This is a genomic window from Paenibacillus pasadenensis, from assembly GCF_002864175.1.
GTDB classification, from domain to species: domain Bacteria; phylum Bacillota; class Bacilli; order Paenibacillales; family Paenibacillaceae; genus Paenibacillus_O; species Paenibacillus_O pasadenensis.
Genome location: NZ_NFEZ01000003.1, coordinates 1,190,172 through 1,247,842, shown reverse-complemented (window position 1 = coordinate 1,247,842; position 57,671 = coordinate 1,190,172). Strand labels below are relative to the sequence as shown.

Below are 57,671 nucleotides of genomic sequence, written 5' to 3'. Positions count from 1 at the left end.
TTCCACGCCAGTGTCCATTGTAACGGCCATCGGTAACGCTGCGAGAAATGGCGTACTCATTAAAGGCGGGATTCACTTAGAGGAAACCGGCCATCTATCGGTCATTGCTTTTGATAAAACCGGGACGTTAACAAAGGGTGTTCCGGTGGTCACCGATATGGTTACTTTCGAAGGCGAGGACGAAAAATCATCACTTGGTATCGCGGCGGCGATTGAAAAATGGTCCCAACATCCATTAGCTTCGGCTATCGTGCGGAAAGCTGATGATGAAGGCTTAGACTTAACCGAGTGGGAGACTCAAGACTTTACTTCCATCACAGGAAAGGGTGCTAAAGCTGTCATTCAGGGCACGACCTACTATATTGGAAGTCCGCGGCTGTTTGATGAGTTGTCTAAAATGAACGAGCGGATGGTTAAGGAAACCCAGCGCTTACAAAAACAAGGGAAAACGGTTATGGTGCTTGGCACAGAAACCAAACCCCTAGCTTTAATCGCCGTTGCCGATGAAGTTCGCGACAGCAGTCGTGATGTGATCCAAAAGCTCCATGCGTTAGGCATTCGAAAAACGATCATGCTCACCGGCGATAACCGGGCGACGGCCGAAGCGATTGGCAAGCAAGTGGGCATAGGTGAAGTCAAGGCCGAACTGCTTCCGCAGCAGAAACTTGAAGCGATCAAGCAATTAAAAGAAACCGGTAAAGTTGCGATGATTGGCGATGGTGTTAATGACGCCCCGGCTTTGGCCAGTGCAACGGTAGGGATTGCCATGGGGGGAGCCGGTACCGATACGGCATTAGAGACGGCAGATATTGCGCTTATGGCTGATGATTTAACGAAGCTGCCCTTTACGATACGATTAAGCCGTGACACGCTGAAAATCATTAAGCAAAACATTGCTTTTGCGCTGATCATTAAGCTGATCGCTTTGGTGCTCATTGTGCCGGGATGGCTCACGTTATGGCTTGCTATCTTTGCGGATATGGGAGCAACACTGATCGTCACGCTAAATAGCTTACGTTTGTTACGAACCAAGAAAGAGTGATGGCTCTTCCTCCACCGTATGTCTACGCAATACGACTTAACATAAAGACAAATAATCATTGACCCTGTACTATGGTACAGGGTTTATATTTAATTACGGGGTGAGAAAAGATGAAATACCGTTCTGGAGACATTGCCAAACTATGTAACGTTAACAAAGAAACACTGCGATATTATGAACGAAAAGGTTTGATTAGCGAACCTGTAAGGTCGGAGGCAGGTTACAGGCTTTATCCGGAAGATACGATAAACCGAATCACGTTCATTAAACGCATACAGGAGCTTGGTTTCACACTCTCCGAAGTTGATAAATTGCTTGGCGTCGTGGACAAAGACGATGTGCGATGTGCGGATATGAATGATTTCGTTGTTCAAAAGCTTGAAGATGTCCGGTTAAAAATAAGAGATCTTCAACGAATCGAAACGATGCTAAAAGATCTAAAAGGCCGCTGTCCCGATGAAAAAGCGATACATGAATGCCCAATCATCGAAGCGTTGATTGACGATGATCCAAAGGAAAAGGAGGAAATCAAATGAAAGAACATACAAAAAAATGGGGATGGGGCTTTTTAGCTCTGCTTTCGTGTCCTTGTCATCTCGTTTTGATTCTTCCTCTGCTTGCCGGTACTACGTTTGGTGCTTATTTTGCTGTCCATCAGACCGCCGCTAGTGTTATTTTTGCCGTTATATTTGTGATTTCTCTTTGGATGATGTTCAAACGAGCTGACAAAAAAGAAAAAGCTAATGCAACACACGACTGCTGCGCGGTTCCAGAGCGAAAATGAGGTGAATGATATTGAGAGAAAAACTAACAAGCTGGGGAGCGATATTATCGGCTTTTCTGATGTCCAGCTGTTGTCTCGGACCCATAATCCTCATTCCCCTTGGATTATCAGGTTTGGCGGGAACGCTTGCGATTTTTTCAATCCAGTACCAATTGTTTTTAATGATCATGACGTTAGTATTTCTTGGTGTTTCGTTTTATTTGGTTTATGGACGCAAACGCAAAAATAAAAGTACGGTCATCACCTTATGGATGACGACCATTTTAGTTTTAGGTGCATTTCTTTATTTAGGGTTGGCTGAAACAGGAATGCTATAAGAAAGAGGTGTTTTGTGTGAGAGCAACAATGGGAATTATGGTGTTATTATCACTGTTAGTATTGGGTACGGCATGTGGGAACAATGAAAAATCAGCGATAGCTGCGCAAAGTACAGCTGTTGCTAATCAATCGGTGGTGTTCACGGTGACGGGACTGGAATGTTGCCCGCCTTCTGTCATTCAAGATTTAATTCAAAAGGTAGACGGGGTCAGCAAAGTAGACATTGAACCCATGGGAAGCAAAGGGAAAGTAACGGTTGCCTTTGATGATAAGAAAACCGATTTGAAGCAGATTCAAGCATCGGTTACTCAATATGGATTTGGTGTAACGGGAGGATAAAAAATGAAAAAATACCGGATCAAAGTTCAAGGTATGACATGCAACGGCTGTGAAGAACACGTTGCAACAGCACTTGAACACATTGGAGCTGCGAATATTGAAGCGAGTTTTCGCCGCGAAGAAGCGACGTTTGAATTACCGGATGAAGTGGAGATTGATACAGCAAAAAAAGCCATCAACGAGGCAAAATATCAATCCGGTGATGCGGAAGTTCTCGAATCTCATAATGTTCCCAATCTTGGCGATGAGGGGGACTATGATTTTCTGATCATTGGTTCGGGTGGGGCCGCTTTTTCTGCTGCAATTCAAGCGGTCGAACATGGTGCAAAAGTGGCGATTATCGAGCGCGGAACAGTAGGCGGAACCTGCGTAAACATTGGCTGCGTGCCATCGAAAACCTTGCTTCGTGCTGGTGAAATCAATCACTTAGCGAAAAATAACCCTTTCTTGGGGCTACATACTTCCGCTAGTGCCGTTGATTTGGCTCAATTGGTTGAACAAAAAAATGAACTTGTAGCCGAAATGCGTGAACAAAAGTATGAACATTTAATTGGTGAATACGGATTTGAACTCATTCGCGGAGAAGCAAAATTCGTTGATGAAAAAACTATCGAGGTGAGTGGGCGAAAGCTTACCGCCAAACGGTTTTTAATCGCGACAGGAGCTTCACCGTCGATTCCTGATATTCCAGGACTAACAGACATTGATTATCTGACAAGCACGTCACTACTTGACCTTAAACAATTACCTAAAACGCTTGCTGTTATTGGTTCGGGGTATATCGCCATGGAATTAGGTCAACTGTTTCACAATTTAGGTACCGAAGTTACATTAATCCAAAGAAGTCCGCGAGTCTTTAAAGAGTACGATCCTGAAATCTCCGAGGCGGTGACTAAAGCAGTCATTGAGCAAGGGATTCAGGTTATTACCGGTGTAACCTATGAACGCGTTGAAGCGACTGGCAACTTTAAACAAGTCCATCTTTCAGTAAACGGTGAAACGAAAGTCATCGAAGCCGAGCAACTGCTTATTGCGACCGGCAGAAAACCAAATACGGAAGCCCTCAACCTTCGCGCTGCGAACGTCATTATAGGTTCAAAAGGCGAGATTGTTGTCGATGATTTTTTGAAAACCTCAAACCCAGGGATTTATGCCGCAGGTGATGTCACGATGGGGCCGCAGTTTGTGTACGTGGCCGCTTATGAAGGACGCATCGCGGCAGATAATGCAATTGGCGGGTTAGAGCGGAAAGTGAACCTTGAAGCTGTTCCTGGCGTTACGTTCACTTCTCCTTCCGTTGCTACGGTAGGACTTACGGAAGAACAAGCTAAGGCAAAGGGATATGAAGTTAAAACTTCCGTTCTCCCTTTGGATGCAGTGCCTAGAGCACTTGTAAATCGCGAAACGACAGGCGTTTTTAAGTTAGTTGCTGATTCCAAGTCGTTAAAACTATTAGGCGCCCATATTGTCGCTGAAAATGCTGGGGAAGTCATTTACGCCGCGACATTAGCGGTGAAATTCGGTTTAACAATTGAGGATTTACGTGATAGCCTTGCGCCGTATTTAACCATGGCGGAAGGATTAAAACTGGCAGCATTGACGTTCGATAAAGACGTTTCCAAATTGTCTTGTTGTGCTGGATAAATATTCGCATTGTCCTTTTCATTGACCGCAGCCCTTGTCTAAACCAAAGAAGCCTTCGCATCTGCAAGGGCTTTTTTTGGCATACGTAGCCTTTTTTCTAGCGGTTTACAAACTGTTCACAAATAATCGATTGATTATATAAGTAAATCCGTATATATTTATTGATGGGTTAAAATAGGCTGATGAGCCGTTATGTATTGTTTTCGGGACTACTCAAAGCGGCTTAAGGAGATCGTATAACAATTGAGGGGAGGTAAGGAATGGAACAAATCAATGAAATGGCAGAAAATCTTAAACTGCTTGGGGATAAAACCCGTCTTACGATGATGGCCTTATTAAAGGATCGCGCCCTTTGTGTTTGTGACATTGTGGAACTGCTGGAAACATCACAACCTAACGCCAGCCAGCATTTGCGTAAATTAAAGGCGGCGGGGCTAGTGAATGAAACACGTAAAGGACAATGGATTTATTATTCGTTAAATGTTGAAGATAAGCCCTATATTCAGGCGATCATGGGCTACCTTCCATCATTAAAAGAAAAAATCGATCAAATCAAAAATGATTGCGATTGAGTAGCGGAGGATTACATGGCTATTACTGCATTTCTTATTTTTTTATTTACCTTAACCTTTGTGATTTGGCAGCCAAAGGGACTAAATATCGGCTGGTCCGCAAGTGCTGGTGCGATCCTTGCTTTACTTTTCGGGGTGGTTAGCTTCGGAGACGTTGGTACCGTTACCGGCATCGTGTGGAACGCCACCTTGGCGTTCGTGGCCATTATTTTAATCTCATTGGTGCTTGATGAAATTGGATTTTTTGAGTGGGCGGCGTTACACATGGCGCGGCTGGCACGTGGAAATGGCATTCTCATGTTTGTGTTTATCATCCTGCTTGGATCGGCGGTCGCAGCCCTGTTTGCGAACGATGGCGCGGCCTTGATCATTACGCCCATTGTACTGGCTATGGTTCGGGCGCTTAAGTTTGATGACAAGATGATCCTGCCGTTTATTATAGCGAGTGGATTCATTGCCGATACGGCTTCCTTGCCACTTGTCGTCAGCAACTTGGTGAATATTGTATCTGCGGATTATTTTAACATCGGTTTTGCCGAATACGCGAGCCGCATGATTGTTCCAAATTTCTTTTCCGTCATTGCGAGCCTCATAGTGCTATATCTGTGTTTCCGGAAAAGCATCCCGAATCGATACAATCTCACGCAACTGAAAAGGCCGAAGGAAGCCATTAAGGATATGTGGCTGTTTAAGTTATCTTGGGTCATTTTAGCCGCGCTGCTCGTTGCGTATTTTATCAGCGAATTTTTCTCGATCCCTGTATCCATTATTGCTGGGGTTGCAGCGATTGCCTTTTTGTTCGCGGCAAGAAAAAGTCCTGCGATTCATACTTGGAAACTGGTAAAAGGCGCTCCCTGGGCTGTCGTGATCTTCTCTATCGGCATGTATGTGGTCGTTTATGGCTTGCGCAATGCCGGACTTACGGATGCACTAGGCAACGTCATTCAAGCGGTCGCAGACCAAGGTTTATTTGTGGCTACCGTAGGTATGGGCTTTATTGCAGCCATCCTGTCGTCCATTATGAACAACATGCCCACGGTCATGATCGATGCACTGGCCATCCAAGGCACGCAAACCGATGGGTTCATTCGTGAGGCGTTGATCTATGCGAATGTGATCGGTTCGGACTTAGGACCGAAAATTACGCCAATCGGCTCCCTGGCCACGCTGCTTTGGCTGCATGTCCTATCCACGAAAAATGTGAAAATCAGATGGGGCTATTATTTTAAAGTCGGTATCCTGCTAACCATTCCCACGTTGTTCATTACGCTCACCGGTCTTTATGTATGGCTTTATGTTCTCCAGACGCTACAGGTGAATGTATGGCTATGTATTGCGGTGACTGTGGTCGTCTTGGCGGTAGTTGTAATGATCATGAAGTTTTTTATGGGAAGTAGAGCGAAAAGAGTTCATCAAGGCGATTAACGAATTGAAATCAAAAGGAGATTGTTCACCATGGAGAAAAAACCGTTAGTTTATTTTTTGTGCACCGGAAATTCTTGCAGAAGCCAAATCGCGGACGGGTTTTTAAACGCGCTAGGCAGCGATAAATATGAAGTTAAAAGCGCAGGTCTTGAAGCACACGGACTGAATCCGCATGCGGTGCAGGTCATGCAAGAAGCTGGCGTAGATATTAGCAAAAACACCTCCGATGTGATCGATCCGGATATTTTGAATCGCGCCGATTATGTTATTACCCTGTGCGGCCACGCCGACGAGCATTGCCCTGTGATCTCCAACAAGAACGTAACGAAATGGCATTGGGGTTTTGATGATCCGGCAAAAGCAACCGGAACGGAAGACGAAATCATGAACCAGTTCCGCACCGTTCGCGATTCGATTAAGAGCCGGATTGAACAATTCGTCAAAGAAGGGAAATGAGGTGGCGACGATGATCAAACGAATGCATGTTGCTTTAAACTGTACGGAGCTGAACAAGTCTCTGGAGTTCTATCGCGCTTTTTTTGGGGCCGAACCGAGTAAGATTAAAGATAATTACGCCAAATTCGAGTTAGAAGAACCGGCGCTGCATTTTTCGCTCAATGTGCGCCCCTTCGAACAAAAGGGTGTACTGAACCACTTGGGATTCCAAGTCAATAATACGGAAGAAGTGCTGGCCATAGGGGAGAGGCTTCGTCAAAGCGGACTGCTGCTGATTGACGAGATGAATACCACATGCTGCTATGCGGTGCAGGATAAAGTTTGGGTGTATGATCCGGACGGCAACGCTTGGGAGATTTTCTACACAAAAGAAGATTCCGAATTCGAATCGGCCGGAGAAGCCAGGGATTTGTCCCTTTGCTGCGCGCCGCCAGCGGCCCCGGTTCCGATTGAGTTTGGATCGTTTAAAAAAGGAGTATAGTCTATGGCGTCTGAAAAAACCTACCATGCTTTGATTCCGGATAAAATTTTCATGGGCGCGGCAACTGATGTGGAATCGATGGTAAAAAATGAAGGTATCGACGTGATCGTGGATCTACGCGGCGAAGCGACGGAATGCGCCTATCCAGCGGCGAGTGCGAAATGGATTCAAATTCCGTTAGCAGATCATGCCGCTATGCCACAAGAAAAAGCCTTCGGTCAAGCGATCCAGGCCGTCACCGAAGCTTATCACCAAAACAAGAAAGTTGCTTTTCATTGTGGCGGAGGAAAGGGACGGACCGGTACGGTAGCCGCTGGCACCTTGCTTGCCTTGGGATTAAGCGATACGCTTGACGAAGCCGAGGCCAAGGCAAAGAGCATTCGCAATATCATTGATATTAAGCCATCACAGAGAGAATGTTTGCACCAACTATATCCCGGTAAATAAGCAAGCAAGAGACCACTCAGCCGAGTGGTTTTCTTTTTGGTGCGCCACGCATGGCGATTAACTAGGCGGTGAAAGTCCGCTGTGGGGGCTTGTAGTTGCCAACCACTAGCCAAGAGCAAGGGTGTCCATCGTGAGGTGGAATCTGAAGGAAGCTGGAGGCAAAATTCCGACCCGAGGAACACGAACATCATCAGGCATACGGTATGGGATGAGCTTGCTAAACAAAGCGAAGTCCAATTAACTACACGGACGTACCAATGTAAATGATGCGGGTGCATGGAAGGAAAGTGAATCGTCTTACCGTGGGAGGTCTCATGGACGTGAGGAGATGCACTTCAAATCACGGTTGAAACAAGAATTGCCATGAGAAGTCAGCAGACGCCATAGTACCGCATGCCATCGACAACATGCGGGAAGGGCTGAACCTAAGGAGGTGCAGGTCAATGAAAGTTACCAAGTCAGGGGTAAAGGGCAGCCAACTTCATAGAGAAGGCTCCACGCAAAAAGATAGTACGGAATACGAAGGATATGCGGGAGTGCACATCCCTGCAAGGATAACTGAAACGGACAACACCAATGCAGACTTGCCGAAGGAAGGACTGCTTGAGCGAATTGTGCGCAGAGACAATCTAAACGAAGCTTTCAAGAGGGTCAAAGCGAATAAAGGCTCTCACGGAATCGATGGGATGGAGGTAGATGAACTTCTACCCTATCTCAAAGAGAACGGAGAGGCACTCAGACAATCCATCCTGGACGGGAAGTACCGTCCGAAATCCGTTCGGAGGGTAGAAATCCCGAAAGAGAACGGAAAGAAAAGAAATCTAGGGATACCGACGGTAGTCGATCGAGTGATTCAGCAAGCCATCGCCCAGACGCTTACACCGATCTACGAGAAACAATTCTCGGAGAACAGTTTCGGTTTTCGCCCCAAACGAAGTGCACATCACGCTATTAGAAGAAGTCAAAGGAACATTCAAGAAGGATACAAGTACGTGGTGGACATGGACTTGGAGAAATACTTCGACACCGTGAACCAAAGTAAGCTCATCGAGGTATTGTCGAGAACGATCAAGGATGGACGGGTCATCTCACTCATACACAAATACCTAAAAGCCGGCGTCATTGTGAATCACAAGTTTGAGGAAACGGAAGTTGGGGTCCCTCAAGGGGGAAACTTAAGTCCAATACTCAGCAACATCATGCTGAATGAGTTGGACAAGGAGTTGGAAAGCAGAGGACACCGATTTGTCCGCTATGCGGACGACCTGCTTATCTTCTGTAAGAGCAGAAAGAGTGCCGAACGCACACTGACGAACTCCGGCTGACGACCGCTTACGACGGCTTGGGGGCTCATGCCGCCGACCTGCAGGAGCAGATCGACCGCTATTCGGAGCTTATTTTGGAGCCGGGCAGCGAACCGCTCTGGGAGGCGCTCGAGCAGCGCTCGCCGGTAGAAGCCGAGCGGCTTGCCGACGAGCTGCGGAGCCGCTCGGCTCTGGCTGTCGCGCAGATGGAGAAGCATCGCGCGCTGCGGCTGCTGGAGGGCGCGGAGAGTCCAGCCGCCTATTTCCGCAACATCGAGTCCTGCATCGAGGAGGAGTTCGGGCATTTCGCGGTGACGCCCGAGTCCAAGGTGCTGATGGTCGGCTCCGGCTCGTTCCCGATGACTCCGCTGCTGATCGCGCGCCGCACCGGCGCCGAGGTGCTGGGCGTGGACATCGACGCCGAGGCGGTCGAGCTGGGCCGCCAGGTGGCGCGCAAGCTCGGCCCGGAGCTGCCGATCCGGATCGAGCATGGGCATGCGCATGAGCAGCGCGGCCTGGAGGAGGTGACGCATCTGATCTTCAGCTCGACGATTCCGGTGAAGTACGAGCTGTTGGAGCGGCTGCATCCGCTCACCTCTCCGCGCGCGACAGCGGCGATGCGGTACGGCGACGGCTTCAAGTCGCTGTTCAACTACCCGATGCGCCAGGCCTTGGACAGCCGCTGGCTGCTGGCGGGCCGCACGCTGCGGCCCGACCGGATCTTCGACATCGCCCTCTATGTCAAGGATAGCGGCATGCCGGGAGGCGAACGATGAGCGCGCTCGGCCGGGTGCTCGTGCTCGGAACGGGGCCGGCCGCCGTGCAGCTGGCCGTGCTGTTCCGCCAGCGGCTGCAGGCGCCGGTCGGAATGGCCGGCAGGCGCTCGCTGCGGTCGGAGCCGTTTTTCGCCGCGGCGCAGCGGCAGGACCGACGGCTGCGCGCCGAGGTCCAGAACCGGCTGCATGAGCGGCTGGCTGGCGAATGCGCGCTGGAGTCGCTTCATGCCGGCATCGGCTCGGTCGAAGGGAGCTGGGACACGGCCGTGCTGGCCGTGACGGCCGATGCGTACGCCTCCGTGCTGGAGCAGCTGCCGGCAGAGGTGCGGAGCGGGCTGCGCCGGGTCGTGCTCGTCTCCCCGACGTTCGGCTCGGCGGGGCTCGTGCGCCAGCTGCTGAAGCGGCTGCGTGCGGCGCAGACGCGCGATGGCGGCTCGGCAGCGGCCGATCCGGAGATCATCAGCTTCTCGACCTACTTGGGAGATACGCGATGGTCGGCGGGCGGGCCGTCGGCCGCCGTGCTTACGACCGGCGTGAAGCGAAAGGTGTATGCCGGCTCCACGCAGGGGCGGACGGAGGCGCTGGACGCGCTCTGCGCCGCCTGGGCCGAGGCGGGAGTGAGGATCGAGACGCTCTCTTCGCCGCTCGAGGCGGAGACGCGCAACATCTCGCTGTACGTCCATCCGCCGCTGTTTTTCAACGCCTTTTCGCTGGATGCCGTGTTCGGCCGCGCGCAGTCGCCCGTCTACGTCTACAAGCTGTTTCCGGAAGGTCCGATTACGCCCGCGCTGATCCGCGACCTGCATGCGGCCTGGCTGGAGATCGGCGCGATTTGCGAGGCGTTGTCCGTGCCCCGCGTCAATCTGTTGAAATTCATGACCGACGACTGCTATCCGGTGCGGCCGGAAAGCTTGTCGCGGCTCGAGCTGGACCGCTTCCCGGAGCTGGACGCGGTGCATCAGCAGTATCTGCTCTACGTGCGCTACGCGTCGCTGCTCATTGATCCCTATTCGTCGCCCGACGACCAGGGACGCTATTTCGACTTCTCGGCCGTTCCGATCCGGCGCCTCTTCGTCGACGCCGACGGTCGCTGGGAGCTGCCGCGGATGCCCAAGGAGGACGTCTACCGCACGCGCATCCTGCAGGGCATCGCCCGCCGGCTCGGCGTCCGGACGCCGACGGTCGACCGCTTCCTTTCCCTGTTCGACGAGCGGCTGGCCGAGGCCCGGCAGGAGCTGGAGGGGCAGCCGCTGTCCGAGGCGCTCCTCGGCTGCGACGGCCGCGATCAGCTCGAGCTGATCGTCCAGGATCTGCCCGCGGCAGCCGCCTCGGGAACGGGCGCGCCATCCGCTCCACAAGCCTGATTTCATTCACCCATCCAGGAGGAACCATGAATCTTATCACGAGCAAGAGAACAACCAGCACGTCGAATTCCGGATTCCGCATCGCCCGTTGGCTGGCCGTCCCGGCCGCCGCGTTGATGCTGCTCGCAGCGGGCTGCGGAGTCTCAGAGGACAAAGCCGATCCGGGCGCGCGGGATCGTGTACGCGACGGCCAAGGACATCAACGACATGAACCCGCATCTCTACCCGGGCTCCATGGCGGCGCAAGGCATGATCTACGAATCTCTGATCGAAAAGACGGAGAGCGGCTTCGCGCCGCTGCTCGCGGAATCGTGGGAGGTGTCGGACGACGGCCTCGCCTACACGTTCCATCTGCGTCAAGGCGTGACATTCCATGACGGCGCTCCTTTCAACGCGGAGGCGGTGAAGAAGAACATCGACGCGGTGCAGGCGAACGCCGAGCGCCACGCCTGGATCAAGCTGTCGGCCAAGCTCAAGCAGGTCACGGTCCTGGACGAGCATACGGTGCGGCTGGAGCTGTCCGAGCCGTACGCGCCGACGCTGCTGGAGCTGTCGATGACGCGGCCGTACGTGTTCCTTTCCCCGAACGACTTCAAGGATGGCGGGACGAAGGACGGCGTGCAGGGACATGACGGCACGGGGCCGTACCGCCTGGCCGAGCAGAAGCAGGACCAGTACGCGGTGTTCGAGGCCAACGAGGACTATTGGGCCGGGGCGCCTGCGGTGAAGCGGATTACGGCCAAGGTGCTGCCGACCGGCGAGACGACGCTGCTCGCGCTGCAGAAGGGGGAAGTGAACTTCCTCTTCACCGACGACCGCGGCGCGGACAGCCTGGACGTCGAGGCGATGCAGAGCCTCGTGGACACCGGCAAGTACCAGCTGCTGCGCAGCAAGCCGATGAACACGAAGCTGATCGCGGCCAACAGCAGCCGCGCCGACAGCCCGGTCGGCGAGCGGGCGGTGCGCGAGGCGCTCTGGCATGCCGTCGACCGCGACACGATCGCCGGGACGCTGCTGCACGGCACGGAGACGCCCGCAGAGGCGCTGTTCTCTCCGAATACCCCTTATGCGGACCTTGATCTACCCAAGCGGGCGTATGACCTGAAGCGCGCCGCCGAGCTGCTTGAGGAGGCCGGCTGGAAGCAGGGCGACGGCGGCATCCGGACCAAGGCGGGCAAGCCGCTCGCGCTCCAGCTCGTGTACGATGCGGCGTCGCTGTCGCAAAAGACGGAGGCCGAGCTGATCCAAAGCGCCGGCGCCTCCATCGGGATGAAGCTGGAGCTGGTCGGAGAGCCTTCGCCGTCGCTGGCGGCCCGCCGCGCGTCAGGCGATTACGACCTGCTGTTCAACCAGACCTGGGGACTGGCCTACGATCCTCAGAGCACGATCGCCTCGTTCACGGCAGAGTCCTCCTATCGCCATACGACGAGCGGCATCGAGCGCGCCGAGGAGCTGTATGCCGAGATCGAGGAGGCGGCGCGCACGACGGACGAAGCGGCGCGCAAGCAGCTGTACCGGGACATCCTGAAGACGGTCCATGACGAGGCGGTCTTCATCCCGATCAGTCACGGCGGCGTGACCGTCGTCGCGCCGAGCGACCTCGACGGCGTGGCCTTCAAGCAGACGCAGTTCGAGCTGCCGTTCGAGCAGATGAAATTCCGCTAGGAGGAGGCGACGATGCTTCGATATGCGGCACGCCGGGCGCTGGCCGCGGTTCCGCTGCTGGCGGCGATCTCGTTTCTTGCTTTCCTGTTGAACCAGCTTGCCCCGATCGAGCCGGCCGTGGCGGTGCTGCACGCGCAGGGCGTGCCCCAGGCGACGGAGGAGCTGATCGCGGCCAAGCGGACCGAGCTGGGGCTCGACCGTCCGCTGCCGATCCGCTACGCGGAGTGGCTGCTGTCCGCGCTGAAGCTCGATTTCGGCCAATCCTACGTCACGGGCCAGCCGGTGCTGGCGCTGCTCGGTCCCGCCCTTCTCCACACGCTTCAGCTGGCGGCCGTTTCCTTCGCCGTGATCGTGCTGCTGTCGATCGGCCTCGGCGTCTTTTGCGCCTTGCGCGAGGGCACGCGGCTCGACCAAGGAACGCGGGCGGCCGCCTTTTTCCTGACGGCGCTGCCGCCCTACCTGCTGGCGGCGGGGCTTGTCTGGCTGCTGTCGGTCAAGCTGGACCTGCTGCCGACGAGCGGCCTCGGCGGGCCGGCCAGCTTCGTGCTGCCGGCCGCCGTGCTGGCGGCCGGTTATGCCGGCGTTTATTTCCGCGTCATCCGCAGCTCCATGATCGCCGGCCGCCATGACGACTCGATCCTTTACGGCCGGGCATGCGGACTGCCGGAGCGGACGCTGACGCTGCGGATGCTCGTCCAGTCGCTGCGGCTGACCGTCCCGATCTTCGCGATGGCGGTGCCGATCCTGCTCGGCAGCACGGTCGTCGTGGAGAACGTATTCGCCTGGCCGGGCCTCGGCACGATGAGCGTCAAGGCGATCCTCAGCCGCGACTACCCGGTCATCCAGGCGTTCGTGCTGCTGCTGGCGTCTGCGTTTGTCCTCTTCAACGCCGCCGCGGACATCGTCGGCGCGATGCTCGATCCCCGGCTCAGAAAGGAGCTGTGACATGAAGCGACTGCAACGCCTTTTATCGGACCGTCTGGCTGCCGCTTCGCTGGCCGTGCTGGCGGCGATCCTGGCCGCAGGCGCGCTGGCGCCGTGGATCGCGCCGCATCCGCCGGACGAGGTGGACATGGCGCTGCGCTATGCGCCCTGGTCGCTGGACTATCCGCTCGGCAACGATCAGCTCGGACGCTGCGTGCTGTCGCGGGTGCTGCACGGCATCCGGCCGAGCGTGCTGTACGTGCTCGCGGCGGTGCTCGCCTCCGCCGGCTTCGGCACGGCGGTCGGCATGGCCGCGGGCCTGCTGCGGGGCCGGACGGACGCGCTGCTTATGCGGCTTTGCGACGTCATGCTGTCCTTTCCCGGCTATGTCATGACGCTGGCGGTGATCGGCGTGCTCGGCACGGGTCTGGCGAACATCCTGCTGGCGTTCATCCTGATGAAATGGGCGTGGTTCGCCCGCGTCGCCCGGACCGCCGTCCAGCGGCATGCGGACGCCGGCTACGTGCTGTTCGCCCGCACGCTCGGTGCCGGACGGCTGACGCTGCTGCGCCGGCATCTGCTGCCGGCCTGCCTGCCGGAGCTGGCCGTGCTCGCGAGCGGATCGTTCGGCACGACGCTGCTGCAGGTGTCCGGGCTCTCGTTCCTCGGCCTGGGCATCCAGGCGCCGCATGCGGAGTGGGGCATGATGCTCAGCGAGGCGAGGCAGGCGATGTTCTCCCGTCCGGAGCAGCTGCTCGCCCCCGGCTTCATGATCGTGCTGACCGTCTCGGCCGTGAATTTCCTGTCCGACGCGCTCCAGACGGCGCTTGATCCGCAGGCCGGCGGACCACGGCAGGCGGCAGCCGTGCCCGGCGAGCCGGAGGCGGCTGCGGCGGCCATGCTGCGCAAGGAGGCGGTCTGATGAACGTGCTGGAAGTAGACGGACTGGCGATCGCAAGCCGCTCGAGCGGGCGTTTGCTCGTGCCGGGCCTTTCCTTTCGGGTGCGGGAGGGCAGCTGTCTGGCCATCGTCGGGGAGAGCGGCAGCGGCAAGTCGATCTCCTGCAAGGCGATCGCCAGGCTCAATCCGCCCGACCTGAGGCAGACCGGCAGCATCCGCTTTCGCGGGACGGAGCTGTCGGCTCTGCCGGAGCGGGAGCTGCGGCGGCTGCGCGGACGGCGGATCGGCCTGATCCTGCAGCACGGCATGCGGGCGTTCGACCCCGCGCGGCGGGTCGGCCGGCAGACGGAGGCGGTGCTGCGCACGCATCACGGCTGGAGCGCCGAGGAGGCAGGCGAAAGGATGGCCGCCGCGATGGAGACGATGCTGCTGAAGGAGCCGCGGTCGCTGCTGGAGCGGTTCCCGCATGAGCTGTCGGGAGGCATGCTGCAGCGGCTCATGATCGCGCTGTCGATCGTGCTGCAGCCGGATCTCGTCATCGCCGACGAGCCGACGACGGCGCTTGACGCCGCCTCCCGGTACGAGGCGGTGCGGCAGCTGATGCTGCTGCGGGAGCAGGCGGGCTGCTCGCTCATCCTGATCTCGCACGATCTGGCGGCGGTCGAGCGCATCGCCGACGACGTGCTCGTGCTGCGGCAGGGCATCGCGGTGGAGAGCGGGCGGGCGCAGGATGTGCTGTCCGCGCCGCAGCATGCGTACACGCGCATGCTGACGGAGGCGAGGCGCTCGCTGACCGCTCGCTTCGAGCAGGCTTGGGGAGGCGATGTCCATGCTGGCTGCTGAAGGCATCGCCAAATCGTATTCGTCCCGTCCGGGCAGGCGGGCCCAGCGGCAGGCCGTGCTGGAGGAGGTGACGCTCCGCTGCGCCGAGGGCGAATGCCTCGGCATCATCGGCGCGAGCGGCAGCGGCAAATCGACGCTCGGACGGATTCTCCTCGGGCTGGAGCGCCCCGATCAGGGAAAGGTGACGATCGACGGACGGGAGCGGGCGCATCGCGACGCGGTGAGCGCCGTCTTTCAAGACTACCGCTCCTCGATCCATCCGTTCTTCACGGTGCGGCAGGCGCTGCTCGAGCCGCTGCGGGGAAAAAGGCTCGGCCGCGCAGAGACGGACCGCAGGCTGGAGGAGATGCTGGAGCAGGTCGGGCTGGACGGCTCGTACCTCGAGCGCTATCCGCATGAGCTGTCCGGCGGGCAAGCCCAGCGGGTCTGCATCGCCCGGGCGCTGCTGACGGGCGCGCGCTGGATCGTGCTCGACGAGGCGGTCAGCTCGCTGGACGCCTCGGTGCAGGCGCAGGTGCTGGAGCTGCTGGAGCGGATCCGCGGCATGCACGGCATCGGCTATCTGTTCATTACGCATGATCTGGAAGCGGCGGCCTTTTTATGCGACCGCATCGCGATCCTGCACGAGGGGCGGATCGTCGAGACGCTCGCCCGCGGACGGCTCGGCGAGGCTCGGCATCCGTACGCGCGGGAGCTTCTGGCTCTGTTCCGGAGCGGCCTTGGGACAGGGACGGGCGCCTTGAACGCGGATAAGGAGGGAAAAGGATGAAAAAGCCTCTGGCGGCCGCGCTGTCGGGGCCGTTCCTGCGGCTGTACAGCCTGACGCTGCTGTACTTCAGCGCCAATGCGATTTTGAACGTGCTCATCCCGCTGAAGGGCGAGTCGCTCGGCGCGAGCAACGCGGCGATCGGCGTCGTGATGGGGGCCTATCTGTTCACGACGATGCTGCTGCGCCCATGGGCGGGCCATCTGATCGGACGCCACGGCCCGATCCGGGTGCTGCGCGCGATCCTCGTCCTGAACGCGGCCGCGCTCGCGCTGTATGCGTTCACGGGACTGGAAGGCTACTTTGCCGCGCGCGTCCTGCAGGGCGTCTGCACGGCCTTCTTCTCGATGGCGCTGCAGCTGGGCCTGATCGATGCGCTTCCGGAGAAAGAACGCTCGCAGGGCATCTCGATGTACTCGCTTTGCGCGACGATGCCGGGCATCATCGGGCCGCTGCTCGCGATCGGCCTGTGGCAGGCGCAAAATCCGGCGCTGCTGGCCGCCGTGCTGCTCGGTCTCGGCGCCGCGACGGGCTTGGTCGGCTGCACGGCGAGGCTCGGCAAGCCGGCCGCGCAAGGGGGCGGCCCGGACGGCGCGGTTCCGGGCCCGCAGGCGGGCCGCGCGTCGGCCTCGCCGCAGCTCGGCGCAGGGGGCGGCGCGCTGCGGCGCTCGTTCCGCGAGCTGGCCGCGCAGCCGCAGCTGCGGCGATGCAGCGTGCTCATGCTGGCCGGCTCGGTCGTGTTCGGCGCCGCGACGACGTTCATCCCGCTGTATGCCGCGCAGGTGAGCGGCGGCAGCGCGGCCGCCTACCTCATGCTGCAGGCGGGCGTCGTGGTGGCGGCGCGGTTTTGGCTGCGCAAGCGGATTCCGTCCGACGGACGCTGGCATCCTTCGTTCATGGCGGCGGTGCTGGTCAGCCTGGCGGCTGCGGCGCTATGCGTCGGCCTCGCCGCCTACGGCGGCGCTGCGGCGTTTTATCTGGGCGCGCTGCTGATGGGGCTCGCCCAGGCGATGCTTTATCCGGCGCTGACGACGTATCTGTCGTTCACGCTCCGTCCCGAGAGCCGCAACGTGCAGATGGGGCTGTTCATCGCGATGGCCGATCTCGGCGTCTCGCTGGGCAGCATCGTCATGGGGCCGGTCGCCGATCTGTTCTCCTATTCGGCCATGTACCTGCTGTGCGCGGCTCTGGCGGCCTCGCTGCTGCTCGTCTCCGCTCGCGAGACGCGCAGCAGCGCCCGCGAGGCGGAGCTCCCGCAAGGCTTGGCCTAGGCCTAGACGAATCAGGACGCTTCGAAAAGCCGGAAGCCGCCTTCGCTCACATGCGAAGGCGGCTTCCGGCTTTTATGGCTTAGGCCCGGTCGATTACGGCCCGACCTTGCCCTGCGGATCGAGTACGGCGAAATTGTAGTTGACCGAGCGCACGACCCGCTCGCCGCGAGCGTTCACGCCCTCCGCGTCGAACGACAGATTGTAGATGCCGGGCTCGTAAGGGGCGGTCAGCGAGACAGAGGCGGCCGAGCCGGCGATGGCGGCGTCGGGAAGCGTGCGCAGCGAGGCGGAGGAGCGCCCCGGGATCGACTTCGTCAGCGACGGCTTTTTGAACAGCCCTTGCACCGGCTTGCCGAGATCGACGGAGAGGGCGACAGGCTCGCCCGGGCGGTAGAGCTTTTTCGGCGCGGCAATCCGCATCGTGCTGGGGCTGTCCAGGCGGGCGAGGGCGAAGTAGGCGTCGCCGCTGCCGCCCAGCTGCAGCTTCCACTCGCCCGGATCCGGCTGGTTGATGTGGAAGACGCGCCGGACGGCGCCGGCGAACACGTCGGCGGACGCCGAGTCCGGCGGAGCGGCCTCTGCGGCGTGCGCTTGGCCCGACGGCGACAGCAGGATGGCCGTGCTGCCCGCCTGCGCGGTCATCACCTCGAGCGACAGCGACGTCAGCCCGCTTTCGAGCGGGAACGAAGCGGATGCGGAGCCGTCCAGCGCTCCGCCGCGCAGGATGAGTCCGGCCGGCTCGTCTGCGCCAGCTTGGCGGGACCCGGATGCCGCCTCCGGCAGCGCTTCGCCGGCGGCCGGTCCGCCGCCGGACGCCTGCAGCCCTCCGGCCAGCGAGGCGGCCGGGAGAGCGAGCTTCGGCCGCACGAGGCTCCACGTCTGCGAAGCTCGCGCCATCGCGCTGTGGGAAATATTTTTCGTGAAGCTTTGGATGCCGTACGGCAGGCCGAGCGCCGAGTAGAGCGAGACGGCGCCGTCATCCTCTCCGGGCAGCACCGCGTGGGCGAACCAGTAGCTCGTGAAGATGCCGTCGTCGCCCATGCCGCCCGACATGTAGGTGCGGGTCGCCTGGACCTCCGGCCGCGCGTCGGTCTGCGAGCGGAAGCCCGCCATGTACGACGTCTGCAGCGAGTAGACGGCGTCGTCCTGCTGGCCGATGATGGAGCCGAGCCAGGACGTCCAGCTGCCGTAGGCCATGTCGGCGAGCTCGGAGCCGAGATTGGGCGTGGACAGCTGATGGACGACGTTCACATACGGGGAGGCGCCGTAGTGGACGAGCGCCGCCTGCGTGTCGATGCCGCCTTTGGAGTGGGCGATGACGTTCAGCTTGGGCACGTTGTAGTAGGCCGCGACCTTGCGGATGACGGAGGCGAGCAGCGCGCCGTTGGTCCACATGCTGCCGCCGTCGCCGTCCGCGTCCTTCAGCTGCACGAAGGCGGTGCGGTAGCCGGCGTTGTAGGCGGCTTCATAGTAGCTGTCCTCGAGCGTCCAGCGGTCCATCGTGGAGTGCAGCCCTTGGACGAACAGCAGCACCGGCTTGGACGAGGATTGCGGCGGCACCGCTCCGGTGTACCAGTTGCCGGCTTGGCCGGCGGCGTTCTCTTGATGGAGCCGGGGAGCGGAAGGGGCGGCGTGGACCGGAACGGCTGCCAGCAGGCTGAGCGTCAGCAGGGCGGCGGCGAGCGGCGCTTTGGAGCGGGCGGAGGCGGCGAGGCGGCGGATGGACATCAATCGGATTCCCCTTTCGAAGGAAGGATGCTTGCCTTTCCATATTCAAGGATATTCGTCAACGGGAGATATGCAGCACATAAAAAGGAAGTAAATGAATCGTTTTCCTGTCAGACTCGCTGCTGATTCCAGGCGTGCGCTCCGAACCGAAGGGCAATCGGCTTGAAATTAAATCGGCTTTCGGCAGGAATTTACAGGAGCATGTCGAACTTTATTGCGACAAGGTCATGGCTGGCATCCATCCTGCCAAGCAGGAGGCTGCTGGCGGTGCCGACAACGCCGGGCATGCCTCGGCGGACCGTCTGCTTCGGCAGTCCGCGGAACATGGCGTACAATTTCATCGGCAAGAGTACGGGAAGCACCCGTTCGCACAGGCAATACGCGAACAGGGGCTTTTTTGCTGTTTTTCAACACTCTGGATGACGGACCTCCATACTGGGATGGAAGGAAAATGCCGATAAAATAGGCTGGACCTGGCATGCCGCTGAGGCTGGCCGGATAATCGGGCACGTATCGCAATACCGCCATTAACGTCGAACCCAACGATATAACCCATCTATTAAGGAGATGTTTCTAATGAAAACAATCAAATTCGTTCTGAGCTGCGCGATCGCAGCCTCGATCCTTCCCTTCTCGCCCGCAGCGGGTAAGGCCGCCGCAACCGGGACAACTAGCGCCCCCGGCTTCAAAGATGTCAAATCGACCGACTGGTTCTATAGCTCGATTCAAAAGTTGACGGCCAACGGCCTTGTGAATGGATTCGAGGACGGAACTTTCCGGCCTCAAAAAGAAGTGAGCCGTGCTGAATTCATCAAGCTGGTAAGCGCAGCATTGAAGATCGAAACCGCTGCTCCAAGCGCCGGCGACGCCTGGTACAAACCTTACGTCACCGCCGCGGTCGAAGCCGGCATCCACAAGACGAACGATTTCAACGGAAACTGGACGCAGCCCATTACGCGTCAGGAAATGGCCCGGATAACGGTTCGTGCAGTCGAGGACCAGCTGCGCACCGGAACAACGACCGATCCTCAGCTGGTGTATGAGGCAACAAAGCGGGGCATCATTTCCGGCCTTTCCGGAGGTGAGCTGGGACTGAAAGAGAAATCGACCCGCGCTCAAGCGACCGTCATTATCGACCGCATCCTGACTCTGCTTGCCGGCGGCACGCTGCCGATGGACAAACGAGCCGCGTCTTATGCGGAAGTGGCGTACACGGGAACGAACGTCGAGACGATGTGGGGCGGGAAGTTCCGGCAGCTGCCGTTCAAGGCGAAAATTCGGAACTACATCAACGGGGAGTTCAAGCAAATCCTCATTCTGGATATGGATGACAAGAACAGTCCGTATCGGAGCTGGCTGCCGGACGGGACGTTAGGCAAGCTAGATCCTATGAAGTTGACCGGCATTGTAAAGTCTAATACTCAGGAATGGAAAAATGAGTATATGATGGCGTTCAGAATAGAACTCAGCAATACCAAGGTTGTGAAAAACTATTTCGATCAGTTTCGAGGCATGATCGGCGCACCTTACTTAATGTCTGCGGTGAATATCTCGACCCAAAAGACTCCATTTTCTACAGAACTGTATTTTAGACTAGACACCATCAACTCCAAGGAAGTTTGGGTGTTCTATGCGATTAAGAAAGAGAGAGTAGAACGAGCCCAAAAGTTTGATGCACCATTCTTTTATTTTGAAACCTACGGTAACGATCATTACCTGCTTTACTTAGGAAGTGAAGATGGAAGGATTTTTGGGGGGAAGAATGAATGAAAAGCAAACTAAGCGTTCTATTACTGCTTTCGTTTCTGGTATCCCTGACTGATCCCGGCGTGTGGCTCCTTCCATCCGCCGCTGCTGCAGATCCTAACACGGCAACGTTCACCGGAAATGGCGGCGGGTACCACAAGACTCCGATTGTTGAAGGCTTGCAGACCCAAGTCGTCAAGGCGTCCGGGAAGAAGGTCAAGTCCTGGTCCTTCACCATCAACGGAAATCCCAAAGGGCAGCTGGGCTCATACAACGAGAGCACTGGGAAGATCGAGCTTCCGCCCGTAAACGGGAAAGAAGTCCTGCTGTATGGAACAAGAGATTCCAGAATGTACTATGACATTTGGCGGAACTCCAGCGGAAAGCAATGGACGATGGCCGCAGAGGAGACGGGGCCGTATACATTTACAGCAGACCCATCCACCTATATGAATGGCGTCTCTCAATATCCGGGCGAAATTCCGGTTCGGGACAGCTCCGGCGCGACGATCGACGCCAGACTCCGCTACTCGGACGGTTCGGCAGCGGCTTGGTCCGATGCTCTAGGCGCACCCGAAGTGTTCATTCGGAAAGACACCGAAGATCCTGTCTCCTACGCCTTCATCGAGCCGAGCTCAGTCACAATTACCGGAGCTGTACCCCTCAACGGCCAGACGATAACCGCAACCGGTAAAGGAAAACCTGGCTACGGGTACGTCAAAGTCAGTCTTTTATTAGGCAGCAGTAACAATATGCAAGGAACTCACTGGGACCTCCTCCCCGGAGGCTCCGGCAACATCCAAGGCCGCCGCTACCCGCTCAACTCGACAACGACATGGGAGGCCAAGACATACAGCGTCGAGTATACGCTGACCGTCACCTACGAGCCGATCGACACATCCAAGCCCGACCTGGTCGCGGACAGCATCAGCGCGGCCGGAAAAATCGAGGTCGGAAAGGCTGCGACGTTCACGGCCAACTTCCACAACGAAGGCGTGGACATCGCGAAATCGTTCACCGTGAACGTGAAAGACGTCGGGACGGGAACCATCTTGAAGTCCGAAGCCGTTCCGTCGCTCAAAGCAGGAGCGAGCCGGTCGCTGACATTCACCAGCACCTTCACCTCCAACGCTGCCAAAACGTTCCGGCTGACGGTCGATTCGGCCAACACGATCGACGAAGCCAGCGAAACCAACAACACGGTTGACGAGACCTTCTCCCCGGGCGAAGCACCAACACCGACGCCAACGCCCAGCAAGGATTTCGGAGGAAACTTTGAAGTATCGCCCCCGTCCATCGACTATGGCGACAGCTTCACGCTTCACCCGAAAGATCCGGAATTCGGGCCATGCAAGTATCTGCGCCACATGTACACGTTCAAGCGCGGCTCCAGGGAAGGCGCGACGGGATGGTTCCACAGCTGGTCCGACACGACGATCGAGCGCAAAGACTACCCAAGCGCCATCAGCACCGGCTCGCATCAGGTCTACATGACCCTCATCACCGACTGCGGACAGAAGGAAATTGGACCGCGCCCGCTCGAGGTGAAAAATCCGCCGAATAATCGCCCTCCTTCTGGCAAGGCGGCTTTTGTTCGGCCCAGCAACCCCACGGTTCCCTTGACCTCCGTTATTGAAGGCGAGACCATGTATCTAGTCGTTCTGCATGATCCGTCCATCCCCTCTCCGTTTGATCCGGACGGCGATGAAGTGACGTTTGATGGATTTGATTTTGCAAACGGAAACAGCGCATGGATAAAGAGCCTGAAAGGAAGATATCCGGAAGGCAGCTGGGGCATGTACGAAATTCGCATGGATACGCCCGGTGTCCATACCGTGAAAGGCTTGCTCCGCGATCCGTTCGGAGCGACCGGCGAGGTTTCGGCTTTCATCAACGTCCAGTCTAAAGGCCCTATCCCCATCATCAAGTGCCCGGACGAAGTCATCGAGAACCACTACATACCAGACGCCTTGTTCGACTCCAGCAAAAGCTACAGCCCTGTCTTCGCTGCGATCGATCACAGCCGAGATGAATGGATGGGGAGGCAGTCTTCTTATGTAAACGGGACGCAGCAAAACATCACGGTCGAGGTCCAGCTGAACGTCTACGACGTCGAGGGGAGAAAATCAGAAAAGCCGGCCAGCTGCACGATCATCGTCAAGCCCGACCTGCCTCCGATCGCCAAGCTCGACGTGCCGAAGCTAGGGATACGGAACGAACCGAACGTCATTCTGAACAAGTCTTTCAGTCCGGACGGCGATCAGATCATGTCCGCAAACTACCGCTTCAAGTACGACGCGTTGAACAACGGCTTTCAGGACGATGCCTGGCAGACGATTGTCGGATCGAAGGAAAAGGTATCCTTCACGGCTCCTAGAGTCGGCAAGTACCTGTTCTGGACCGAGGTCACCGACGACTTCAACTTGAAGGACAATACGGATGACGAGCCGATCGAAAGCTACACGCTCAACATCGTCAACAACGCGCCGGAAGTCTCCTTCGACTTGAAGGGCAAGAATCCGCAGCCGGATCTCGATGCGAGCACGACGATCCGTCCGGAGAAAATGATTAATTGGCCCGTCTATGTAACGAACACGACCGAAACGGTATTTGATCGGTCGCGGCTTTGGAGCGTTGACGGAGGAAGCCTCATTGGCGGAGACGCCAAAAACTTCGGAGATGCCCAAAACAACACCTATTCCTTCATGCGCTTTGGCGGCGAAGTGGACCTGATTACCGGCACGAAGCCAAACAACGGCTTTGGCGCCAACGCCCTTTCCCCTTGGCGAGCGTTGACGAATACGGCCTATTTCAACGATTACTTAGCGGATGAGAACGGGCGGCAAATCGAGGCTTACAGCATCTCGTACACCCAATACAATGAAATTCCGAAAGTTCGGTCCAACAAGAAACATGTCATCTTCAGCATTGCTGATTATACAAACTACCAAGGTACGATGAAAATCTACGGATTGAATTCCAAGAAGCTCTCCCCTCTTGTCCAAGGCGATAATCCTTATGACTGGAAAGCCAAGAAATGGAGCAAAGGAAGTCCGTATGATTATGTCATCAACCTGGGTCCATTTTCACGGAAAATGACATGGGAGCTCTCCGGTCCATACTTGTACGTCGTTCTTTCCTCTACGGACGACGTCATCATCCGGCGTTACGATGCCGCGAACGGAACCCTCCTTCAAGAAACGACCGTGCCATCCCATATGAACCGGTTCACGGACAAAGTGAACTGGAACTTCAAGGATTGGGTCATTCACGCCACGACTTCTGGAAACGGCGTTGTCTTGAAAATGGAGAGAGATTTCAGCTCTGGCGGCAAAGACAACTACCAGGTCGGGAGCGCGTACGCGCACTTTGTTTCGGTCAGCCCCAACATGACCCTTACAACACTGGGCTCCATTCAAAGGCAGATGAACCGACCGACCCCTTGGGATCTTGCCGATTATCCATACCGGGCCGCGCCGGAGATGTACCTGGATCCCGAAGGAAACACCTACACCCTAGAAGGCTATGGGTATAAGCAAAACGAGTACCGGGACATGACCCTATTCTTCGATCTGACGATCAACAAATACGACAAGAACATGAATCTCATCTGGAGCCGATACTTATCCGAGCCAGACCAGCAGATGGCGCTGAACTCCAACTCAATCGGCATGTTCGCAGGGATGGGCGGCCATTACGGCTACAACCCGATGTGGATGAACACATTCGCAAACGAGCTTTATGTCGATGTTTATTTCATGGGAAGCGAGCCTTACCTCCCGACTCGAATGACAAAGGTCATCAACATGAAGTCAGGCGCTACGCTCCAGAATTTATCCAACTGGAATAACGCTACCTTCAACTGGGATGGATCTTCTCAGGGGACGGATTTCTCTACTCGGACAGCGGATGGATACATCACGAACTCCACGCCGTACGATCAAGGAAACTGCGCAGCAGACGGACAGGTCTACAATGCGAGCGGTTCCTTGGTGACCAGCTATCGCGGCTGCACTTTCTTCCGGGAATACGTTGGAGACGGATCGCTCTTCGCTCTGCAGCGCATCCCAAACGGCAACTCGAATCCGACCGCTATGATCTGGTTCAGCGCTGGCGCCCCATCGACAACGCCGCTCGTCAAGCAAGCCTTTACGAACGGCCAGTTCGTCTCGGACGTCTCGCTGAGCGACGCGGAAATGAAGTACAGCCAGCGCATGCTCGACGTTGATGTAGACCAAGAAGCGATGGGCTTCAGCTTCCACATGCAAGACCCAAGGAACCGCTACGCTGTCGAAACAAACGGACACTCCTTGGATCTAGTAAAATACGTGAACGGCAATCGGACCGTGCTGCAGGCCGGCAGCTATCCGTTCGAATCGGACGTGAGCTATGGCTTCAAAGTGAAGACCGTCGGCAGCAAAATCGAGGTTTTCCTGAACAACATCCCAATCCTGTCGGCGACGGATGGCCAATTCCTCGAAGGCAAGTTCGGCTACTTCGCGAACAAGGCGTACGTCAGGTTCAGCGCCTTGACGTACAAGGCCGTCGACAGCAAGGTCGAATGGTCGGCTGACTACGCCATTTGGGACGAAGGAACGGCCAAGGCGGAAGTCCAATATGACAGCATCCAGTTCCTCGATCCGGAGAACGACCCGAAGGCCGGCTCGTACCGCTGGAGCTTCCAGCACACGCCGCGATTCCTCAACAACCAGGGCCTTTCGGTGCTGCACGGAAAAACGTTCGAGAGCGAGCAGCTCGCCTTCGACAAAGTCGGAGACTACCTCGTGCAGCTGCGGGCCCAGGACGATCCGCATCCGGACTACCGGTATCCGGACAATCGATTTGGCGAATACCGCAAGGAGAGCAATCCGTTCGTGAAAAAGGTGACGGTCCACCGCCGCCCGGTATCGCAGTATACGGTGACGCTATCCGGAGACGGAAAAGTCATCTGGACCGACAGCAGCTACGATCCGGACCGTTACGAAAGCCCGAGCAACTATTCGACCGAAGCGACCGGCATTGACTATCGGTTGACGCGAGGCATTCTGGAGAAGAAGTTCTACTACACGACGCCTTCGGGGGATACCTTCTACGAAAAGCTCGTGACGCCGCAAGAAAAAGGCATGTACGAAATCGGCATGGCCGTAAAGGATGAGTATGGCGCATGGTCGGCCTACACCGTCAAGACGCTCCATGTCACGGTGACGGGCGCGAACAATACGCCGCCCGTGCCTGGCTTCAACCAAAGCCATGTGAACACGTATCGGGGCGTGACGATCACGTTCGATTCCACCGCATGGGACAAGGAGGACGGCGGCCGCGAGAACCTGCCGCATACCTGGTACTTGCGGAATCGGACGACGAACGGAGCCGAGACGATCGCAAGCGGCAGCCGGACGAGCTGGCAGAAGAGCTTCAGCACGATCGGCACGTTTGAAATCCGCCAGCGCGTCGAAGACTCGCTTGGCGCCGAAGCGCAAATCACGAAGACCGTGACGATTCACAACCAGATCCCGTCCGCTCAAATCACTGTGCCGGCGAGCTCCGATCCGAATCAGCCGACCAAGCTGATCGAGTTCCGGCCGCTTTTCCTGTGGAGCTACTGGGACGCAGACAGCGACGAGCAGACTCGATACCAGCTTAGGATTTATCGCTACGGCGGCGAGCTGCTGCGGGATACGGACATTCGACCGGGCAAGGATCGCAGCTGGCGACCTACGACCGACCTTCCGGAAAAGGTCAACATGTATATTCAGGTCCGCGCCTACGACGGCTTCGATTGGAGCGCTTGGAGCGCGCCGAAGTATTTCTACCTCGAGACGAACCGCCCGCCGGTAGCGGACTTCGACTGGACGCCGAAGCCGGTCTACGAAGGCGACCCGATCCAGCTGCTCGACCGCTCGTCCGATCCGGACGGAGACGCGCTTACGGCGAAATGGACCGTGCTCGATCCGTCGGGCCGGACGAGCGTGCATGCGGATCCGCCGCTCCTTGAACGGTCCTTGCCCGGCACCTATCAGGTGACGCTGACGGTCAGCGACGGCAAGGCGGAAGCGACGGCGGCGAAGCCGATCCCGGTCGTGCCGCTTGGACTGAGCGCCGATGTCGGCCATACGGCGGACTGGAAGGAAATCCATGACCGGCTCGGCCACGAGACGGCGCAGCATCCGAAGGAGTTTTACGCCGGGGAGAAGTTGATCGTGCAAGGCTATCCGGTCCCGGCTCCGGTGCTGCAGGTGACGGCAAGCTTGACGGCCGGAGGCGGGCTGGACGCACGCTCCATCCTGAAGCCGGTGACGGCCGATCGCCATTATGCGGGCGAGCTGCATCACGCGCGGTGGGCGGACCTGTCGGATGGACTGGCCAAGGGCGACTATACGATCCGCTTCGAGGTCGTGTACCGCAACGGCACCCGCAAGACGGCGGACGTGCCGATCCGCATCATCGGCTCGGCGCTCGGCGCCGCGGGCGTGCACCGCAAGCAATAGCGGCAGCAAAAAAATAAAACGAAGCAAGCCTGCTCATCGCCGAATAGCGAAGGGCAGGCTTGCTTCGTTTTGAAAGCGGAAAAGCAGGCTATCGCCTATTGCTGCAAGCTCACTTTGCCGGAGGCGCGGTCGACTCGCGCACGACGAGCCGGGTCGGCAGCAGCGTCTCGGTGCGGGGGCGCGATGGATCGTCGAGCCGCCGGAGCAGCTGCTCGACCGCGCAGCTCGCATAGAGCGGCAGGTCGACATCGACCGTCGTGATCGGCGGCGTGGCGAGGCGCGACAGATAGCCGTTGTCGAAGCTGACGACCGACGCGTCGCCGGGCACGGACAGGCCGAGCTGCTGCAGGGCGGAGCTCGTCATGAAGCCATAGCCGTCGTTGACGCAGAACCAGGCGGTGGCGAGGCGGGCCGCCGGCTCCAGCCGCCGCCGCACCTCGTCGCTGTCCTCGGCGACATCGGTCAGCAGGCACGGCTCGGGCAGCTCGAGGCCGAGCTCCCAAGCGGCCAGCCGCACCCCCTCGAGCCGCTCGTAGTAGCTCGGGGAAAATTCGATGCTGCCGACGAAGCCGATGCGGCGATGTCCGAGTCCGTGCAGATGGCGCACCGCCTCGTAGGCGCTGAAGCGGTTGTTCGTCAGGATCGAGTCGGCGGCGAGCTCCGGATGATGATGGTCGATCAGCACGGCGGGAATGCCGGTGCCCAGGACGGCCTTCAGATAATCATTGGTGATGTGGGAGAGGATGAGCACGCCGTCGACGGTTTTCTGCTCGAGGAAAGCAGGCAGCTCCAGCGCTTCGGCCTCCCTCGGGCTGACGGACTGGATGACGAGCTCGCAGCCGCTTCGCTTCAGCTCCCGGTCGATGCTCAAATAGATGTCGCCGAAAAAGCCTTTTTTGGAAAAGGCGAAATCGGAGGCGAGCAGCGCGATCGTGCGCGACGCCGCCCCGGGCTCCGGCGACTGGCCTCGGCGGCTGTACGTGTAGCCCATCTCCTCGGCCGTCTTCTGGATGAGCTGCCGCGTCTCGTCGCTGACGCCGGCCTTGCCGGTCAGCGCTTGCGAGACGGAATTTTTGGAAAGATTAAGCCTGTCGGCAATCGCTTGCATCGTTACTTTCGTCTTCACGTTCGTCAACCCCTGTTACGGACTAGCTTCATTGTTCCGGTTGCGCGCCGGCCTGTCAAGGCAAGCGGGAGCTCGGACCCGGAACGGGCTGTCCTCTCCTCATTGTAACGTTACAAACTGTAAATGTAAATCAGATCATTCCGTTTACATAAAGCTGATCCATAAGTTTGTCACTTGACATGAACCGTTTTCAAGCCCATAATGGACCCCGTAACCCCTTACAATCAGCATTACTTTTATCATGACAACTTTACAGAAATCATGACAACTTAAAGGGAGGCACAACAAAGATGAAAAAGAGAGTCCCTATGGTCCTGTCCGTCGCGCTGATGGCCGGCTTGCTGTCGGCCTGCTCCACCGGCCAAGGCGGCCAGACCGGAAGCGAAGGCGGAGGAGAGTCGTCGGACGGCGTGACGACGATCGAATTCTGGGCTGCGCCGAACCCGACGCAGCAGGCGTTCTGGCAGGAGATGGCCGATGCGTACGAGGCGCAGAACGGCAAGGTGAAGATCAACGTCAGCGCGATCAAGGAATCGCCGACCTCGGAGGCGAGCATCCAGGCCGCGCTGGCGGCCAAGAGCGCGCCGACGATGTCCGAGAACATTAACCGCGGTTTCGCGGCCCAGCTGGCAAGCAGCCAGGCGCTCGTGCCGCTCGATACGCTGGAGGGCTTCGACGAGATCGTGCAGGGCCGCAGCATGACCCAGACGATCGAGCCGTGGACGTTCGCGGACGGCCACCAGTACGTGCTGCCGATCTACTCCAATCCGATGCTGTTCGGCTGGCGCCTCGACATCATCCGGGACCTCGGCTACAGCGAGCCGCCGCAGACGTACGGCGAGATCCTTGAGCTGACCAAGAAGCTCAAGGCCAAGCACGGCGACAAGAAATACCTGTGGGCCAAGCCGGATCTGGCCGACCCGACGGCGTGGAAGCGCTGGTTCGACTTCTACATGCTGTATGACGCGGCCTCCGGCGGCAACAAGTTCATCGAAGGCGACGCCTTCACCGGCGACGAGAAGGCGGGCGTCGAGGTGCTGTCGTTCGTGGACGACCTGCGCAAGGAGAAGGGGCTGCTCGCCCGCCAGGTGACCGACCCGTTCGAGAACGGCACGGGCGTCTTCACCGACGTCGGTCCGTGGACGTTCACGACCTGGGCGGAGAAGTATCCGAACCTGAAGTACAATGAGACGTACGCGCTGACGATGCCGCCGGTGCCGGACGGCATGGACCCGGCCGACAGCAAGACGTTCGCCGATACGAAAGGGCTCGTCGTGTACGCCTCGGCGACGAAGGAGCAGCAGGCGGCGGCGATCGACTTCATCCAGTGGGTGTACGGCGACGCCAACAACGACGCGGCCTGGTTCGAGAAGACGAACCTGCCTCCGGCGCGCGACGACCTGTCGACGAACGAGTCGTTCCAGGCGGTGCTGGACAAGAGCCCGCAGCTGAAGCCGTACGCGGAAAACGTGCCGAACGCCGTGCCGCCGATGGACAATGCGAAGTACAACGACCTCCAGACGATCATCGGCACGGAGGCGTTCAATAAAGTCGTCAAGGGCGAAATCGCCCCTGCGGAGGGCTGGGCGGCTATGAAGGCCGCGCTGGAGAAAGCCCTGGACTAAGGGAGGTCTTCTCGTCATGGACCAACGCAACAACAAGCTGGGCTGGCTGTTCGCCAGCCCTTACCTCATCTATTCGCTGCTGTTCTTCTTCATCCCGCTGATCTGGTCGATCTTCCTGTCCGTCACCGACTGGGATCTGATCGCGCCGACGTTCAACGTGGTCGGCTTCGAGAACTTCCTCGAGGCGCTGCGCTCGCCGAGCGTGCATGCGGCGTTCTGGAACACGTACAAGTTCATGATGATCTTCGTGCCGCTGGTGACGGCGCTGGCGATCGGAGTGGCCGTGCTCGTGCATGGACTGCCCCGGTTCAAGGGACTGTTCCTGATCGGCTTCTTCCTGCCCTACCTGAGCTCGGGCGTCGTCTCGGCGCTGATCGTCAAAGGACTGCTGTCCTACACGAGCCCGGTCAACGAGTTCCTGCGCGGCATCGGGCTGGACATCAACTGGCTCGGCTCGCCGCTGTCCGCGCTGTTCGTCGTCGGCCTCATCCTCGCCTGGAAGTTCACCGGCTATTATGCCCTCATCCTCACCTCGGGCCTGGAGAGCATCGACAAGGAAGTGTACGAGGCGGCCGCGATCGACGGCGTCAAGGACGGCCAGCGGTTCTGGCGGATCACGCTGCCGCTGCTGTATCCGTCGCTGTACACGACGCTCATCCTGGGCTTCGGCGTCACGTTCGGCATCTTCACCGAGGTGTACCAGCTGACGGGCGGCGGCCCGGGCAACGCGACGAACACCTGGCAGATGGAGATCTTCAAGCAGGCGTTCTCCAACATGCAGGTCGGCTACGCGTCGGCGGTCGCGCTGCTGGCATCGGTGGCGACGTTCATCTCGATCTTCGCCATCCGCAAAATTCTGGAGATATGGGGGAAGCGAAATGGTTGGGTCTAAACGCCGCAGCGGCTCGAGGCGAGCCATCCGCTATCTCCTCGCCCTCGCGCTCCTGCTCGTCATGGTGTATCCGTATCTGTACATGGTGCTGAGCTCGTTCGCGGACTGGACGCAGATCGACAAGCAGCTGCTGCCGACGAAGTTCACGACGAAGTCGTACGAATGGCTGTTCAGCGGCGGCGAGGCGGGCGTCACCCGGCCGTGGCTGAACGCGTTCCTGAACAGCGTCGTCGTCTCGGCGGCCTCGACCGCGCTGATGATGCTGTTCGGCATCATGGTCGCCTATGCGCTGTCCAAGCTGAACTTTTTCGGCCGCCATGCGATCAACAACTTCGTCCTGTTCCATATGTTCTTCCCGGCCATCATCCTGCTGGTGCCGACGTTCCTCATCATCCAGCGGGCCGGCCTGTACGACACCTATCTCGGCCTGATCGTGCCGAAGGCGGTCAGCCTGTGGGCGATCTTCATGTACACGAACTTCTTCAAGGCCGTGCCGTCGACGTTCATCGAAGCGGCCAAGCTCGACGGAGCGTCGGATCTGAAGATCATGTTCCGCATCATGCTGCCGATGTCGAAGTCGATCACGACGGTCATCTTCCTGTTCCTGCTCATGGAGCGGTGGACGGAGCTGCTGTGGGACATGATCGCGGTCAAGAGCGATTCGATGCTGACGCTGAACGTGCTGCTGTCGCAGATGTTCGGGCCGTACGGGTCGTATCCGGGTCCGCTCTACGCGGCCTCGACGATCCTCACGCTGCCGATCATCGTGCTGTTCCTGATCTTCAGCAAGAAGTTCCAGGAGGGCATGCAGTTCAGCCTGAAATAATCGTCCCGGCTCCGGCCGGGCTTCGCGGGAGGAGAATGGATTCATGAGCCAGCTGCAACCGGCTCCGGCGCCATGCGCCGAGCTGCTGAGAGAATATCGGGCCGCCGGCCCCGCCGCGCGCGAGCCGCGCCGCATCCCGTTCGCAGGCGTCGGCGGCAAGGACGTCTACAACATCGCCGCCCCGTTCGAGGACGAGGGCCGGACGGTTCTTCCCGGACGCGTCGAGTCGCGCGACAGCGAGCATTCCGACATCGTCTTTTTCGCCGAATCGGACGGCGCCTGGCTGCCGATCGAGGGAGCGCCGGTCCTGCGGCTGCAGGACCCGTTCCACAGCCGCATCGGCGGCGAGCTCGTCGTCGGCGGCGTGGAGGTCTTCCCGCATCCCGAGCGGGCCGGCGCGCTGATGTGGCGGACCGTGTTCTACCGGGGCCAAGGTCTCCGCGACCTGCGCCGCTTTTTCGAAGGGCCGGACGGCATGAAGGACATCCGCCTCGCGGAGCTTGCGGACGGGGGCGTCGGCGTGTTCACGCGACCTCAGGGAGAGAAGGGCGGCCGCGGCAAGATCGGCTACGTCCGCGTCGGCTCGCTGGACGGCCTGACGGTCCGGGCCATCGACGAAGCTCCGCTGCTCGAGGGACAGTTCGCCGAGGGCGAATGGGGCGGAGCCAACGAGACCCATCTCCTGCCGGGCGGCCGCATCGGCGTGCTCGGCCATATCGCCTGCTTCGATGAAGCGGGCGATCGCCACTACTATCCGATGGCGTTCGAGTTCGATCCGGCATCGGAGGCATGGAGCGGCCTGCGCCTGATCGGCGAGCGCCGCGACTTCCTGCCGGGCCCGGCCAAGCGGCCCGATCTGGAGGATGTCGTGTTCAGCGGCGGCCTGATCCGCGTCGGCGACGGCAGAGCCGTGCTATACGCGGGCATCAGCGACGCCGACGCGCAGACGCTGGACATTCCGGACCCGTTCGCCGGCCGGTAAGAGCCCGGGCGGCATGCAGCGAGAGCCTGCACAGCTTAGACCACGAAGGAGCTGCTACGCATGAATGTTTACCGATATGAGCAAAATCCGCTGGTGACGCCGGCCGACGTGAAGCCGCATCGCGACGATTTCGAGGTGATCGGCGCCTTCAACGCCGGGGTGGCGGAATACGGCGGGGAGGTCATCCTGCTGCTGCGCGTGGCGGAGCGGCCGGTCAGCCCGGATCCGTCCGTCGTGCTGGCCCCTGTCTATAACGTGGAGAAGGGCGAGCTCGACCTCGTTCCGATCCGCAAGGACGACGAGAGCTACGACTTCTCCGATCCGCGCGTCATCGTGCGGCGCGACCAGGCGCCGGCGTTCGAATACTTGACGTCGCTGTCGTACCTGCGCATCGCCCGCAGCCGCGACGGACGGAATTTCACGATCGACGACGAGCCGTTCATTTATCCGTCGCAGCCGCTGGAGAGCTTCGGCATCGAGGATCCGCGCATCACGCAGATCGGCGATACGTACTATATCTATTTCTCGGCGGTGTCGCCGGTCGGCATCGGCGAGTCGCTCGTCTCGACCAAGGACTTCAAGACCGTGGAGCATCACGGCATGATCTTCGGGCCGGACAACAAGGACGTGCTCATCTTCCCGGAGCGCATCGGCGGCAAGCATTACGCCCTGCACCGGCCGACGACCAAAAGCTGCGGCCGCCCGGAAATGTGGATCGCCGAGTCGGACAACCTGCTCTACTGGGGCAACCACCGGCATCTGATCGGGCTGCGCGACGGCATGTGGGACAGCGGCCGCATCGGCGGCGGCGCGGTGCCGATCCGCACGGACCGCGGCTGGCTGGAGCTGTACCATGGCGCGACCAAGGACCACCGCTACTGCATGGGCGCGGTGCTGCTCGACCTGGACGATCCGTCCCGGGTCGTCGCCCGCTCGGGCCGGCCGATCCTGGAGCCGGATGCGGCCTACGAGGCGGACGGCTTCTTCGGCGGCGTCGTGTTCTCGTGCGGCGCGCTGGTCGACGGCGATGTCGTCCGCATGTACTACGGCGCGGCCGATACGTCGATGGCCTGCGCCGAGCTCAGCCTCGCGGAGATTTTGGACAGCCTGGAGCCGGTCTGAGGCGATGGGGCGTCCGTCGCCGTCCTGCCGGGACGGCGGCGAGTCCCCGATCGGGCTGGACAGGGCGCAAGCCCAAAAAAGCATGGTTCCCTTTCAAGGGAGCCATGCTTTTTTGCTGTCTGCTCGCCGCGCCTCGGAGCATCCTCCAGACCAAGTCCGCCCGCCGATCCGCCGGCGGCCAAGCGGGACGGCCAAGCGGGAGCGGGCGCGCCTCGCTGAAGCGGCAGCCCGGCCTACGTGCCGAAGCGCTTGCGGTAGCCGCATTTGCGGCACAGCTCCTCGACCGCTTCGCGGCGGGAGAAGCCGTCGTACAGCTTTTGCGCGCGATCGCCCTGGATGATATCGGAGAAGCTCGCCTGATTGATGTTGCCGAGGTTGATGATGCCTTCGCCGTCGAGGCAGCAGGGCACGACGGTGCCGTTCGCCAGGATGGCGGCCTGGTTGCGCAGGCCGTGGCAGAAGCCTTTGCCGTCGTCCTCCTCGGCGTTCAGGTCGGGCCACTCGAACTCGTGGTCCTGGTTCAAGTAGAAGCGGTCGGCCAGCTTGAGCCCCGAGCCGCGCTTGAACTGCTCCTCGATCGGCTCCGTCAGGCCGAGCTCGCGCTCGATGATCGCCAGCACCTCGCGGTTGCGCTTCAGCTCCAGATTGGTCGCATTGTCCTTGCGCAGGTTCCAGAGGCGGAGCGAGAACAGGACGTCCGTCGACGCCAGCGCTTCCTGGATGAACGTCAGGATCGTCGTGACGTACGCTTCCTTGTCGGTGGAGCCGGCATGGCCGTCGAAGCTGTGCAGCGAGAAGTTCATCTGCCGCAGCGCCGGCTTGCCGAGCAGCTTGGCCTTGTTTTTTTCGATCAGCGTGCCGTTCGTCGTGATGTTCACCTTGAAGCCTTTGTCGTGGCTGATGTCGAGCAGCTGGTCGAGCTTCGGATGCAGCAGCGGCTCGCCTTTTACATGAAGGTAGACGGAATCCGTATAGGGCTTGATCTCGTCCAGCCGCTTGGCGAAGTCCTCGGGCTTCAGGAAGCTTTTTTCCCGCAGCGTCGGCGGACAGAAGTGGCAGGCCAAGTTGCAGACGCTCGTGATTTCGATATAGAATTTCTGGAATTTCTTCATCGGTGCGGGCCTCGATTCGGTGATGCGGGATGATGGCGGCGGCGTCTGCGAATGGATGAAAGGATGCAGAGCCCCCTCGTGTATCATACCATTTCGCGCGGCATTCGGCTCCTTCTCTTTGCTAATATTTTTGTCGATCAATGCCGATATATGTCGGTGGTCAACAGCATGCTTTAGGGGGAAACAACTTGGACATCAAACATCAACAACGTAAGCCTTGGCTGCAGCTGCTGCTCGCAGCCGCCTTGCTCTGCACCGGCTGGAACTTCGGCGCGGCATCTGCCTTGGCGGTGCCGCCGCAGCCCCAGGTCGTTTTTTCGGACAAAGTCGTGACGGAGAACGCGGTCGAGAACGGCACGTCGGCGGTCCTGAACGGGACGGTCGCGGACCAAGTCTATATGGGCCCGGATTACGAGCGGTTTTTCCTTGTCGACGAATATGTCGTTTCCGGAATTCCGCAGAACGGACAGAAGGTGCCGGCCGATCCGGCCGCCGCGGGCCTCGCGTTCCAAGGACAGATCAGCGGGCTGACGCCGGGCAAGTCGTATCAGTATTCCGCTTGCCTGCAAAAGGACGGCGAATCGGTTGCTCTTTGCGCGAATGCAGCTGCATTCCAAGCCTATCGGACGCTGTCGTGGTTCGAGCCGTTTGAACTCGATCTGCCGCGCAGCACGCCGCTGGACGAGGTGAAGAAGCTGATGCCGGAAACGGTGCGGGCTCATTTCACCGACGGCACTTCGGAGCTCTATCCGGTGTCTTGGAATCTCAATGCGTACGAGTGGGACAGCCGGCTGAGCGGATACAAGCAGTACGAGACCGGCGGCCAGATCATCATCCGCGGAGCGGCCGAGCTGCCGGACGGCAATACCGTCCGCTATGAAGAAATGGCGACGGATGACCCGCGCTTCATCATCAACATGCCGCTCATCGAGATGACCGGGGCGGCGCCGGTCGAGGATCGGACGGTCGTCGTCGGCACGACGCTGGCGCAGGCGAAGAGCAAGCTGCCGAAGCGGGTCGAGTTCAGCTTCGAGGATGGCGTCGAAGCGTTGCTGGACGTCAAGTGGGATTCGGGAACGCCGGCTTTCGACGGCGCCCGGAAAGGGACCTATCTGTTCAAGGGAACGCCGCTTTGTCCGAGGCTTGATCGCCGGGCAATGCCGGCGAGCGTCGAGCCGGGGGGCGATTCCTGCGAAGCGTTCGCCAATGCCGCCGAAGTCCAGGCGAGCGCCTACGTCCATGTCGTCGACTACAAGTGGCAGCTCGTCGGTCCGGCCGGCTTCACGCCGGAGCCCGGCAGCGAGCATCGCTTCTTCTACGATGCGGTCAACGTTCCTTACGTCGCCTTCTCTGATGCTTCTGCGGACGGAGCGCTGTCGGTCATGAAGATGGAGGGAGGCGTCTGGACCTATGTCGGCGCCCCAGGCTTCATCGGAAGCCATGTATCCAACGTCCAGGCGGCATTCAACAGCGTGAATCCCAATGATAAAAAGCTGTACGTTTCCTTCATCGACGGCGATGGCACCGTGAAGGCGGCGTCATACGAGGCAGGCAGCTGGACTTCCATGCCATCGGCCGGCTCGGCGCTGGCCGGGGAGCGTGGCGCGCTGGCAATGGGCATGGACTGGGACGGCCCGGTGCTCGTGTACGCGGATGCGGATGAAAACGGCAAAGCGACGATGAAAAAATGGGATAAAGGAAGCAAAGCGTGGAGCAGCTTCGGCACGCCGGGCTTCAGCGACGGCCGCGTCAGCGGCTTGTCGATCATCGATACGTTCGCCGCGTATTTTACCGTCAGCGCTTTTGAAAACGGCGTTCTGAACGTGTATGGCTATGTGTATTACCCCTCGATGAACTGGGAAAAGCTCAGCGGCGCGGCGGCGGCTTCTCCGGCCGGAAGCGCGCTCATTCCGTTCAAGTACAATTATGACTCGATGGCTCTGTCGATGGATGACAAAGGCGTCTCCGTCCTGATCTGGGATTGGAACAATCGGAAATGGTCCGCCTCCAATCTGCCGCCTGTGCTGGCGCAGCCGGCGAAGCTGGCGGACGTCGCGGTAGACGAGCAGGCAAAGGTTCTTTATGTCGCTTTTGAAGATCAAGGAAAAATTACGGTGCGCAAGCTGAACGGCTCCGAGTGGGTGACGGCGGGCGCCGCGCAGTTCACAGCCGGCGGCGCGTCCGAGCTGCGCCTGCAAATCATCGACGGCATCCCGCATGTGTCGATCGTCGACGACATGCACGGCGGCAAGCTGACCGTGCTGAACTATCGCGCCTGGTACGATCCGGCTGCAGTGACCGGCGCCGCCAGCGAAGTGGCGGAAACGTCGGCCCGCATCGAAGGCTCGGCGCAGGGAACGCTGTCGCGCCGCGGTATGGAATACCGCGAGCAGGCGGACGGAGCGGCATGGATCGTCATTGACGGCGGCCAAGGCCCGGGCAGCATCTCCGTCAAGCTGGACTCGCTCAAGCCGGGCACCGGGTATGAATTCCGCGCGTATGGGGACAGCCAGGAAGGCCGGATCTATGGCGACATCGCCGCCTTCCGCACGAAGGCGAAGCAGGAAACGGAAGTGCTGGAAACGAGCGGGCCGGCATGGACGCCGTCTCCGAGCGCGTCGCCGACGCCGACGGCAGCGCCGACGTCCACGCCGACGCCTGCTCCGACAGCAGGCGAATACAAAGCCTATATGAAGGGCTATCCGGACGGAAGCTTCTTGCCTCAAGGCAGTGTCACCCGCGCGGAAGTCGCGGCGATCCTGAGCCGCACGATGGATAAAAAGGCATCGGCAGCGACGGACGCCAAAAGTTTCAAGGACGTGCCCTCCGGCTTCTGGGCCGGCAAGGACATCGCCATTGTTGCCCGGCAAGGATGGATGAACGGCTCCGGCGACGGCAGCTTCCGTCCGGGCCGCGCCGTGACGCGCGCGGAGATGGCGCAGATTCTGCTCAACGTCTACGGCAAGCAAGAGCAGGCCGCCGCCGTGCCGAGCTACCCGGATGCGGCCGGCCACTGGGCGGCAGCGGCAATCGCTTCCGCAGAAGCCCGCGGCTGGCTGCCGGGCTATGCCGACGGCAAGTTCCATCCGAACCAGCCGCTGACGCGGGTGGAGACGGTTCGCCTGTTCAACTCCCTGCTTGGTCGCAGCGGCAACGCGCAGGCGAAGCAGGTGTGGACCGACGTCAAGCCGGGAGATGCCGACTTTGCCGACATCATGGCCGCATCGGTCGATTACCGCTTCTAGCCGAAACGCATCGGACGGGCGCGTGCGGATACGGCATCGCCTCTCCCTGTTCGGTCAGTTACGCTTCAAGAGCCAGGAGCCTGCGGGCTCCCGGCTCTTTTTCGATTCGGGCTCATCCCTCCGGCAGCTCCCGCAGCCGCCGATCCGGATCGGCGTGGATATGCGCGACGCCTTCGCGGCACAGGCCGTACGGCTCCCAGCGGCAGTCGCGGCAGATCGTCGCGATGTCGTCCGGCCGCACGCGCGCGGCGACGGCCTCGCAAATCGCGCCCCAGCTCCGGACGTCGCCGGGCTGCATGCCGACCAGTCCGGCAATCTCGGCGTCCTTGCGGTAGACGCTGGCATTTTCGCAATGCGAGGGCTGGTCGGCGGGAAACGCCGCGCAGACGGCATCCGGGCCGACGGTCAGCCGGATTGTCGTCTCCGGGTCCCGGCGCAGCCGTTCGTAGATGCCGGTCATGTTGGCGCAGAAGCCGTCGGAGTAGCCTTTGCCGCGATAGCCGAGCAGGCAGAGCAGATGATGGCCTCGGAGCTCGATGGGGGTCATGGGCAGTCCGCCTTTCCTGGATTAGTCAACTAAAACTATATCACAAGAGGTTGACTATGTGGCGGACGAAAGCCCGATGACAGCCAAGATAAAGCCTCCTGCCTGAGCCTTTAAGGCCGCTGGGAGGCTTTTTGCTTGTCGTCTTGAAAAACCAAGTTGACAACTTGGTTAACTTGTTTTATTCTTGCTTCAGGCTTCATTCAACCGTCGTTCATTCAATGGACGATCGTTCAACGAGCATTCATTATCTTATGGCCAAACTAATTTCGGCTGCCGACTGGACCGCCAGAGGCTCCCGCTCCTTCACCCGACCTCGGGGAAGGCACGGGAGCCTTTTTGCATCCATCCGCCGGTCCGAGGAAAGGAGCGGCATGAGCGACTCTAATGACAATCGCCAAGTTCCATCGCCAGCACCCGACCGCGAGGAGCTCAAGCTCGAAGCCGACTGGCTGTTCCGCAAGCTCGTCCGACGCTTCGTCAAGGAGCGCGACAAGATCGCGCTGGAGGGCGTCTCGCTGCCGGGGCTGCTCGTGCTCGGCACGATTTTGCAGGAGGGCGAGCAGCGGCTCGGCGAGCTGGCGGAGCGGCTGGACTTCACCTCCGGCGCGGTGACCGCCCTCTGCGACAAGCTGGAGAGCGCCGGCTACGCCGAGCGCAGGCGCAGCGCCTCCGACCGCCGCTCGATCGCGCTTGCGATCACGCCGGCCGGCCGCAAGCTGCTGGAGCGCACCCGCGAGGCGGGCGCCCATACGGTCGAGCTGCTGTTCGGCGGCCTCGGGCCAGCCGAGCTGGAGCTGCGCATCGAGCTGTTCCGCGAGCTGCTGCAGCGGCTGGACGGCTTCGCCGAGCGGGTGACGGAGCGGCACGAGCAGGCCTCCGCACGGGCTGCCGCACCGGATGCATCACCGTCCGCATCGCCGGCTCCCGTACCGGATGCATCGCCGTCCGCCTTGGCGGAGCCGCCGGCCAAGCCGGCCGCACCGCAGCGCCGCAGTCCTTTTATCGGCTACTGATCGCCTGCACCGCCACCATCCCCACACGACAAGGAGAATGAACATGGGACATCCGACGATCTATCCGACCGGCACGACGGTCTATCTGCCCGAGAAGGCCTGGAGCGGCTACACGATCTTCCAGGCGGCCGACACCGGCGCGCTGCTGATCGACATGAACGGCCGCGAGGTGCGGCTGTGGAAAGGGCTGCGGGGATTCCCGAACAAGCTGTTCCCCGGCGGCTATGTGCTCGGCAGCACGGCCGAGCGCGATCCGCGCTACGGCTTTCAGGACGAGAAGAATCTCGTGCAGGTCGACTGGGACGGCAACGTCGTCTGGAAATTCGACCGCTACGAATACATCGAGGATCCCGAGAACGCGCCGCAGTGGATGGCCCGCCAGCACCACGACTACCAGCGCGAGGGCAATCCGGTCGGCTACTACGCGCCGGGGCTGGAGCCGAAGACCGACTCCGGCCATACGATCATCCTGGCGCATAAAAACGTGACCAAGCCGGAAATTTCCGACAAGGAGCTGCTCGACGACACGATCATCGAGGTCGACTGGGAAGGCAACGTCGTCTGGGAATGGGCGGTCAGCGACCACTTCGAGGAGCTCGGCTTCGACGAGGCGGCGCGCGAAGCGCTGCGCCGGGACCCGAACACCCGCGGCTTCGGCACGTTCGCCGGCGACTGGATGCACATCAACTCGGCGTCGGTCCTCGGCCCGAACAAGCACTATGACGCGGGCGACGAGCGGTTCCATCCGGACAACATCATCTGGGACGCGCGAGAGACGAACATCACGGCCATCATCGACAAGAAGACCGGCGGCATCGTCTGGAAGCTCGGCCCGGACTACTCCGGCGAGCTGGCGCATATCGGCTGGATCATCGGCCAGCATCACGCCCATCTCATCCCGCAGGGGCTGCCGGGCGAAGGCAACATCCTTCTCTTCGACAACGGCGGCTGGGGCGGCTACGGCGCGCCGAACGCCGAGGCGCCGGACGGCGTGAAGGTCGCCCGCCGCGACCACTCGCGCATCCTGGAGATCAACCCGGTCACGCTGCAGATCGAGTGGCAGTACACGCCGACCGAGGCTGGCTTCCAGGCCCCGCTCGACTCGTACCGGTTCTACAGCCCGTACATCAGCAGCGCGCAGCGGCTGCCGAACGGCAACACGCTCATCACCGAGGGCGCGGACGGCCGCATCTTCGAGGTGACGCGCGAGCATGAGCTCGTCTGGGAGTACATCTCCCCTTATAAAAACAAGCGCAACTCCAACATGGTGTACCGCGCCTACCGCGCGCCGTACGAGTGGGCGCCGCAGGCGGAGCGTCCGGTCGAGACGGCGATCGAGCCGCTCGACGTCGCGGACTTCCGGCTGCCGGGGGCGGCGGGACGCGGACCGGCGGCCGTCGTCGAGGTCGAGGGCACGGCCGAGTACGGCGAAGGCGCGCTATGCGTCGCCCGCATCGACGAGACGATCGCCAAGGAAGAGGCAAAGGAGCAGGATCCGACATGAGAATCCGACTGAACCGGCTGGCGGGGACGCTCGCCGCAGCCGCGCTCTTCGTGCTGCTGCTGTCCGGCTGCGGCAGCGAGGCCGAGGGCAGCGGCGTCGACAAGGTGAAGCTGAAGATCGCCGACATCTCCACGAACATCACGTTCCGCGTCGCGCTGGAGAAGGGCTTTTTCGAGAAGCATGGCGTGGACGCCGAGCTCGTGACGTTCGCGACGCCGGCCGAGGGCGTGAACTCGCTGTTCATCAAGCAGGTCGACGTCGCCTTCGGCGCGGACTTCCCGCTGCTGAACGCGGTGAGCAAGGGCGATTATGCGATCTTCGCCTCCTCCGGCACGGCGACGGATCTGAGCGCGAGCGACTGGAAGCTGTTCGTGCGGCCGGACGTGAAGAGCGGCGCCGATCTGAAGGGCCGGAGCTTGAGCTTCCTGCGGGGCACGTTCCTGCCTTACCTGTGGGACGTCTATCTGGGGGAGCAGGGGCTGAAGCTGGACGACGTCAAGCTGATCGGCCAGGGCGGTCTCGACGAGGCGTACGTGGCGCTGCGCAAGGGCGAGATCGACGCGGTCTGGGTATTCGGCGCGATCAACCACGAGAAATTCTCCGCGATCGAAGGCGTCCATGAGCTGAGCGACATGTCCAAGACGCCGGTCCGGCTCGGCACCGGGCTGATCGCTACGAACGAGCTGCTGCAAAAGGAACCCGAGGCGGTGACCGGATTCCTGAAAGCTCTCGACGAAGCGTCGTCCTACGCCCAGGCGAATCCGGACGAGACGGCGGACATCCTTTACAAGACGGTCAAGCAGCCGCGGGAAGCGACGCTCAAGGACTTGCCGAAAAACCCGTGGAGCATCGGCTTCACCGACAAAGCCTACGAAGGGCTGAAAAGCCAGAAGAAGTACATGGTCGACAATGGCATCATCCAGCAGGACTTCGACCTGGACGGCAAGCTGAAGCTGGATCTCGTGCGGGCGGCATTCCCGGACCGCGTGATCGAATTGAAGGAATAGAGGAGGCGATGGGCGATGGGTACGGCGATGAGGAAGGCGCAGGGGCAGGCAGCGGAGGAAGCGGCCGAGAGAAGGGCGGCGAAGGCGGCAGCGATGAGGACGGCGCGGACGTCGGAGCCGGCAGCGGCGCAGCAGCGGCAAGCGGCGGAGGCGGGCCATGAGATCGACATCCAGCAGCTGAGCAAGAGCTACCCGCATGCGGGGGGAGGCGAGCCGCAGGAAATCCTCCGCGAGGTCGATCTGACGGTGCGGAGCGGGGAGTTCTTCATCCTGCTCGGCCCGAGCGGCTGCGGCAAGTCGACGCTGCTCGGCCTCATCGCCGGCTTCGTCGCCAAGACGAGCGGCCGGCTGCGCGTCGGCGAGCGCGAGGTGGAGCGGCCGGGGCCGGACCGGGCGGTCGTGTTCCAGCAGGCGGATTCGTCGCTGTTTCCGTGGCTGACGGTGCGCGAGAACGTCGAGTTCGGGCTGCGCATGAAAAAGACGAAGGCGCCGGAGCGCCGCGCCATCTCGGACCGGTACATCGGGCTCGTCGGCCTGACGGGCCACGAGGACAAGTTTCCGCGCGAGCTGTCCGGCGGCATGAAGCAGCGCGTCCAGCTGGCGCGCGTGCTGGCCAACGATCCGGCGATCCTGCTCATGGACGAGCCGTTCGGAGCGCTCGACGCGATGACGCGCCGCACGATGCAGCGGGAGCTCGTGCGCATCTGGCGCGATACGGGCAAGACGGTCATCTTCGTCACCCATGACATCCAGGAGGCGCTGCTGCTCGGCGGGCGCATCGGCATCATGTCGCCCGGCCCGTCCTCGCGCATCAGCGACATCTACGACGTGGCGCTCGCCTATCCGCGCGACATCGCGGACCCGGCGTTCCATGAGCTGCATGCGCGCATCCAGGGGCATTTCGACGAATAGGGGGAGACGGCTATGACCATCACGGACAAGACGAAACGGGTCCTGCTGCAGCTCGCCTTCTGGGCGGGGCTGCTGGCGCTGTGGCAGGGACTCGCCTCGGCCTACGGGCCGGAAATCCTGCCGGGGCCGGCGCAGACGGCGCGCGGCGGCTGGGAGCTGCTGGCGGACGGCACTCTGCCGTCGTACATCGGCATCAGCTTCACCCGGGTGCTGCTCGGCTGGAGCCTCGGCAGCCTGATCGCGATTCCGCTCGGCCTGCTCATCGGGCGGGTCGGAGCGATCCGCGCCTTCGCCGAGCCGTTCCTGAACTTTATCCGCTTCATCCCGCCGATCGCGTTCATCACGCTGTTCCTGATCTGGTTCGGCATCGGCGAGACGTCCAAGGTGATGCTCATCCTGTACGCGACGCTGTTCATCGTACTGCTCAATACGCTTACCGGCGTGCTGTCCGTGGAGGAGGACCGGATCCGCTCCGCGCGCAGCATGGGCGCATCCGACTGGCAGATCGTGCGTCATGTCGTCGTTCCGGCGACGGTGCCGTACATGTTCACCGGCATCCGGCTGGCGATGGGCACGTCGTTCATGGCGATCATCGGCGCGGAGATGATCGCCTCCAACGAAGGCGTCGGCTACCTCATCTGGAACTCGCGGCTGTTCTTCCGCACCGACTGGATCTTCGTCGGCCTCATCAGCCTCGGGCTGATGGGCTTCGTCACCGACCGCGCGGTGGCGCTGCTCGGACGCAAGCTGCTCGGCCGGTACGGCGTCGTGAGCACGGGCAGCCTGCGGCGGTAAAGGGGATGGAGCGGGCTTGCAGCAAAAAGCGCATGGAGTTTCCATGCGCTTTTTTGGCTTTCCTCTATTTTCGTTGCGGCAAAATCAAGTCGAGGTCAAGGGGGAGAGGCTCTTGCGGCGCATTAGGAATATAGAATCAACCTATTTGTATGATTAATCGCACCAGATGGCTTTCTGGCCGACGGCCTCGCCATACTTCCGCCCTGGTGCCCGCCGCTGGAATGAGGCATGATGGTGGCACGGAATCCGCGGAAACCGGAGAGAGGATGAAGAAGATGCAGGCATCAGCCATGATCCCCGAAGAACGCATCCACATCGAGCTGAAGCGCATCGAGTCGGAAGAAAAGGTCCGCATTCTATACGCCTGCGAGTCAGGCAGCCGCGCGTGGGGCTTTCCTTCGCAGGACAGCGATTACGACGTGCGCTTCCTGTACGCGCATCCGACGGAGTGGTACTTGAGCGTGCATCCGGGACGCGACGTCATCGAGCGGCCGATCTCGGAGCGGCTGGACCTCAGCGGGTGGGACATCCGCAAGGCGCTTCAGCTGCTCGCGAAGTCCAACCCGCCGCTGCTGGAGTGGCTGCATTCGCCGATCCGCTATCTCGAATGGGGCACGGTTGTCGGCAGCATGCGCGAGATGACGCCGGACCTGTATTCGCCGAGAAGCTCGATCCATCACTACCTCCATCTTGGGGAAGGCAACTTCCGCGATTACTTGCAGGGCGAGCGGGTACGGCTGAAGAAATACTTCTACGTATTGCGTTCGGTGCTCGCCTGCCAGTGGCTGGCAGAGCGCGGAGGCATTCCGCCGGTGGCGTTCCGCGAGCTGGTCGAAGCGCTGCTGCCGGCTGGAGAGCTGAAGGACACGGTCGAAGAGCTGCTGCGGCGCAAGCGAAGCGGAGAAGAAATGGACAGCGAGCCGCCGTTTCCGCTGCTGCACCGCTACCTGGAGCAGCGGCTCGTGGAGCTGAGAGAGCAGGCGGGACGGATGCCGCAGGCGGAAAAGCCGCCGGACAGCCTGCTGGACGCATGGTTCCGAGCGGCGCTTCGCGAGAGCGATGCCGCGCCTTGGACAGAACGGAGCGATCCTGCGCCACGCTGATTTTTCATAGGATTCAATTTCAAGGAGGCTGAACATTCATGGCGTATCAAGTCATCGACGGCGTATCCGTCTGGGGCGATCCCGACGAGAGCGCGCTGCAGCAGGCGAGAACCTGCGCCGCCCACGGCCGCGTCGTCAAGACGCTGCTCATGGCGGACCATCATAAAGGCTACAGCCAGCCGATCGGCGGCGTCGTCGCGTACGACGGGCAGATCTCGCCGTCGGGCGTCGGCTACGACATCGCCTGCGGCAACAAGGCCGTGCGCACGACGCTGCTCGCGAGCGACATCAAGCCGCGCCTCGGGCGCATCATGGACGGCATCGCGGCGAACGTCTCGTTCGGCGTGGGCCGAGTGAACGGCGAGCGCGTCGACCACGAGCTGTTCGACGATCCCGACTGGGACGTCTACCGGACCGTCGGCAAGCAGGAGCATGACAAGCTGAAGGCGCTGGCGCGGGACCAGCTCGGCACGGTCGGCAGCGGCAACCATTTTGTCGACTTGTTCGAGGAGGAAGGAACGGGCCGGCTGTGGGTCGCCAACCACTTCGGCAGCCGAGGCTTCGGCCATCGGACGGCGAGCGGGTTCCTGAACCTTGCGGCGGGACGCCGGTTCATGGACCGGGCGCCGGGCGAGAGCATGGACCAGCCGCCCGTGCTGCTGGAGCTGGCGGACGAGCTCGGCGACATGTACGAGCGGGCGATGCGGCTCGCCGGCCGCTACGCGTATGCGGGACGCGACTACGTGATGGACAAGGTGCTCGGCCTGCTCGGCCTGCTCGGCGCGGAGGCGGACTTCGCCGTGCACAACCACCATAACTTCGCTTGACGCGAGATGCATGAGGGCCGGGAGAGCGTCGTGGTCCGCAAAGGCGCGACGCCGTCGGCGCCGGGCCAGCTCGGCTTCATCGGGGGCAGCATGGGCGACATCTCCGTCATCGTGCGCGGACGGGATACGGACGAGAACCGCGACGCCTGCTGGAGCACCGTGCACGGCGCGGGCCGCGTCATGAGCCGCACGCAGGCGGCGGGCAAGATGAACTGGAAGACTCGCCGGCGCCTGGGCGGCGAAATCAGCGAGGAGCGGATGCGCGAGGCGGTGCGGGCTTATGGCGTCGAGCTGCGCGGCGCGGGCACGGACGAGAGTCCGTTCGTCTACCGGCAGCTGCAGCAGGTGCTGGATGCCCATGCCGGCACGATCGAGGTGCTGCACCGGCTGCGGCCGATCGGCGTCTGCATGGCCGGCGCGGATGAGCATGATCCGTACAAAGATTGAATTTCCCTCCAGATCTGCCGATAGATAGAAGGGCGCTTCGCAAGAAGCGGAATCTATCACCAGCCTGGAGGGTCTACGGAAATGAAACGAATCATCGGAGCCGCGGCAGCGGCTGCGCTGCTGACGATGGCGGCGGCATGCGGCGGCGGGAATTCCGAAAATGGCGGGAACGAAGGCGCGGCATCGAGTCCGGCGCCGAGCTCGGCGGCATCCGCGGCGCCGGCCGCATCCCCGGCCAAGGGCGTCGAAGTCGACAAAGGGCTGCTGAACCACGAGATCACGCTGCCGGCTTCTTTTTTTGAAGGCCAGGAGCTCGACGCGGCCATCGAGGCCGCCAAGAAAAACGGCGTGACGGACGTGAAGCGCAACGAGGACGGCTCCGTCACCTACAAGATGCCGCGCAGCGTGCACGGCAAGATGATGGACGAGATGAAAGCCAGCCTGCTGACGTCGATCGACGAGCTGAAGGCCGGAGAGACGTTCCAGTCGGTCAAGGACATCGAATACAGCAAGGACTTCTCGGAGTTCACGCTGATCGTCGACCAGGCGAAGTTCGAGGGCTCGTTCGACGCGTTCGCGGCGATAGGCGTGGCGCTTCCGGCGATGTACTACCGGCTGTTCGACGGCGTGCCGCAGGACGAGAACAAGGTGACCGTCAAGATGCAGGATCAGGCGTCGGGCGAAGTGTTCCAGACGGTCGTCTATCCGGACGCGATGGAAGCGATGGGCCAATAGCGCGACAGCTCAATAGGAACCGCATCGGAGCGCAAGCGCGTTTCGGGGACGGATAGGACGGATAGCAAAGCCGGGGCTTGGCAGACAAGCCCCGGCTTTTTGCCGTCTCCAGATCGGCCGCTCGGCCGCGCCGGCCGGATCGTCCGGAGCAGGCGGTCATGAGCCCGCGAGTGCCGCTTGCGGGCGTGCGGCGGGTTTGTCCTGACAGCGGCGCCGCGAACGGATACAATGATCCCAGGGCATCCAAACTTTTCCTCGGACGAGGAAGCCGGGAGGCGGAGCGGTCATGGAGAACAGGGAGAAGCAGCGGCTGGCGTTCCGGGAGGACGGCACGTTCACGATCGTGCAGTTCACCGACTTGCATTGGCAGAACGGAGAAGAGCGGGACCTGCGGACGCGGGCGCTCATGGAAAAGGTGCTGGAGGCGGAAAAGCCGGATCTGATCGTCTTCACCGGCGATCTCATCTACAGCGAGTCCTGCGCGGAGCCGCTCGAATCGGCCCGCCAGGCGACGGCTGCCGCTGGCGCGAGCGGCAGCCCTTGGGCAGCCGTGCTCGGCAACCACGATGCCGAGGCGGGCTCGGGCGTCACGCGCGAAGAGCTGCATCGGACGCTCATGGGACTGCCGGGCAGCCTGACCGGCGATACGCCGGGGGTGACCGGCTGCGGCAATTATGCGCTGGAGATCGACGGTCCGGGAGGAGGCGCGACGCTCTATTTCCTCGACAGCGGCGACTATTCCCGGCAGCCGGGCGTGCCCGGGTACAGCTGGCTCGCGCGCGACCAGGCGGAATGGTACGCCTCGCGCTCGCGCGAGCGAGCGAGGCAGGCAGGGGGCGCGGCGCCTCCGGCGCTGATGTTCTTCCACATCCCGCTGCCGGAGCATGCCGAGGCGTGGGAGGCGGAGGGCTGCCGCGGAGAGCGCCATGAGGCGGTCTGCTGCGCCGGCGTGAACGGCGGTATGTTCGCCGCGCTGCTCGAGGGCGGCGACGTGTCCGGCGTATTCGTCGGACATGACCATATCAACGACTACGTCGGCGAGCTGCACGGCATCTCGCTCGGCTACGGCCGGGCGACCGGGTATGCGACCTACGGCAAGGAAGGCTTTCCGCGCGGCGCGCGCGTCATCCGGCTGACCGAAGGGCGGCGGGACTTCGACAGCTGGCTGCGCCTCGAGGGCGGGGAGCAGGTCCGGCAGGCGCCGGCGAAGCGGCCGGCGGCCGGCGAAAAGGCCTAGGACGCCGAAAATACGAACCGAATGAGGCGGCGGACGAGGAGCTCGAACGCCGCCTCTTCCTCTTTCGGCTACGCTTTTTTCCTGCGAAGAAACCGTTATCATCGCGCTGCCGCTATGCTATACTGGCGCAGAAGCTGGGCTCGGACGGCGCCGGATGCGCCAAACGAGCCTAACAACAAGCATCCCAAGGGAGGAATCACCATGTCCGGACTGCTCGGCACGAACGTCATCACCCAAATCGGCATTCTCGTCCATGACATCGACAAGACCAGCCGCGTCTACGCGGACTTTTTCGGGATGGACGTCCCGCCGGCGATCCTGACGGACGCGCCGGAGATCGCGCGCACCGAGTTCGAGGGAGCGCCGAGTCCGGCCCGCGCCCGGCTGGCTTTCTTCGACATGGGCTCCCTGCAGATGGAGCTGATCGAGCCGGACGAGCATCCGAGCACGTGGCGCAACGACTTGAACGAGCACGGAGAGGGCGTCCACCACATCGCGTTCCAGATCGCCGGCATGGCCGAGAAGATCTCCGTGCTGGAGGGCAAGGGCTACGCGCTGCAGCAGAAGGGCGAGTATACCGGCGGGCGCTACGCCTACATGGACACCGCGCCGGACCTGAAGGTGCTCGTCGAGCTGCTGGAGAACGACTAGACGGCAAAGGGAGGATCCTGACATGAACATCCTGATTACCGGAGCGGGCCGCGGGCTCGGCCTGGAGCTGGCGGCCGAGTGCCTGGGGCGCGGCCACCATGTGCTGGCGGGGCTGCGCCGGCCGGAGCAGCCGAGCCCGGAGTTCCGGGCGCTGGCTGACCAGCATGGCGAGCGGCTGGAGCCGGTCCGGCTCGACGTCGCGGACGAGGCGGGCATCGCCGAGCTGGCCGCGCGGCTGAGCGGACAAGGGCGGCAGCTCGGCGCGATCGTCAACAACGCGGCCGTCCTGGAGGCTCGCGAGACGCCGATCGAGCGGCTCGATCTCGCCTTCATGGAGTCGACGATGGACATCAACCTGTACGGTCCGATGCGCGTCGCCAAGCATCTGCTGCCGCTGCTGACCGAACCGGACGCGGCGCTGATCAACATCTCCTCCGAGGCGGGCAGCATGACGAACGCCTATCCCGGCGATTATCCGTACACGCTGTCCAAAGCCGCGATGAACCTGCTCACCGAGCAGCTGTCGCGCGTGCTCGCCGAGCGCGGGGCGATTGCGCTGAGCGTGCATCCGGGCTGGATGCGCACCGACATGGGCGGCGAGCAGGCCAAGCTCGATCCGCGCGAGAGCGCCCGCGGCATCGCCGACCTGATCGAGCGCCGCGTCGAGGCGCCGCCGGGCTTCCGCTTCGTCGACTATTTGGGGAGGCCGATGGCGATCTGATCCGGGCGGCGGGCGGCAGCAAGAGCGTCATCAGACGCGCGTCAAAACGCCGGGCCTTGTTCAGGCCCGGCTTGTTCGCGTTCTCCGCTTGAGCCCGCCGCTCGCGTCGAGCCCGCTGGCGGCCGCAGGCTCGGCGGCGGCCGCTACACGACGCCTTGCAGAATCATCGCATCGGCGACCTTCCGGAAGCCGGCGATGTTGGCGCCGGCGACGAGGTTGCCCTGGAAGCCGTAAGCTTCGGCGGCGTCGACGCTGTTGCGGTAGATGTCACGGATGATGGCGTGCAGCCTGCGGTCGACCTCCTCGAAGCTCCATGACAGACGCATGCTGTTCTGCGCCATCTCCAGGGCCGATACGGCAACGCCGCCGGCATTGGCCGCTTTGGCCGGGCCGAACAGCACGCCGGCCGCCAGCAGCAGATGCACGGCTTCGAGCGTGCACGGCATGTTGGCGCCTTCGGCGACGGCGATGACGCCGGCGCTCGCCAGCTGCCGCGCGGCGGCCGCGTCGAGCTCGTTCTGCGTGGCGCAAGGGAGCGCGATTTCGCATGGCACGCTCCAGATGCCGCCGCTGCCGGCATGGTAGGACGCATGCGGACGCTCGCGCACGTACTCGCTGATGCGGCCTCCCTCGGAGAGCTTGATCCGCTTGACGAGCTCGAGGTCGATGCCGCGAGGATCGACGATGTATCCCGCCGAATCGCTGCAGGCGACGACGAGGGCGCCGAGCTCCTGCGCTTTTTGCATGGCGTAGATCGAGACGTTGCCGCTGCCGGAGACGACCGTGCGCCGTCCGTCGAGCTCCAGGCCGCGCGAGGCGAGCAGCTCCTGCACGAAGTAGATGCAGCCGTAGCCGGTCGCCTCCGTCCGTCCGAGGCTGCCGCCGTACTGGACGCCCTTGCCGGTCAGCACGCCGGGCTCGTTGCCGCCGCGGATGCGCTTGTACTGGCCGAACATGTAGCCGATCTCGCGCGCGCCGACGCCGATGTCGCCCGCCGGCACGTCGACGTCGGGGCCGAGGTACTTCTGCAGCTCGGTCATGAAGCTCTGCGTGAAGCGCATGATCTCCAGGTCCGACTTGCCCTTCGGATCGAAGTCCGAGCCTCCCTTGCCGCCCCCGATCGGCTGGCCGGTCAGCGCGTTCTTGAACGTCTGCTCGAAGCCGAGGAACTTGATGATGCCGGCGTTGACGGTCGGGTGGAAGCGGATGCCGCCCTTGTACGGACCGAGTGTGCTGTTGAACTGCACGCGGAAGCCGCGGTTCACCTGCACCCGTCCCTGATCGTCCACCCACGGCACGCGGAAGGAGACGAGCCGGTCCGGCTCGACGAGGCGCTCCAGGATGGCATGCTTGCGATACTCCGGATGGCGGACGAGCACGGGCTCCATGCTTTCGAGAAATTCCTGGACGGCCTGATGGAACTCGGGCTCCTGGGGATTGCGCCGGACGACGCTTTCATAGACGGACTGCAGGTAGGCTCCGGCCTCGGAACCGGCGGACACGGAAAAGCTCATGATGAACGACCCCTTTGTCAAAGTAGTGGCGAATGCGTCTTGCCAGGAACTTGCGGACTTGCGGACTTGCGGAAGGAAGGCTTAAAGCAGCTCCCGGCGCAGCTGCTCCGGCGATTTGGGCGAGAGCAGGCCGAACGGAATGTCGAATACGGTGCGCGCCCCGGTCTGCCCCTGCTCCCGCAGGCGGCATACCGCGCGGGCGTAGGCGACGAGCACGCTCGCCGTGAACTCCGGGTTGCTGCCGAGCTTCAGGCCGAACTCCATGAGCTGGCCCGTGCCCTCGCCGGTGGAGCCGCTGCGGATGACGAAGCCCCCGTGCGGCATGCCGCTGTGATCGCGCTGCAGCTCCTCGTCCGTAATGAATTCCACCGTCGTGTCGTAGTCGGCAAAATAGTTCGGCATCGTGACGATCGCTTCGCGGATCGAAGCCCGGTCCGCGCCGGTCTCGGCGACGACGAAGCACTGCCGCAGATGCTTCTCGCGCGTCGCCAGCTCCGGCCGCTCTCCGCTGCGCACGCGCTCGACCGCGGCCTCGATCGGCACCGTGTACTGCACGCCGGCCTTCACGCCGGGGATGCGCCGGATGGCGTCGGAGTGGCCCTGGCTGACGCCTGTGCCCCAGAACGTATCGGTCGAGCCCTCCGGCAGGATCGACTCCGCCAGCAGGCGGTTCAGCGAGAACAGCCCCGGGTCCCAGCCGGTCGAGATGAGGCTGAGATTGCCCCCGGCCCGTGCGGCGGCATCGACCCGCTCGTAGAACTCCGGGATGCGGGCATGCGTGTCGAAGCTGTCCACGGTGCTGAATGCCGCCGCCAGCATCGGCGTCTGCTCCGGCAGATCGCTCGCCGAGCCTCCGCACAGGATCATGACGTCGATCCGGTCCCGGTACAGCTCGGCGTCCGCGATCGTTGCAAATACGGCATCGCCGCAGGCCGATTCCATCGAGGCAGGATCGCGCCGGGTGAAGATCGCGGCCAGCTCGAGATCGGCGTTTTGGCGGAGCGCTTTATGGACGCCTTTGCCCAGATTTCCGTAACCGACGATGCCGATTTTCCACTTTTTGTTCATCGTTTTCGCCCCTTTTTCAGTCAATCTGTCTTGTGCAGGCATTAGGAGGAGGATAGACAAAGTTGACATCACATGTCAATGGTTTAAAGCGAAAAAGCTTGATTTCATTCTTTTCCGATCGTGTGACGGGTCCTTGATCCGCTCGCAATCGGGTCTTATCGGACCGTAAAAGAAAACCGTGATCAGCGCGTTGTCGCTGTGCTATACTGGCGCAAAGCTCGACTTGCCGCGAGGGCGGCCGACGGCGATTTGAATCCGAGCCGGGACAAGGAGGAGAACGAGATGTTTCCCCATGAGGAAGGCCTGCGCCTGGCGCAGGAGCGGGGCGTGACGAGCGTGCTGGAGACGGTCGACGTCTCCACGGGCGCGCGCCGCGCGAGGGCCGAGTTCGAGGCGCTGATCGAAGCGCCCAACTGGACGCCCGACGGCAAGCGGCTCATCTTCAACAGCGGCGGCAGGCTTTATGCCTTCGAGCTGGAGGGCGGAGCGGTCGCCGAGATCGGGAGCGGCTTCGCGGACCGCTGCAACAACGACCATGTGCTGTCGCCGGACGGACGCCGGATCGCGGTCAGCCATCATACGGAGGGGGACGGCCGCTCGCGCGTCTACGTTCTGCCGGTCGAAGGCGGGGAGCCGCGGCTCGTCACGCCGCTCGGGCCGAGCTATCTGCACGGCTGGTCGCCCGACGGCCGGACGCTCGCCTACTGCGCCGAGCGCGGCGGCGCCTACGACATCTACGTCATCGGCTCGGACGGCGGCGAGGAGCGGCGCCTCACCGACGCTCCGGGACTCGACGACGGGCCGGAGTACGCGCCGGACGGCCGAATCTGGTTCAACAGCACGCGCTCCGGGCTCATGCAGCTGTGGCGCATGGAGCCGGACGGCGGCGGGCAGCGTCAGATGACGTTCGACGAGCATCGCAACAGCTGGTTCCCGCATCCTTCTCCGGACGGACGGCTCGTCGCCTATCTCGCCTACCGCGCGGGAGACGTCGAGCCGGCCGACCATCCGCCGAACCGGCAGGTCGAGCTGCGCCTGCTGCCGGCTCTAGGCGGCGAATCCCGGCTGCTGGCCGAGCTGTTCGGCGGTCAGGGCACGATCAACGTGAATTCATGGTCGCCGGACAGCCGCGAGCTTGCTTTTGTCAGCTACCGGCAGGCCGGCGGAGAGATGGGGAAAGAGAAGGGGGAACGGACATGAGCGGACTTGCCATCGGAGAGGCGATCGCGCGCATCCAGCGGGAAGCGGGCGTCAAGCCGGAGGAGGGGACCGTCGACACGCTCAAGACCGGCGATCCGACGCAGCCGCTGCGCGGCGTGCTCGTCTGCTTCACGGCGACGGCGGACGTCATCCGCGCGGCGGCGGCAAGCGGCGCGAACCTGATCGTCACCCACGAGCCGACCTGGTACAACCATCGCGACGAGACGGACGGGCTGGAGGACGATCCGGTCTACCGAGCCAAGCGCGCGCTCGTCGACGAGCACGGCATCGCCATCTGGCGCTTCCACGACGACTGGCATCGCCGCCGGCCGGACGGCATCCAGGAAGGCATGCTGCGCCGGCTCGGCTGGCCGGCTCCGACGGACGGCGGACACGGCGCCGTCGTGCAGCTGCCGGAGCAGACCGTGCGCGAGCTGGCGGCGCAGCTCAAGGAGCGTCTGGGCGTGCCGTACGTGCGCGTCGTCGGCGATCCGGACTGGACCGTCTCGCGCATCGCCATGCAGGTCGGCGCGCCGGGCGGAGAGCGCCAGCTGCGGGCGGCTGCGCGCGATGATGTCGACGCCGTGCTGTGCGGCGAGACGGTCGAGTGGATGACATGCGAGTACGTCCGCGACGCGGCGCTGCTCGGCCGCCGGCGGGCGCTGCTCGTCGTCGGGCATTTCCATAGCGAGGCCGCCGGCATGGAGCATCTGGCCGACTGGATTGCTCCGCTGCTCGGCGGCGCGCCCGTGGCGTACGCGCCAAGCGGCGACCCTTACCGCTACCTGTAAGCGCGGAGAGGCGCTTCGGACGGTCATCGTTTCATCTTTTCCCGAATGTGGTAATGATTAGGCGAATTTCATCGCTGCTCATCCCATTCAGGCGAAGAGGAGGAAGAGATGATCGGACAGCGTATGAAGTGGCGCAGCGGGCTGCGCTCGCATGTCGAGCGGCTGCTCGGCGGAGCCGGGCGCTGGCTCGCGAAGCATCCGTACGTCCTGCATCTGTACGCCCTGCTTTCCTGGGCGGCCTTGCTTTATTTCCTGAGCACCCTGTTCTTCTATCCCGAATCCCGCAAGCTGGGCGTGCAGTACCTGTGGTCGATCTACGTCCTGCTGCAGTTCTGGTGGCTGTGCCGGAGCAAGACGCTTTCCTGGCGCTCGGTCATGCTGTTTTTCCTGGCCGGCGCCTGGCTCATCGTCCCGCTCACCGGGTTCACGGTCAGCCTGCTGACCGCCTGGACGGGCAGCGATACGGGCGACCTGTGGAGCCGCGCCTTGCTGACGCCGATCGCCGAGGAGGTCGTCAAGCTCTTGCCGCTGGCGGCTTACCTGCTGTTCTCCCGGCGCGCCTCGGCGCTCAGCCTCGGGGACTACGCGCTCATCGGCGGCGCGGTCGGGGCGGGCTTTCAGTTCATGGAAGAGACGGCGCGCCGCTGGACGACCGGACACATCTTCCCTTACGGCTACAGCTGGATCAGCGGCAAGTTCATCCACTGGAACGTCGGCGAGCTGTTCCCCGGCTACCTGCAGCTGACCCGCGGCCCGGCGTACATCAGCTACAGCCACGCGATGCTGGGCAGCCTCGCGGCGCTCGGGGTCGGCCTGGCGATCCGCTTCCGCGGCAAGCTGAGAGGCGCCGCTCCGGCGGTGCCGGCCGCGCTGCTCGCCCTAGCGATCTTCGACCATGCGGCCTACAACGCCAGCTACGACTTGCCCGACATTCTGCAATGGATCGGGGATCGGACCGGCAACGGCCATGCGACCAAGCCGCTTTATCTGCTGCTGCTTGCCGGCGCGGTCGGGTACGACTACGTCCAGCTGAACCGCATCCGCGACCGGCTGCCGATGCTGGAGCGGGAACGATGGCTCGATCCGCTGAGCGAGCTCGCCCGCAGCGGCGCCGCCTTGTTCTTCCGGCGCGGACGGTTTCGGGAGCAGCTGACGTTTTTCCGGGAGCGCAAGCGGCTCGGCTGCACGCTGCTCTACGGCAACGAAGAGGCGCTCGGCGCCGAGCCGGACATTCGCCGCGAGACGCGGCGGCTGGCCGCGCTGCTGGGAGCCGCCGCGCTGCTGCTGGCGGCGGCCTCGCTCCACCTCCATGCGCTGCTGCAGGCGCCGGATGCGGCGCACGGCTGCTTCGCCTGCATGTTCGAGGATCTGCAGCAGTGGTGGGACCGGCGTTCCTTCTGGGAAAAGACAGCCATGGCGGCGGGCATGCTCGCGCTATCCCTGCTGTTTCTGGAGCTCTGGCCGGCGATCGGCCTGATCTCGACCGTGACCGGCCTGTTCGGCAGCGGCGCGACGATCGGCGCGTTCCTGCGCGATCCGCGCAGCTTCCTGACGCCGGGGCGGCTCGCCGCGCTCGGCGTCGATCTGGCGCTGAGCCGGATCCCGCTCGGCCGGCTCGCGAAGCGCATTCCCGGCCGGTTCGGCGAGTGGCTGCGCAAGCATCTCGACGCGCGGACCGTCGAATACGACATCGCCAAGCTGCAGAACACGTCCCGTTTCCGCGCGGGGGCGCTGGAGCATATTCTCGATGGCGAGCTCAACCGCCGCGGGCGGGGCGTCGGCTACCACTACGAGGGGATGCCGACCGCTCGCGGGCGGGTCATCCCTGGCACGGAGTCGCCTCCGAACGCGCACGGCGTCTATCAGGCGCAGGTCGAGATCGACGGCGTGCCGAAGACGGGCAACCAGGGGATGTCGACCTTTTTCCCGAAAGACATGAGTCCGCAGCAGATCGTCGACTCCATCAACGAGGCGTTCGCGAACCAACGCCATGTGACGGGCAACACGTACACGGGCACGACCTCGTCCGGCATGCGGATCGACATGTATCTGGACCGGAGCGGCAGCATCATCTCGGCCTTCCCGCATTATTGAACGGCAAAGGAGACGAACGATAGCGATGAAGTACCCCTATGCGATCGAAAAATTGAACCACGGCGGGCAGGAGCTGACCGTCATGAGGCTGCCGGCGGAGCTCTCGCTCGTCGAGACGTTCCTGTTCACCGACGTCAATCGGGCGAGCGGGCCGCAGTATCTGGACGCGATCGGCGCGGTGCTGCGCGGCGAGTCCGACGGGCGCGAGCTCTCGGGCAACGCCTGCACGCTGGAGATCGGCCGGGAGCGGACGCGGGTCGTCGATGAGCTGGCCGACGAGGACAGCTGCTGCGAGCTGGAGACAGAGGAGCTGCAGCGGCTGATCGAAGCGTGGATGCGGGAGATTTAGGCTCGGGCGCAGCGGCCCGGTCCGTTGGAGGCGTGGACGGCGCTCGCGGCGGAATGAAGGAGAGAAGGGCTGATCAACAGCCCTTTTTTGCGTTGTCTGCTAGGGCGTGGGAGAGGATGTTGATCAGCCTGCTGGACGGGTCGCTGGCGGATTGCTGCAAAAGGCGCCTATCATTTAATGGGATTCAACTTTCGTATAATTAGGAACAAGGCGCCGGAAGGGTTTCCATCCCTTTCCTTCGAATGGTAGAAAGGATTACCGCATCCAGGCTTGCCGAGAGAAAGGATCGATTTCATGCTGTTTTTCTACCAAGCGTTCCGCAAGATCGTCAGGCTTGACGGCCGGACGCTCGCCGTGTTCGCGGCGATTTTTTTCCTCCTCAGCCCGTTCGTCATTCAGGCGCTGGAGCCGGAGAAGTTCACGAGCTGGTTCCGCTCGCTCTGGTGGGTGATCGTGACGGCGACGACGGTCGGCTACGGCGATTATTTCCCGGTGACCGCTCCGGGCATGGTGTTCGGCATCGTCGTCATTTTCATCGGATTGTTCCTGATCGGCTCCATCGTCGGCAAGACGACGGAGAATTTCGTGAGCTGGAAAAAGCAGAGGGAGGAAGGCAGATTGGCTTACCAAGGCAAGGATCACTACGTCGTCATCGGCTGGTCGGAGGAAAAGATCCGCGACATGATCGAGGAGCTGCTGCTCGCCGATCCGGCGCGGGAGGTCGTGCTCGTCGCCAAGCTGGAGAAGACGCCGATGGCGGAGCATCGCGTCCATTACATCCAGGGCGACGCCACGGAGTACGCGACGCTGGACCGAGCGAACGTCTGCGCGTGCAAGGCGGTCGTCATCTTTTCCCCGGAGGGCGTGCATAATTCGTCGTTGGCGGACGGCCATACGCTGCTGATCGCGACGACGCTGGAGAGCTATGCGGCCCGCCAAGGCA

General features: G+C 61.5%; 48 protein-coding genes and 2 pseudogenes (2 of these 50 cut by a window edge). 44 read left to right on the top strand and 6 right to left on the bottom strand.

The features are described from left to right. From B8V81_RS09075 to cntE, 20 genes and pseudogenes are all read left to right on the top strand, one after another. Positions 1–1,042, top strand: the final stretch of a protein-coding gene (locus tag B8V81_RS09075; protein WP_028598741.1) for a heavy metal translocating P-type ATPase. Its footprint begins 1,070 nt before the window's first position; only the last 1,042 of its 2,112 coding nucleotides appear in the window; its start codon lies off the left edge, out of view; it ends in the stop codon at positions 1,040–1,042. Positions 1,043–1,152: 110 nt separating this feature from the next. Beyond that, positions 1,153–1,578, top strand: a complete 426-nt coding sequence (gene merR, locus B8V81_RS09070; protein ID WP_028598742.1) for a mercury resistance transcriptional regulator MerR — start codon at positions 1,153–1,155, stop codon at positions 1,576–1,578. Beyond that, positions 1,575–1,826: a hypothetical protein gene (locus tag B8V81_RS09065; protein ID WP_084137143.1), complete on the top strand. Its 252-nt coding sequence runs from the start codon at positions 1,575–1,577 to the stop codon at positions 1,824–1,826. Before merR ends, B8V81_RS09065 begins: the two co-directional genes overlap by 4 nt. A gap of 11 nt (positions 1,827–1,837) precedes the next feature. After that, positions 1,838–2,143, top strand: coding sequence for a mercuric transport protein MerT (gene merT, locus B8V81_RS24735; protein ID WP_164820105.1), 306 nt, complete (start codon positions 1,838–1,840; stop codon positions 2,141–2,143). A gap of 16 nt (positions 2,144–2,159) precedes the next feature. Next, positions 2,160–2,483 carry a mercury resistance system substrate-binding protein MerP gene (merP, locus tag B8V81_RS24730; protein ID WP_127464349.1) on the top strand — a complete coding sequence of 108 codons (324 nt, stop codon included), beginning with the start codon at positions 2,160–2,162 and terminating at the stop codon, positions 2,481–2,483. 3 nt (positions 2,484–2,486) lie between these two features. Then, positions 2,487–4,127, top strand: coding sequence for a mercury(II) reductase (merA, locus tag B8V81_RS09060; RefSeq protein ID WP_084137146.1), 1,641 nt, complete (start codon positions 2,487–2,489; stop codon positions 4,125–4,127). 260 nt (positions 4,128–4,387) lie between these two features. After that, a complete protein-coding gene (locus B8V81_RS09055; protein ID WP_028598744.1) occupies positions 4,388–4,699 on the top strand; it encodes an ArsR/SmtB family transcription factor in 312 nt (103 codons plus the stop codon). Positions 4,700–4,714: 15 nt separating this feature from the next. Beyond that, on the top strand, positions 4,715–6,124 hold the full coding sequence (locus tag B8V81_RS09050) for an arsenic transporter (protein WP_101808187.1): 1,410 nt from the start codon (positions 4,715–4,717) through the stop codon (positions 6,122–6,124). Between the two features lie 30 nt (positions 6,125–6,154). Continuing rightward, complete coding sequence (arsC, locus tag B8V81_RS09045) at positions 6,155–6,580, top strand: arsenate reductase (thioredoxin) (protein WP_084137149.1); 426 nt, start codon at positions 6,155–6,157, stop codon at positions 6,578–6,580. Between the two features lie 10 nt (positions 6,581–6,590). Next, the gene (locus tag B8V81_RS09040; RefSeq protein ID WP_028598746.1) at positions 6,591–7,061 is read left to right on the top strand and encodes an ArsI/CadI family heavy metal resistance metalloenzyme; all 471 of its coding nucleotides are present in this window, start codon (positions 6,591–6,593) and stop codon (positions 7,059–7,061) included. A gap of 3 nt (positions 7,062–7,064) precedes the next feature. After that, on the top strand, positions 7,065–7,508 hold the full coding sequence (locus B8V81_RS09035; protein WP_028598747.1) for a protein-tyrosine phosphatase family protein: 444 nt from the start codon (positions 7,065–7,067) through the stop codon (positions 7,506–7,508). 443 nt (positions 7,509–7,951) lie between these two features. Further along, positions 7,952–8,833, top strand: a complete 882-nt coding sequence (gene ltrA, locus B8V81_RS09025; RefSeq protein ID WP_240479007.1) for a group II intron reverse transcriptase/maturase — start codon at positions 7,952–7,954, stop codon at positions 8,831–8,833. A 17-nt stretch (positions 8,834–8,850) separates the two neighbouring features. After that, entirely contained in the window at positions 8,851–9,588 is a 738-nt protein-coding gene (locus tag B8V81_RS09020) for an SAM-dependent methyltransferase (RefSeq protein WP_240479008.1), read from the top strand. Continuing rightward, the gene (locus B8V81_RS09015) at positions 9,585–10,952 is read left to right on the top strand and encodes an opine metallophore biosynthesis dehydrogenase (RefSeq protein WP_052333177.1); all 1,368 of its coding nucleotides are present in this window, start codon (positions 9,585–9,587) and stop codon (positions 10,950–10,952) included. The genes B8V81_RS09020 and B8V81_RS09015 overlap by 4 nt, the downstream gene beginning before the upstream one ends. A gap of 174 nt (positions 10,953–11,126) precedes the next feature. Next, positions 11,127–12,617: pseudogene (gene cntA, locus B8V81_RS09010) on the top strand (staphylopine-dependent metal ABC transporter substrate-binding lipoprotein); the annotation flags it as partial. A 12-nt stretch (positions 12,618–12,629) separates the two neighbouring features. After that, positions 12,630–13,562 carry a nickel/cobalt ABC transporter permease gene (gene opp1B / locus B8V81_RS09005; protein ID WP_101808186.1) on the top strand — a complete coding sequence of 311 codons (933 nt, stop codon included), beginning with the start codon at positions 12,630–12,632 and terminating at the stop codon, positions 13,560–13,562. Between the two features lies 1 nt (position 13,563). After that, positions 13,564–14,463: a nickel/cobalt ABC transporter permease gene (gene opp1C / locus B8V81_RS09000; protein WP_028598749.1), complete on the top strand. Its 900-nt coding sequence runs from the start codon at positions 13,564–13,566 to the stop codon at positions 14,461–14,463. After that, the gene (locus B8V81_RS08995) at positions 14,463–15,284 is read left to right on the top strand and encodes an ATP-binding cassette domain-containing protein (protein ID WP_043111224.1); all 822 of its coding nucleotides are present in this window, start codon (positions 14,463–14,465) and stop codon (positions 15,282–15,284) included. The genes opp1C and B8V81_RS08995 overlap by 1 nt, the downstream gene beginning before the upstream one ends. Beyond that, positions 15,271–16,053 carry an ABC transporter ATP-binding protein gene (locus B8V81_RS08990; RefSeq protein ID WP_052333178.1) on the top strand — a complete coding sequence of 261 codons (783 nt, stop codon included), beginning with the start codon at positions 15,271–15,273 and terminating at the stop codon, positions 16,051–16,053. Before B8V81_RS08995 ends, B8V81_RS08990 begins: the two co-directional genes overlap by 14 nt. 8 nt (positions 16,054–16,061) lie before the next feature. Then, positions 16,062–17,321, top strand: coding sequence for a staphylopine family metallophore export MFS transporter CntE (gene cntE / locus B8V81_RS08985; protein WP_101808259.1), 1,260 nt, complete (start codon positions 16,062–16,064; stop codon positions 17,319–17,321). 93 nt (positions 17,322–17,414) lie between these two features. Here the strand turns inward: cntE and B8V81_RS08980 are convergent, their stop codons facing one another. After that, positions 17,415–19,049: an esterase/lipase family protein gene (locus tag B8V81_RS08980; protein ID WP_101808185.1), complete on the bottom strand. Its 1,635-nt coding sequence runs from the start codon at positions 19,047–19,049 to the stop codon at positions 17,415–17,417. Between the two features lie 576 nt (positions 19,050–19,625). Between B8V81_RS08980 and B8V81_RS08975 the strand changes: the two genes are divergently transcribed. Both B8V81_RS08975 and B8V81_RS08970 read left to right on the top strand, forming a co-directional pair. Further along, complete coding sequence (locus B8V81_RS08975) at positions 19,626–20,819, top strand: S-layer homology domain-containing protein (RefSeq protein ID WP_180968407.1); 1,194 nt, start codon at positions 19,626–19,628, stop codon at positions 20,817–20,819. Next, positions 20,816–27,283 carry a CARDB domain-containing protein gene (locus tag B8V81_RS08970; protein ID WP_101808183.1) on the top strand — a complete coding sequence of 2,156 codons (6,468 nt, stop codon included), beginning with the start codon at positions 20,816–20,818 and terminating at the stop codon, positions 27,281–27,283. Before B8V81_RS08975 ends, B8V81_RS08970 begins: the two co-directional genes overlap by 4 nt. A 109-nt stretch (positions 27,284–27,392) precedes the next feature. Here the strand turns inward: B8V81_RS08970 and B8V81_RS08965 are convergent, their stop codons facing one another. After that, complete coding sequence (locus B8V81_RS08965) at positions 27,393–28,409, bottom strand: LacI family DNA-binding transcriptional regulator (protein ID WP_101808182.1); 1,017 nt, start codon at positions 28,407–28,409, stop codon at positions 27,393–27,395. Positions 28,410–28,699: 290 nt separating this feature from the next. Between B8V81_RS08965 and B8V81_RS08960 the strand changes: the two genes are divergently transcribed. The 5 genes from B8V81_RS08960 to B8V81_RS08940 are packed head-to-tail and all read left to right on the top strand — an operon-like array spanning position 28,700 to position 33,856. Further along, entirely contained in the window at positions 28,700–30,034 is a 1,335-nt protein-coding gene (locus tag B8V81_RS08960; RefSeq protein WP_028598753.1) for an ABC transporter substrate-binding protein, read from the top strand. 16 nt (positions 30,035–30,050) lie between these two features. Further along, positions 30,051–30,926, top strand: a complete 876-nt coding sequence (locus B8V81_RS08955) for a carbohydrate ABC transporter permease (protein ID WP_028598754.1) — start codon at positions 30,051–30,053, stop codon at positions 30,924–30,926. After that, a complete protein-coding gene (locus B8V81_RS08950) occupies positions 30,913–31,752 on the top strand; it encodes a carbohydrate ABC transporter permease (protein WP_028598755.1) in 840 nt (279 codons plus the stop codon). Before B8V81_RS08955 ends, B8V81_RS08950 begins: the two co-directional genes overlap by 14 nt. A 43-nt stretch (positions 31,753–31,795) precedes the next feature. Then, positions 31,796–32,734, top strand: a complete 939-nt coding sequence (locus B8V81_RS08945) for an MTP-1 family protein (protein WP_101808181.1) — start codon at positions 31,796–31,798, stop codon at positions 32,732–32,734. A 60-nt stretch (positions 32,735–32,794) separates the two neighbouring features. After that, positions 32,795–33,856 carry a BtaManbiosPhlase gene (locus tag B8V81_RS08940; RefSeq protein WP_101808180.1) on the top strand — a complete coding sequence of 354 codons (1,062 nt, stop codon included), beginning with the start codon at positions 32,795–32,797 and terminating at the stop codon, positions 33,854–33,856. Positions 33,857–34,089: 233 nt separating this feature from the next. Here the strand turns inward: B8V81_RS08940 and B8V81_RS08935 are convergent, their stop codons facing one another. Continuing rightward, positions 34,090–34,968: a radical SAM/SPASM domain-containing protein gene (locus B8V81_RS08935; protein ID WP_028598758.1), complete on the bottom strand. Its 879-nt coding sequence runs from the start codon at positions 34,966–34,968 to the stop codon at positions 34,090–34,092. A gap of 188 nt (positions 34,969–35,156) precedes the next feature. On the opposite strand from B8V81_RS08935, the gene B8V81_RS08930 reads away from it, so the two are divergent. Then, positions 35,157–38,213 (top strand): S-layer homology domain-containing protein, encoded by a 3,057-nt coding sequence (locus tag B8V81_RS08930; protein WP_180968406.1) that lies wholly within the window; start codon positions 35,157–35,159, stop codon positions 38,211–38,213. A 112-nt stretch (positions 38,214–38,325) separates the two neighbouring features. Here B8V81_RS08930 and B8V81_RS08925 read toward each other — a convergent pair whose 3' ends face one another. Beyond that, on the bottom strand, positions 38,326–38,760 hold the full coding sequence (locus tag B8V81_RS08925; protein WP_101808178.1) for a DUF1284 domain-containing protein: 435 nt from the start codon (positions 38,758–38,760) through the stop codon (positions 38,326–38,328). 371 nt (positions 38,761–39,131) lie between these two features. Here B8V81_RS08925 and B8V81_RS08920 point away from each other — a divergent pair, with 371 nt between their 5' ends. The 11 genes and pseudogenes from B8V81_RS08920 to B8V81_RS08870 all read left to right on the top strand — a co-directional run bounded on the left by B8V81_RS08920 (position 39,132) and on the right by B8V81_RS08870 (position 49,712). Continuing rightward, positions 39,132–39,773: a MarR family winged helix-turn-helix transcriptional regulator gene (locus tag B8V81_RS08920; RefSeq protein ID WP_101808177.1), complete on the top strand. Its 642-nt coding sequence runs from the start codon at positions 39,132–39,134 to the stop codon at positions 39,771–39,773. 43 nt (positions 39,774–39,816) lie between these two features. Further along, a complete protein-coding gene (locus tag B8V81_RS08915; RefSeq protein ID WP_101808176.1) occupies positions 39,817–41,277 on the top strand; it encodes an aryl-sulfate sulfotransferase in 1,461 nt (486 codons plus the stop codon). Beyond that, the gene (locus B8V81_RS08910; RefSeq protein ID WP_180968405.1) at positions 41,274–42,284 is read left to right on the top strand and encodes an ABC transporter substrate-binding protein; all 1,011 of its coding nucleotides are present in this window, start codon (positions 41,274–41,276) and stop codon (positions 42,282–42,284) included. Before B8V81_RS08915 ends, B8V81_RS08910 begins: the two co-directional genes overlap by 4 nt. 93 nt (positions 42,285–42,377) lie before the next feature. Beyond that, on the top strand, positions 42,378–43,196 hold the full coding sequence (locus B8V81_RS08905) for an ABC transporter ATP-binding protein (RefSeq protein WP_101808258.1): 819 nt from the start codon (positions 42,378–42,380) through the stop codon (positions 43,194–43,196). Positions 43,197–43,208: 12 nt separating this feature from the next. Beyond that, on the top strand, positions 43,209–43,991 hold the full coding sequence (locus tag B8V81_RS08900) for an ABC transporter permease (RefSeq protein ID WP_101808174.1): 783 nt from the start codon (positions 43,209–43,211) through the stop codon (positions 43,989–43,991). Between the two features lie 275 nt (positions 43,992–44,266). Continuing rightward, positions 44,267–45,094 carry a nucleotidyltransferase domain-containing protein gene (locus B8V81_RS08895; protein ID WP_244912732.1) on the top strand — a complete coding sequence of 276 codons (828 nt, stop codon included), beginning with the start codon at positions 44,267–44,269 and terminating at the stop codon, positions 45,092–45,094. 38 nt (positions 45,095–45,132) lie between these two features. Beyond that, positions 45,133–46,368 (top strand): annotated as a pseudogene (locus B8V81_RS08890) (RtcB family protein). Between the two features lie 81 nt (positions 46,369–46,449). Beyond that, entirely contained in the window at positions 46,450–47,103 is a 654-nt protein-coding gene (locus tag B8V81_RS08885) for a hypothetical protein (protein ID WP_101808173.1), read from the top strand. Between the two features lie 286 nt (positions 47,104–47,389). Beyond that, positions 47,390–48,340, top strand: a complete 951-nt coding sequence (locus B8V81_RS08880) for a metallophosphoesterase family protein (RefSeq protein WP_101808172.1) — start codon at positions 47,390–47,392, stop codon at positions 48,338–48,340. Between the two features lie 201 nt (positions 48,341–48,541). After that, positions 48,542–48,991, top strand: coding sequence for a VOC family protein (locus tag B8V81_RS08875; protein WP_101808171.1), 450 nt, complete (start codon positions 48,542–48,544; stop codon positions 48,989–48,991). Positions 48,992–49,013: 22 nt separating this feature from the next. Continuing rightward, positions 49,014–49,712, top strand: a complete 699-nt coding sequence (locus tag B8V81_RS08870) for an SDR family oxidoreductase (RefSeq protein WP_101808170.1) — start codon at positions 49,014–49,016, stop codon at positions 49,710–49,712. Between the two features lie 143 nt (positions 49,713–49,855). Here B8V81_RS08870 and gdhA read toward each other — a convergent pair whose 3' ends face one another. Next, a complete protein-coding gene (gene gdhA / locus B8V81_RS08865) occupies positions 49,856–51,226 on the bottom strand; it encodes an NADP-specific glutamate dehydrogenase (RefSeq protein ID WP_101808169.1) in 1,371 nt (456 codons plus the stop codon). Between the two features lie 81 nt (positions 51,227–51,307). Then, positions 51,308–52,294, bottom strand: a complete 987-nt coding sequence (locus B8V81_RS08860) for a diaminopimelate dehydrogenase (protein WP_028598769.1) — start codon at positions 52,292–52,294, stop codon at positions 51,308–51,310. A 282-nt stretch (positions 52,295–52,576) separates the two neighbouring features. On the opposite strand from B8V81_RS08860, the gene B8V81_RS08855 reads away from it, so the two are divergent. The 5 genes from B8V81_RS08855 to B8V81_RS08835 form a co-directional block, all read left to right on the top strand. Further along, positions 52,577–53,494: a TolB family protein gene (locus B8V81_RS08855; RefSeq protein WP_101808168.1), complete on the top strand. Its 918-nt coding sequence runs from the start codon at positions 52,577–52,579 to the stop codon at positions 53,492–53,494. Continuing rightward, positions 53,491–54,285: a Nif3-like dinuclear metal center hexameric protein gene (locus B8V81_RS08850; RefSeq protein WP_028598770.1), complete on the top strand. Its 795-nt coding sequence runs from the start codon at positions 53,491–53,493 to the stop codon at positions 54,283–54,285. The genes B8V81_RS08855 and B8V81_RS08850 overlap by 4 nt, the downstream gene beginning before the upstream one ends. 108 nt (positions 54,286–54,393) lie before the next feature. Beyond that, on the top strand, positions 54,394–56,379 hold the full coding sequence (locus B8V81_RS08845; RefSeq protein WP_101808167.1) for an EndoU domain-containing protein: 1,986 nt from the start codon (positions 54,394–54,396) through the stop codon (positions 56,377–56,379). A 25-nt stretch (positions 56,380–56,404) separates the two neighbouring features. Further along, positions 56,405–56,728 (top strand): hypothetical protein, encoded by a 324-nt coding sequence (locus B8V81_RS08840; RefSeq protein WP_101808166.1) that lies wholly within the window; start codon positions 56,405–56,407, stop codon positions 56,726–56,728. Positions 56,729–57,022: 294 nt separating this feature from the next. Continuing rightward, positions 57,023–57,671, top strand: partial view of an ion channel gene (locus B8V81_RS08835; protein WP_101808165.1) — the 5' portion only. The gene runs 419 nt beyond the window's last position; only the first 649 of its 1,068 coding nucleotides appear in the window; its start codon is at positions 57,023–57,025; its stop codon lies off the right edge, out of view.

Bases quoted from the DNA above. Each gene is read 5' to 3' on its own strand.
- B8V81_RS09035 (WP_028598747.1), top strand. From the start codon at position 7,065: ATGGCGTCTGAAAAAACCTACCATGCTTTGATTCCGGATAAAATTTTC.
- B8V81_RS08975 (WP_180968407.1), top strand. From the start codon at position 19,626: ATGAAAACAATCAAATTCGTTCTGAGCTGCGCGATCGCAGCCTCGATC.
- merR (WP_028598742.1), top strand. From the start codon at position 1,153: ATGAAATACCGTTCTGGAGACATTGCCAAACTATGTAACGTTAACAAA.
- B8V81_RS09015 (WP_052333177.1), top strand. From the start codon at position 9,585: ATGAGCGCGCTCGGCCGGGTGCTCGTGCTCGGAACGGGGCCGGCCGCC.
- arsC (WP_084137149.1), top strand. From the start codon at position 6,155: ATGGAGAAAAAACCGTTAGTTTATTTTTTGTGCACCGGAAATTCTTGC.
- B8V81_RS08955 (WP_028598754.1), top strand. From the start codon at position 30,051: ATGGACCAACGCAACAACAAGCTGGGCTGGCTGTTCGCCAGCCCTTAC.
- B8V81_RS08900 (WP_101808174.1), top strand. From the start codon at position 43,209: ATGACCATCACGGACAAGACGAAACGGGTCCTGCTGCAGCTCGCCTTC.
- B8V81_RS08905 (WP_101808258.1), top strand. From the start codon at position 42,378: ATGAGGACGGCGCGGACGTCGGAGCCGGCAGCGGCGCAGCAGCGGCAA.
- B8V81_RS08950 (WP_028598755.1), top strand. From the start codon at position 30,913: ATGGTTGGGTCTAAACGCCGCAGCGGCTCGAGGCGAGCCATCCGCTAT.
- B8V81_RS09050 (WP_101808187.1), top strand. From the start codon at position 4,715: ATGGCTATTACTGCATTTCTTATTTTTTTATTTACCTTAACCTTTGTG.
- B8V81_RS08935 (WP_028598758.1), bottom strand. From the start codon at position 34,968: ATGAAGAAATTCCAGAAATTCTATATCGAAATCACGAGCGTCTGCAAC.
- opp1C (WP_028598749.1), top strand. From the start codon at position 13,564: ATGAAGCGACTGCAACGCCTTTTATCGGACCGTCTGGCTGCCGCTTCG.
- merA (WP_084137146.1), top strand. From the start codon at position 2,487: ATGAAAAAATACCGGATCAAAGTTCAAGGTATGACATGCAACGGCTGT.
- B8V81_RS08915 (WP_101808176.1), top strand. From the start codon at position 39,817: ATGGGACATCCGACGATCTATCCGACCGGCACGACGGTCTATCTGCCC.
- B8V81_RS08920 (WP_101808177.1), top strand. From the start codon at position 39,132: ATGAGCGACTCTAATGACAATCGCCAAGTTCCATCGCCAGCACCCGAC.
- gdhA (WP_101808169.1), bottom strand. From the start codon at position 51,226: ATGAGCTTTTCCGTGTCCGCCGGTTCCGAGGCCGGAGCCTACCTGCAG.
- opp1B (WP_101808186.1), top strand. From the start codon at position 12,630: ATGCTTCGATATGCGGCACGCCGGGCGCTGGCCGCGGTTCCGCTGCTG.
- B8V81_RS08885 (WP_101808173.1), top strand. From the start codon at position 46,450: ATGAAACGAATCATCGGAGCCGCGGCAGCGGCTGCGCTGCTGACGATG.
- B8V81_RS08995 (WP_043111224.1), top strand. From the start codon at position 14,463: ATGAACGTGCTGGAAGTAGACGGACTGGCGATCGCAAGCCGCTCGAGC.
- B8V81_RS08960 (WP_028598753.1), top strand. From the start codon at position 28,700: ATGAAAAAGAGAGTCCCTATGGTCCTGTCCGTCGCGCTGATGGCCGGC.
- B8V81_RS08990 (WP_052333178.1), top strand. From the start codon at position 15,271: ATGCTGGCTGCTGAAGGCATCGCCAAATCGTATTCGTCCCGTCCGGGC.
- B8V81_RS08925 (WP_101808178.1), bottom strand. From the start codon at position 38,760: ATGACCCCCATCGAGCTCCGAGGCCATCATCTGCTCTGCCTGCTCGGC.
- B8V81_RS08940 (WP_101808180.1), top strand. From the start codon at position 32,795: ATGAATGTTTACCGATATGAGCAAAATCCGCTGGTGACGCCGGCCGAC.
- B8V81_RS09040 (WP_028598746.1), top strand. From the start codon at position 6,591: ATGATCAAACGAATGCATGTTGCTTTAAACTGTACGGAGCTGAACAAG.
- B8V81_RS08855 (WP_101808168.1), top strand. From the start codon at position 52,577: ATGTTTCCCCATGAGGAAGGCCTGCGCCTGGCGCAGGAGCGGGGCGTG.
- B8V81_RS09055 (WP_028598744.1), top strand. From the start codon at position 4,388: ATGGAACAAATCAATGAAATGGCAGAAAATCTTAAACTGCTTGGGGAT.
- B8V81_RS08870 (WP_101808170.1), top strand. From the start codon at position 49,014: ATGAACATCCTGATTACCGGAGCGGGCCGCGGGCTCGGCCTGGAGCTG.
- B8V81_RS08845 (WP_101808167.1), top strand. From the start codon at position 54,394: ATGATCGGACAGCGTATGAAGTGGCGCAGCGGGCTGCGCTCGCATGTC.
- B8V81_RS08860 (WP_028598769.1), bottom strand. From the start codon at position 52,294: ATGAACAAAAAGTGGAAAATCGGCATCGTCGGTTACGGAAATCTGGGC.
- B8V81_RS08840 (WP_101808166.1), top strand. From the start codon at position 56,405: ATGAAGTACCCCTATGCGATCGAAAAATTGAACCACGGCGGGCAGGAG.
- B8V81_RS08850 (WP_028598770.1), top strand. From the start codon at position 53,491: ATGAGCGGACTTGCCATCGGAGAGGCGATCGCGCGCATCCAGCGGGAA.
- B8V81_RS08880 (WP_101808172.1), top strand. From the start codon at position 47,390: ATGGAGAACAGGGAGAAGCAGCGGCTGGCGTTCCGGGAGGACGGCACG.
- B8V81_RS08895 (WP_244912732.1), top strand. From the start codon at position 44,267: ATGCAGGCATCAGCCATGATCCCCGAAGAACGCATCCACATCGAGCTG.
- B8V81_RS08910 (WP_180968405.1), top strand. From the start codon at position 41,274: ATGAGAATCCGACTGAACCGGCTGGCGGGGACGCTCGCCGCAGCCGCG.
- B8V81_RS09065 (WP_084137143.1), top strand. From the start codon at position 1,575: ATGAAAGAACATACAAAAAAATGGGGATGGGGCTTTTTAGCTCTGCTT.
- B8V81_RS08970 (WP_101808183.1), top strand. From the start codon at position 20,816: ATGAAAAGCAAACTAAGCGTTCTATTACTGCTTTCGTTTCTGGTATCC.
- B8V81_RS08875 (WP_101808171.1), top strand. From the start codon at position 48,542: ATGTCCGGACTGCTCGGCACGAACGTCATCACCCAAATCGGCATTCTC.
- B8V81_RS08980 (WP_101808185.1), bottom strand. From the start codon at position 19,049: ATGTCCATCCGCCGCCTCGCCGCCTCCGCCCGCTCCAAAGCGCCGCTC.
- ltrA (WP_240479007.1), top strand. From the start codon at position 7,952: ATGAAAGTTACCAAGTCAGGGGTAAAGGGCAGCCAACTTCATAGAGAA.
- B8V81_RS08945 (WP_101808181.1), top strand. From the start codon at position 31,796: ATGAGCCAGCTGCAACCGGCTCCGGCGCCATGCGCCGAGCTGCTGAGA.